37 protein-coding genes (2 of these 37 cut by a window edge) are annotated in these 57,671 nt (G+C 67.6%); 15 read left to right on the plus strand and 22 right to left on the minus strand.

All coding sequences use genetic code 11. The annotated features are described in order from the left end of the window. The 3 genes from ACY34H_RS12150 to ACY34H_RS12160 all read right to left on the minus strand — a co-directional run. Positions 1–1,055: the 5' portion of a beta-galactosidase gene (locus ACY34H_RS12150; protein WP_464977749.1), read on the minus strand. The gene continues 1,315 nt to the left of window position 1, outside the view; the window shows 1,055 of its 2,370 coding nt (coding positions 1–1,055); its start codon is at positions 1,053–1,055; its stop codon lies off the left edge, out of view. Beyond that, positions 1,052–2,338 (minus strand): MFS transporter, encoded by a 1,287-nt coding sequence (locus tag ACY34H_RS12155; protein ID WP_464977750.1) that lies wholly within the window; start codon positions 2,336–2,338, stop codon positions 1,052–1,054. The genes ACY34H_RS12150 and ACY34H_RS12155 overlap by 4 nt, the downstream gene beginning before the upstream one ends. A gap of 203 nt (positions 2,339–2,541) precedes the next feature. Then, positions 2,542–3,630 carry a LacI family DNA-binding transcriptional regulator gene (locus ACY34H_RS12160; protein WP_464977751.1) on the minus strand — a complete coding sequence of 363 codons (1,089 nt, stop codon included), beginning with the start codon at positions 3,628–3,630 and terminating at the stop codon, positions 2,542–2,544. A gap of 191 nt (positions 3,631–3,821) precedes the next feature. Here ACY34H_RS12160 and ACY34H_RS12165 point away from each other — a divergent pair, with 191 nt between their 5' ends. Genes ACY34H_RS12165 through ACY34H_RS12180 form a run of 4 tightly spaced genes read left to right on the plus strand, consistent with a single transcriptional unit; the run spans position 3,822 to position 10,556 of the window. Beyond that, a complete protein-coding gene (locus ACY34H_RS12165; protein ID WP_464977752.1) occupies positions 3,822–6,749 on the plus strand; it encodes a TonB-dependent receptor in 2,928 nt (975 codons plus the stop codon). Beyond that, the gene (locus tag ACY34H_RS12170) at positions 6,749–8,113 is read left to right on the plus strand and encodes a BNR repeat-containing protein (protein WP_464977753.1); all 1,365 of its coding nucleotides are present in this window, start codon (positions 6,749–6,751) and stop codon (positions 8,111–8,113) included. Before ACY34H_RS12165 ends, ACY34H_RS12170 begins: the two co-directional genes overlap by 1 nt. Beyond that, a complete protein-coding gene (locus ACY34H_RS12175) occupies positions 8,110–9,282 on the plus strand; it encodes a glycoside hydrolase family 88/105 protein (protein WP_464977754.1) in 1,173 nt (390 codons plus the stop codon). Before ACY34H_RS12170 ends, ACY34H_RS12175 begins: the two co-directional genes overlap by 4 nt. Continuing rightward, the gene (locus tag ACY34H_RS12180) at positions 9,282–10,556 is read left to right on the plus strand and encodes a DUF2264 domain-containing protein (RefSeq protein WP_464977755.1); all 1,275 of its coding nucleotides are present in this window, start codon (positions 9,282–9,284) and stop codon (positions 10,554–10,556) included. Before ACY34H_RS12175 ends, ACY34H_RS12180 begins: the two co-directional genes overlap by 1 nt. Positions 10,557–10,782: 226 nt before the next feature. Here ACY34H_RS12180 and ACY34H_RS12185 read toward each other — a convergent pair whose 3' ends face one another. Further along, entirely contained in the window at positions 10,783–12,333 is a 1,551-nt protein-coding gene (locus ACY34H_RS12185; protein ID WP_464977756.1) for an SEL1-like repeat protein, read from the minus strand. An 81-nt stretch (positions 12,334–12,414) separates the two neighbouring features. Further along, the gene (locus tag ACY34H_RS12190; protein WP_464977757.1) at positions 12,415–14,475 is read right to left on the minus strand and encodes a phospholipase D-like domain-containing protein; all 2,061 of its coding nucleotides are present in this window, start codon (positions 14,473–14,475) and stop codon (positions 12,415–12,417) included. A 224-nt stretch (positions 14,476–14,699) separates the two neighbouring features. Here ACY34H_RS12190 and ACY34H_RS12195 point away from each other — a divergent pair, with 224 nt between their 5' ends. The 4 genes from ACY34H_RS12195 (at position 14,700) to ACY34H_RS12210 (ending at position 21,477) form a co-directional block, all read left to right on the plus strand. Then, positions 14,700–15,800, plus strand: a complete 1,101-nt coding sequence (locus tag ACY34H_RS12195) for a branched-chain amino acid aminotransferase (RefSeq protein ID WP_464977758.1) — start codon at positions 14,700–14,702, stop codon at positions 15,798–15,800. Positions 15,801–15,911: 111 nt separating this feature from the next. Further along, on the plus strand, positions 15,912–16,298 hold the full coding sequence (locus tag ACY34H_RS12200; RefSeq protein WP_464977759.1) for a cupin domain-containing protein: 387 nt from the start codon (positions 15,912–15,914) through the stop codon (positions 16,296–16,298). 438 nt (positions 16,299–16,736) lie between these two features. Beyond that, positions 16,737–19,817: a TonB-dependent receptor gene (locus tag ACY34H_RS12205; protein WP_464977760.1), complete on the plus strand. Its 3,081-nt coding sequence runs from the start codon at positions 16,737–16,739 to the stop codon at positions 19,815–19,817. Positions 19,818–19,824: 7 nt separating this feature from the next. Then, positions 19,825–21,477 carry a GH35 family beta-galactosidase gene (locus ACY34H_RS12210; RefSeq protein WP_464977761.1) on the plus strand — a complete coding sequence of 551 codons (1,653 nt, stop codon included), beginning with the start codon at positions 19,825–19,827 and terminating at the stop codon, positions 21,475–21,477. A 46-nt stretch (positions 21,478–21,523) separates the two neighbouring features. On the opposite strand, the gene ACY34H_RS12215 is transcribed toward ACY34H_RS12210, so the two are convergent. Continuing rightward, on the minus strand, positions 21,524–23,284 hold the full coding sequence (locus ACY34H_RS12215) for a pectinesterase family protein (RefSeq protein ID WP_464977762.1): 1,761 nt from the start codon (positions 23,282–23,284) through the stop codon (positions 21,524–21,526). Between the two features lie 111 nt (positions 23,285–23,395). On the opposite strand from ACY34H_RS12215, the gene ACY34H_RS12220 reads away from it, so the two are divergent. Further along, positions 23,396–25,504, plus strand: coding sequence for an ATP-grasp domain-containing protein (locus tag ACY34H_RS12220; RefSeq protein ID WP_464977763.1), 2,109 nt, complete (start codon positions 23,396–23,398; stop codon positions 25,502–25,504). Between the two features lie 72 nt (positions 25,505–25,576). Here the strand turns inward: ACY34H_RS12220 and ACY34H_RS12225 are convergent, their stop codons facing one another. The 4 genes from ACY34H_RS12225 to ACY34H_RS12240 form a co-directional block, all read right to left on the minus strand. Further along, positions 25,577–27,025 (minus strand): pyridoxal phosphate-dependent decarboxylase family protein, encoded by a 1,449-nt coding sequence (locus ACY34H_RS12225; RefSeq protein ID WP_464977764.1) that lies wholly within the window; start codon positions 27,023–27,025, stop codon positions 25,577–25,579. Positions 27,026–27,087: 62 nt separating this feature from the next. Beyond that, on the minus strand, positions 27,088–27,714 hold the full coding sequence (locus ACY34H_RS12230) for a LysE family translocator (RefSeq protein WP_464977765.1): 627 nt from the start codon (positions 27,712–27,714) through the stop codon (positions 27,088–27,090). 285 nt (positions 27,715–27,999) lie between these two features. Continuing rightward, entirely contained in the window at positions 28,000–28,800 is an 801-nt protein-coding gene (locus ACY34H_RS12235; RefSeq protein ID WP_464977766.1) for an HDOD domain-containing protein, read from the minus strand. A 173-nt stretch (positions 28,801–28,973) separates the two neighbouring features. Further along, positions 28,974–30,287, minus strand: a complete 1,314-nt coding sequence (locus tag ACY34H_RS12240; RefSeq protein ID WP_464977767.1) for a GGDEF domain-containing protein — start codon at positions 30,285–30,287, stop codon at positions 28,974–28,976. Between the two features lie 233 nt (positions 30,288–30,520). Here ACY34H_RS12240 and ACY34H_RS12245 point away from each other — a divergent pair, with 233 nt between their 5' ends. Further along, positions 30,521–31,969 carry a M28 family peptidase gene (locus ACY34H_RS12245; protein ID WP_464977768.1) on the plus strand — a complete coding sequence of 483 codons (1,449 nt, stop codon included), beginning with the start codon at positions 30,521–30,523 and terminating at the stop codon, positions 31,967–31,969. Between the two features lie 194 nt (positions 31,970–32,163). Here ACY34H_RS12245 and ACY34H_RS12250 read toward each other — a convergent pair whose 3' ends face one another. From ACY34H_RS12250 to ACY34H_RS12265, 4 genes are all read right to left on the minus strand, one after another. Further along, complete coding sequence (locus tag ACY34H_RS12250; protein WP_464977821.1) at positions 32,164–34,527, minus strand: DNA polymerase II; 2,364 nt, start codon at positions 34,525–34,527, stop codon at positions 32,164–32,166. A gap of 95 nt (positions 34,528–34,622) precedes the next feature. Beyond that, positions 34,623–35,525 (minus strand): diguanylate cyclase domain-containing protein, encoded by a 903-nt coding sequence (locus ACY34H_RS12255; protein ID WP_464977769.1) that lies wholly within the window; start codon positions 35,523–35,525, stop codon positions 34,623–34,625. After that, entirely contained in the window at positions 35,522–38,815 is a 3,294-nt protein-coding gene (locus ACY34H_RS12260) for an ATP-binding protein (RefSeq protein ID WP_464977770.1), read from the minus strand. Before ACY34H_RS12260 ends, ACY34H_RS12255 begins: the two co-directional genes overlap by 4 nt. A gap of 12 nt (positions 38,816–38,827) precedes the next feature. Continuing rightward, a complete protein-coding gene (locus tag ACY34H_RS12265; protein ID WP_464977771.1) occupies positions 38,828–41,056 on the minus strand; it encodes a TonB-dependent receptor in 2,229 nt (742 codons plus the stop codon). 264 nt (positions 41,057–41,320) lie between these two features. Here ACY34H_RS12265 and ACY34H_RS12270 point away from each other — a divergent pair, with 264 nt between their 5' ends. Continuing rightward, complete coding sequence (locus ACY34H_RS12270) at positions 41,321–43,576, plus strand: TonB-dependent receptor (protein WP_464977772.1); 2,256 nt, start codon at positions 41,321–41,323, stop codon at positions 43,574–43,576. A 104-nt stretch (positions 43,577–43,680) separates the two neighbouring features. Continuing rightward, positions 43,681–44,643: an alpha/beta fold hydrolase gene (locus ACY34H_RS12275; protein ID WP_464977773.1), complete on the plus strand. Its 963-nt coding sequence runs from the start codon at positions 43,681–43,683 to the stop codon at positions 44,641–44,643. A 33-nt stretch (positions 44,644–44,676) separates the two neighbouring features. On the opposite strand, the gene ACY34H_RS12280 is transcribed toward ACY34H_RS12275, so the two are convergent. Further along, positions 44,677–45,960 carry a cytochrome P450 gene (locus ACY34H_RS12280; protein WP_464977774.1) on the minus strand — a complete coding sequence of 428 codons (1,284 nt, stop codon included), beginning with the start codon at positions 45,958–45,960 and terminating at the stop codon, positions 44,677–44,679. Positions 45,961–46,070: 110 nt separating this feature from the next. Then, complete coding sequence (locus ACY34H_RS12285) at positions 46,071–46,469, minus strand: group III truncated hemoglobin (RefSeq protein WP_464977775.1); 399 nt, start codon at positions 46,467–46,469, stop codon at positions 46,071–46,073. A 78-nt stretch (positions 46,470–46,547) separates the two neighbouring features. Between ACY34H_RS12285 and ACY34H_RS12290 the strand changes: the two genes are divergently transcribed. Beyond that, the gene (locus tag ACY34H_RS12290; RefSeq protein ID WP_464977776.1) at positions 46,548–47,909 is read left to right on the plus strand and encodes an MATE family efflux transporter; all 1,362 of its coding nucleotides are present in this window, start codon (positions 46,548–46,550) and stop codon (positions 47,907–47,909) included. Positions 47,910–47,949: 40 nt separating this feature from the next. On the opposite strand, the gene ACY34H_RS12295 is transcribed toward ACY34H_RS12290, so the two are convergent. Beyond that, complete coding sequence (locus ACY34H_RS12295; RefSeq protein WP_464977777.1) at positions 47,950–50,283, minus strand: sensor histidine kinase; 2,334 nt, start codon at positions 50,281–50,283, stop codon at positions 47,950–47,952. Positions 50,284–50,441: 158 nt separating this feature from the next. On the opposite strand from ACY34H_RS12295, the gene ACY34H_RS12300 reads away from it, so the two are divergent. Together ACY34H_RS12300 and ACY34H_RS12305 are read left to right on the plus strand one after the other, a co-directional pair. Next, positions 50,442–51,434, plus strand: coding sequence for a ribose-phosphate diphosphokinase (locus ACY34H_RS12300; RefSeq protein ID WP_464977778.1), 993 nt, complete (start codon positions 50,442–50,444; stop codon positions 51,432–51,434). A gap of 27 nt (positions 51,435–51,461) precedes the next feature. Further along, complete coding sequence (locus ACY34H_RS12305) at positions 51,462–52,958, plus strand: AMP nucleosidase (protein ID WP_464977779.1); 1,497 nt, start codon at positions 51,462–51,464, stop codon at positions 52,956–52,958. 24 nt (positions 52,959–52,982) lie between these two features. On the opposite strand, the gene ACY34H_RS12310 is transcribed toward ACY34H_RS12305, so the two are convergent. From ACY34H_RS12310 to ACY34H_RS12330, 5 genes are all read right to left on the minus strand, one after another. Next, on the minus strand, positions 52,983–53,543 hold the full coding sequence (locus tag ACY34H_RS12310) for a TetR/AcrR family transcriptional regulator (protein ID WP_464977780.1): 561 nt from the start codon (positions 53,541–53,543) through the stop codon (positions 52,983–52,985). Continuing rightward, positions 53,540–54,076 carry a dihydrofolate reductase family protein gene (locus ACY34H_RS12315; protein WP_464977781.1) on the minus strand — a complete coding sequence of 179 codons (537 nt, stop codon included), beginning with the start codon at positions 54,074–54,076 and terminating at the stop codon, positions 53,540–53,542. The genes ACY34H_RS12310 and ACY34H_RS12315 overlap by 4 nt, the downstream gene beginning before the upstream one ends. An 89-nt stretch (positions 54,077–54,165) precedes the next feature. Next, positions 54,166–54,504 (minus strand): hypothetical protein, encoded by a 339-nt coding sequence (locus ACY34H_RS12320; RefSeq protein WP_464977782.1) that lies wholly within the window; start codon positions 54,502–54,504, stop codon positions 54,166–54,168. Between the two features lie 14 nt (positions 54,505–54,518). Then, a complete protein-coding gene (locus tag ACY34H_RS12325; protein ID WP_464977783.1) occupies positions 54,519–57,521 on the minus strand; it encodes a CHASE domain-containing protein in 3,003 nt (1,000 codons plus the stop codon). A 92-nt stretch (positions 57,522–57,613) separates the two neighbouring features. After that, positions 57,614–57,671, minus strand: the 3' end of a protein-coding gene (locus tag ACY34H_RS12330; protein WP_464977784.1) for a response regulator. The gene runs 581 nt beyond the window's last position; 58 of the gene's 639 nt are visible here — the last part of the coding sequence; the start codon falls outside the window, past its right edge; the stop codon is at positions 57,614–57,616.

The following is a 57,671-nucleotide window of genomic DNA, read 5'->3' on the forward strand; positions in this document are numbered from 1 at the left end:
CCGGCGCGGTAGGCGTCGAACTTCTCGCCCACCCAGCCGGCCTCGCTGATCGGCGCATCGTAGTCGTAGCTGGTGGTGTCGGGACGGAAGGGCCGGTCGCAGCCGCCCCACAGCCCGAACGACGTGCCGCCGTGCGCCATGTACAGGCTGAACGAGCCGTTCGCCGCCAGCATGGCCTCGATGTCGGCCACCGCCTTGGCGGCGCTGCCGGTGCGGTGCGGCGCACCCCAGGTGTCGAACCACCCGGAATAATACTCGCCGCACATCAGCGGGCCTTTCTGCACCTTGGCCAGTTCGGCGAAGCCGCGCTGCGGATCGCTGCCGAAGTTCGCCACCGAGAACAGTTCGGGAATATGCGTCTTGGCCACCGCGTTGGTCGGGTTGCACTGGAACAGCGGCACGTCGAAGCCGCCGTCGAGCAGCGCCTTGCGCATGACGCGCATGTATTCCAGGTCTTCGCCGAAGAAGCCGTATTCGTTCTCGACCTGCACCATCAGGATCGGCCCGCCCTGGGTGACCTGCTGCGGGCCCAGCACGCGGCCCACTTCGCGCATCCAGCGGCGCACCGGCTGCACGAAGCTGTCGTCGCGGGTGCGCAGGAAGGCATCCGGCTTGCCGTTGCCGCCGCTCTTCAGCAGCCACCACGGCAGGCCGCCCATCTCCCATTCCGCGCACGCGTAGGGACCGGGGCGCAGGATCACCCACAGGCCCTCGGCCTGGGCCAGCCGGCAGAACTCGGCGGCGTCGCGCTGGCCGCTCCAGTCGTAGCGGCCTTCGCGCCATTCGTGGTAGTTCCAGAACAGGTACGCGCACACGGCGTTCAGGCCCATCGCCTTGATCGCCTTCAGCCGGTGGATCCAGTATTCGCGCGGCACGCGGGCGAAGTGCACTTCGCCGCAGCGGATCTGCACGGGCTTGCCGTCCAGCAGGAAGTCGTTGTCGCCGACGGCGAAGCGGTGCGCGGGGGCGGCGGCGGCGATCGAAGGGAGCAGGGTGCTGCCGACGGCAGCGGCGGTGCCGAGCAGTACGCGCCGGCGGGATGGCTGGTTGGTCATGTGGTTCTGGCTGTTGGTTGATGAAGGGCGCGCAGGCGCGCCAGGCAGACCAGGCACAGCGCCGAGAATACGGCGCCGCAGCCCAGGGTGAGACGGTAATCGTGGCCGGACAGGTCCAGCAGCGGGCCTTGCACGATGCCCAGCAGGATCATGCCGGACACCACGACGAAATCCTTGCTGGCGTTGAACTGCACGAAGCGCTCGCGCGGGAACAGCGCCATCGGCAGCGAGGCCGCGGCGGTCCACCAGGCCCCGGAGACGATCACGTGGCACAGGTACACGGCCTGGAAACTGGCGGCATCGTCGACCACCAGCGTGCCCAGCGCGGCCACCGCGCAGTACGACGCCATGACGATGGCGGAGATGCGCATCGCGCCGCAGCGGTCCACCAGCCAGCCGATGGCGAAGGCCGAGCCGATCGAGACGGCATAGCCGATCGCGGTCAGCATGCCCAGCGTGGCCTTCGGCACCGCGCTGGCGTGGGCGAAGAACTGGTAGAAGGTGTTGAACGGGTTGAAGGTGAACGCGGCGCAGGCAAACATCGCGATCGCCCACAGGACCGGCGGCGTCATGAACCCCTTGGGCAAGCCGCGGCCCCGCTCGCCCGGGGCGGCTGCCGCCGTGGCCCCGGCCGCAGGTTCGCGGACGCCGACGCACATCGCCACGATGCAGGCGCCGAACACCACGGCGGTGCAGGCGAGGATTTCGGCCAGGTAGTGGTCGGTGAGCGCAAACACCCAGGTGTGGAAGGCGATGCCGGCACCCAGCCCGACGATGCGGAACAGCGCGTAGAAGCGGCCCAGCCAGCCGAACGGCACCACGTCGTTGACCAGCCCCGTGAACAGCGACAGCGCGCACAGCGCCGCGCAGTCGAACAGGGTCCAGAACAGGCCGAACGCGGCCAGCCGGCAGATGCGCGCGCCCGGGGACCAGTCGCCCAGCGCCGCGTCGGCCGCCGCGCCCAGCGCGGGGGAGCATGCCAGGCCGACCAGGGCCAGGCAGCCGGCCGGTGCCGCCACCAGCAGGAACGGCCGGCGGCGCCCCAGGCGGCCGCGGTGCCGGTCCGAGTGCCAGCCCACGATCGGCACCACGAACATCGACAGCAGCGCCGGCACGGTGGACAGCAGCAGCGACGTGGCCGTATCCGATGCACCGGCCACGCGCAGCAGTTCCAGCGCGGACGGCAGCGCCGCGCGGTCGCGCATCGCGATGCCCAGGTCGCCCAGCAGCAGCCAGCCCAGCATGCCGGCCAGGGCGGCAGCACCGGCCGCGCTGCCTGGCATTATTGCGCCGGCCGCGCCGCGCAACATTCCTGCGCCGGCTGTGCTGCTTGCCTTTCCTGCTCCGGCTGTGCTGCCTGACTTTCCTGCGCGGGCTTCCGTGCTGGTCTTTCCCGCGCCGCTGTCCGGCCCGGCCATGCCACCGGCAACCGCGCCCGCCTCCTCGACGGAGTCGCGGGGCAGGGCGATGCCGGCAGCCTGCCGCATCATGCGGCCCCGTCGGCGGCGCCGGCTACCGGTCCGGTCGACTGCCGGACCACCAGTTCCATCGCGAACGGCACCCTCGCGGGAGGCACGGTGCCGCCCTGGGCCAGCGTGACCACGTCGCCCACCGCGCGCGCCGCCAGGTCGGCCAGCGGCTGGCGCATCGTCGTCAGCGGCGGGAACACGTGGCAGGAGAGGGGAATGTCGTCGAAGCCGATCACGGAAATATCGCCCGGCACCTTCAGGCCGCGGCTGTGGATCGCGTCGATCGCGCCATAGGCCATTTCGTCGTTGGCGGCAAAGATCGCCGTCGGTGCCCGCTTCAGGTCGAGCAGCTGCCGGGTGGCCGCGTTGCCGCCGGCCTGGTTGAACGCGCCGCCCACGACCAGGGCCGGATCGACGCGGATGCCGGCCGCGCGCAACGCATCCTTGTAGCCTTTTTCCCGCTCGGCGCTCTGGCCCGTATGCGAGGTGCCGGCCAGGAAGGCGATGCGGCGGTGGCCCAGCGCCAGCAGGTGCTCCACCGCCAGCCGCGCGCCGCTGCGGTTTTCCAGCGCCATCACGGGGAGGTTCACCGGCCGCGCGTCGTAGTGCACCAGCACGCACGGCATGCGGTGCTGCTCCAGTACGTCGAGGTAGCCGTCCGCGCCGTTCGGCATCACCAGCAGCAGGCCGTCGCACAGCTTGCTCAGCATGTCGACGGTGCCGGCGCGGGCCGGGCTGTCGAAGCGCTCGGCGTTGAACAGCAGGATGTCGTAGCCGCGTGCCCGGGCCTCGTTGCTGATCGCGCGCGTGACCTCGTGCAGCACCAGCGAACCGTAGTTGTTGACGAACACGCCGATCAGGTTGCTCTTGTCGCCGCGCATGCGGCGCGCCAGCATGTCCGGTGTGTAGTTGAGCTGCGCGGCCGCTTCCATGATGCGGGCGCGCGCCGCCTCGGAAACGTAGCCGACACCGCGGATCGCCCGCGACGCGGTGATCGGCGACACACCGGCGATTTTTGCCACTTCACTGAGCTTGCTGGTCTTGCGCATGGGCTGGACGCTGGCGATCTGTTGTTCTGGAGGCACCGACTGTACCAGAGCAGACATGGTTCCGGCAGGAATGTGGTCACGTTACCACATTGGCCATTTTTCCTGTTTGAACTTTATTCAATGGAGTCAATGACTTACGGCCGGGCCGTCAAACCGCTCAATTTGATGAGCGAATTTTTGAAAACAGCTTGTGGTAACGTGACCATAACTCGTGGCATCGAGATAACCATATTAGATCGGAGACGGAGATGAACAAGAAGCTTCTCGCCACCCTGCTGCCGCTGGCGCTCGCCGCGGCCTACGGCACCCATGCCAGTGCACAGGAAGCGGCCACCACGTCGGACGCGGCCGCACCGCAGGCCAGCGCGCAACCTGGGCCTGACGCCTCGGGCCAATCGACTACCGGCGGCACGACCGGCGCGGGCCCCGCGCCAGGCCAGGAGGCGGTCAGCACCGTCGTCGTCACGGGCTTCCGTTCCAGCCTGCAGAAGGCGCTGAACCTGAAGCAGCAGGCGATCGGCGTGCGCGACTCGATCGTGGCCGAGGACATCGGCAAGTTCCCCGAGGCGAACGTGGCCGAGTCGCTGCAGCGCGTGCCGGGCGTGATCCTGAACCGCGACGAAAGCTCCGGCGAAGGCCAGCGCATCTCGATCCGCGGCCTGCCCACCGAATACTCCGTCACCACGCTGAACGGCGCGCCGGTGAACACCACGTCGACCAGCACCATCGGCAGCGCCGCGCGCGGCTTCAACTACGACGTGTTCGCCTCCGAACTGTTCGGCCGCATCGACTTCTACAAGTCGCCGCTGGCCGAGCTGACCGAGGGCGGCCTGGGCGGCATCGTCGACCTGCAGACGCCGCGCCCGTTCGACAACCCGAAGCGCCAGGTGCGCTACGGCATCACGGCCGGCTACAACACGATGTCCGAGCGCTTCAACCCGGCCGGCTTCGCGCTGTATTCGAACACCTGGGGCAACTGGGGCTTCCTGGTCGGCGGCTCCCATTCCGGCAGCAAGAACAACCGCTCCGGCTTCGAGGCCACCGGCGGCTACAACAGTTCGGCCAACGGCAGCCGCACTCCGCTGCGCGGCAATTTCGCCGTGGCGCTCGACTACGATTCGCCGCTGGCCAACTTGGGCGGCTATACGCGCGACCAGATCGACAACGCGCTGCTGCCGCGCATCTATCGCTTCTACGGTTCGCAGAACGACCGCACCCGCGATGGCCTGGTCTCGTCGCTGCAGTACAAGAACGGTGGCCTGAACATCAGCTTCGACACGCTGTACTCGAAGCTGAAGAACGAGCGCGACGAGATGTACTTCGGCATCCTGGTGCGCAACAGCCGCACCACCAACCGCAATGCGCCGGCCGGCCAGAACGGCAACAACGGCTTCATTCCGCTCAATGTCAGCATCGATCCGGGATCGAACCTGCTGGAGGGTACCTTCGGCAACACCTCGTACAGCAGCGGCGTCACCTACGCCAACGATGAAACGGAATTCGGCTACGGTGCGCTGAACCTGACCTGGAAGGCCAGCGACAAGCTGACGTTTACCGCCCAGGCCAGCGCCAACAACAGCAGCGCGCTGTCGTACCAGAGCACGCTGTCCGGCCAGATCTTCGGCATCACCTCGACCATCGACTATGGCGACGACCACGTGTACCCGTCGATGTCGTCGCCGACCAGCTACACCGACCCGAACAACTTCCAGGGCTTCCAGATCGGTACCGGCTGGACCAAGGAATTCGACAAGGGCCGCCAGGCCCGCGCGGCGGCGGAGTACTCGTACGAGCTGCCCGGCGGCTGGACCGGCAAGATGAAGAGCGGCTTCTCGTTCGTGGAAACCACCAAGGGCATCGACAAGCGCAACGGCACTTCGCTGGCCACCGCGCGGCTGAACCAGCTGGGCAATGCCGGCCTGCGCGCCGGCATGACGTCGAACCTGCCGATCTCGAACCTGGACATGGGCGGCGGCTGGCCGAGCGCCTGGGGCACGTTCGACCGCGGCTACACGTACGGCACGTTCAATCCGCTCGAATACAACCCGAACTCCACGTTCACGCCGGCGCAGAGCTTCACCGCGCAGGAAAAGGTCAGTTCCGCGTTCGTGCAGTCGGACTTCCGTGGCGAGGTATTCGGCCGCGAACTGCGCTTCAATGCCGGCGTGCGCTACTCCGAAACCAAGACCTACATCGACAACTTCAAGCAGGCCGGCGCCAACAACGCCTATGTGCCGAACGAGGAAGAGGGCAAGTACAGCAACGTGATGCCGGCCGTCAGCGCCGCCTTCGACGTGACCGATACCCTGATGTGGCGTGCTTCGTGGGGCAAGACCATTTCCCGCGCATCGCTGGGCATCATCGCCGCGCAGACCGTCATCCCGAACCAGTTCGACAACACGGCCACCGCCGGCAATCCGAACCTGAAGCCGCAGCAGTCGAAGAACCTGGACACGAGCCTGGAGTGGTACTTCAAGCCGGGCAGCCTGCTGTCGGCCGGCTACTTCCGCAAGGTGCTGACGGATGCCACGGTGTCGACGACGCAGAACGTGACCTTCGGTTCGCTGGGCCTGCCGGAAACGGCGCTGGGCCCGATCTTCCAGGATGCCAACGGCCGCATCGATCCGAACCTGCCGATGACGCTGCGCACGTACTCGAACGCGGGCAAGCAGGTACTGAAGGGCTACGAGCTGGCCTACCAGCAGGCATTCGACTTCCTGCCCGATCCGTTCAAGGGCTTCGGCGCGCTCGCCAGCTTCACCCACATCGATCCGTTCAACAGCCAGCGCTGGATCACCAACGCGGGCCGCGAGATCGAAGTCAACTCGGTGCCGAAGTTCGCCTACAGCACCACCGGCTACTATGAGCGGGGCCCGCTGGCGGTGCGCCTGTCGTGGAACTACAAGGGCCGCTCGCTGCATGGCGACAACCCGCGCAACAACGGCGATGACCTGATCCGCTGGCGCGCTGCCCGCGGCTACCTGGACGGCAACATCAGCTACAAGATCAGCGACAAGCTGGAACTGCGGCTCGATGCACTGAACCTGTCCAACACGCTGACCTACGACTACTTCGAGGATGCCAACGGCGTGTACGGCAGCGGCAAGAAGACCCGGATGGACTACGCCAAGTACGACGGCCGCACGATCAAGATCGGCATCCGCGGTTCGCTGTAATGCGGGGACTGATCCGAGGTGGCGCGGCGGCGCCGCGGCTGGCGCTCCCGCTGGCTGCGGCCCTGCTGATTCCCCTGCTGGCTGGCTGCGCCGGCGGCAGCCAGCCGGCCGCCAGGGCCGATGTGAAGCTCATCGACGTGGCGCCCGGCTGGGCCGACAACTCCGTCAACGCCGTCATCTTCCGGCGTCACGCGCTGGTCAGCGACCGCGAATGGCAATTCATCGCGTTCTACGATGCCGACGGGCGCGTGGTGCTGGGCCGGCGCAAGCCGGATGCCGCGTCCTGGGAGCTGTCGCCCACGCAGTACAAGGGCAATGTGCGCGATGCCCACAACAGCATCAGCATCGGCCTGGATGCCGCCGGCGTGCTGCACGTGGCCTTCGATCATCACAATGGCCCGTTGCGCTACGCCCGCGGCACCGCGCCGCATGCATTGTCCCTGGGCGCCGAAGAGCCGATGACGGGCCGCGACGAGCGTTCCGTCACCTATCCCGAGTTCCACCCGCTGGCCGATGGCGGCATGCTGTTCCTGTACCGCGACGGCGGTTCGGGCCGGGGCAACCTGGTGGTGAACCGCTACGATCCGGAGGCGAAGCGGTGGGCGCGGCTGCACGACAACCTGATTTCCGGCGAGGGAAAACGCAACGCCTACTGGCAGGCTGCCGTGGACGGGCAGGGCACGCTGCACCTGTCGTGGACCTGGCGCGAGTCGCCGGATGTCGCCAGCAACCACGACATCGCCTATGCGCGCTCGCGCGACGGCGGCATCACGTGGGAGGACAGCCGCGGCCGCAGGCTGGCGCTGCCGGTCACCGAGGCCAGCGCCGAAGTGGCGGCGCGCGTGCCGCAGAAAAGTGAGCTGATCAACCAGACGTCGATGACCGCGGACGGCGCCGGCCGGCCTTACATCGCCACGTACTGGCGCAAGGCGGGCGAAACGGTGCCGCAGTACCGCATCGTGCACCTGGGCGAGGGCGGCTGGCGCACGCTGGACCTGCCATTCCGGCGCACGCCGTTCTCGCTGTCCGGCATGGGCACGAAGGCGATTCCGGTGTCGCGGCCGCAACTCGTCGTGGACCAGGCGGGCGCCAATGCCCTGCTGCTGTTCAGGGACGAGGAGCGCGGCAGCAAGGTGTCCGCGGCGCTGGTCGATATCGCGCGCGGCAGCTGGACGGTGCGCGATCTCGCGGAGGCGCCGGTGGGCGCGTGGGAACCGAACCTGGACCCGGAGCGCTGGCGGCGCACGGGCGAATTGAACCTGTTCGTGCAGGACGTGCGGCAGGCGGATGGCGAAGGACTGGCACGCGGAGCGCCATCGATGGTGCGCGTGCTGGCGTTCAAACCGAAGGAGTGGAATCGATGAAGCAACAGGTGAACAGGCAATACGCGGCCAAGGGAATGCTGCTGGTCGCGGCATTCGTGCTGGCCGGCTGTGCGGCGCAGCAGGCGGCACGCGACAGTGGGGGGCCGCAGGGCAGGGCGGAGGTGGTGGCCGCGATGGACAAGGTGAACGGCTACTGGCAGAAGACCACGCCGTCGAAGGAATGGCCGTTCTGGAACGTCGCCGCCTACCACACCGGCAACCTGGAAGCGTACAAGATCACGAAGAACGCGGCCTACCTGCGCTACACGCAGGACTGGGCGGAGCACAACAAGTGGATGGGCGCCAAATCCACCGACAGGTCGAAATGGAAATACACGTACGGCGAGACCGACGAGCACGTGCTGTTCGGCGACTGGCAGACCTGCTTCCAGGTCTATGCCGACCTGTACAAGCTGCAGCCCGATCCGGTGAAGATCGCCCGCGCCCGCGAGGTGATGGAATACCAGATGAGCACCCCGAACAACGATTACTGGTGGTGGTCGGATGGCCTGTACATGGGCATGCCGGTGATGTCGCGCCTGTATTCGATCACCGGCAACAAGCAGTACCTCGCCAAGATGCACGAGTACTTTGCGCACGCGCGCAAGATCATGTACGACGAGGACGCCAAGCTGTTCTTCCGCGATGAGCGCTACGTCTACCCGAAGCACAAGAGCGTCAATGGCGTGAAGGACTTCTGGTCGCGCGGCGTGGGCTGGGTGTTCGCGGCATTGCCGCGCGTGCTGGACGACCTGCCGAAGGACGATCCGCACCGCGCCGAGTATGAACAGATGTTCCGCGACATGGCGGCATCGCTGAAGAAGGCGCAGCAGGCCGACGGGTACTGGACGCGCAGCCTGCTCGACCCGGCCCACGCGCCGGGGCCGGAAACCAGCGGCACCGCGTTCTTCACCTATGGCTACCTGTGGGGCATCAATAACGGCCTGCTGGACAAGGGCGAATACCTGCCGACCGCACGGAAGGGCTGGGACTTCCTGACGAAGACCGCGGTGCAGGAAGACGGCCGCCTGGGCTACGTGCAGCCGATCGGCGACCGGGCGATCCCGGGACAGGTGGTGGACAGGAACTCGACCGCGCATTTCGGCGTGGGGGCCTTCCTGCTGGCCGGGGCGGAAATGGTGCGCTTGATCGATAAAGGGGGGAATTGATGGAACGTCGTAACTTCATGCGCGGCCTGGCCGCCGCGCCGGGGGCTGCGCTGCTGGCCGGCGGTGGCGATGCGCTGGCTGCCGGACAGCCTGGATCGGTGTCGTCGTCGCCGGCCGATGCGCGCGCCTTCCAGCTCGGCCTGATGCAGCGGATGGCCGAGCCGGTGCTGGCCAACATGGCGAAGGGCCAGCTGAAAAAGACCTTCCAGCTGGAGGTCAGTCCCACGTGGGATGGCCGCGACAAGGGCGTCACGTACCTGGAATGCTTCGGGCGGCTGATCGCCGGCGTGGCGCCGTGGCTGGAACTGCCGGACGACGCCACGCCGGAAGGCAAGTCGCGGAAGCGGCTGCGCGAGCTGGCGGTGCAGAGCTACGTCCATTCGGTCGATCCGAAGAGCCCCGACTACCTGCTGTGGAAGGGGCCGGGGCAGACGCTGGTCGATTCGGCGTACTTCACCAATGCGCTGATGCGCGCGCCGAAGGCGCTGTGGGAGCCGCTCGATGCGACGACGAAGCGCCGCATCGTCGCCGAGATCAAGAGCCTGCGCCGCATCGAGCCGCCGTACATCAACTGGCTGCTGTTTGCCGCGATGAACGAGGCGTTCCTGCTGTCGATCGGCGAAGAGCACGATCCGATGCGGATGAACGTGGCGATCCGCAAGATCAACGAGTGGTACATCGGCGACGGCTGGATCAAGGATGGCGAAGCGTTCCACTTCGACTATTACAGCTCCTATGTGATGTACCCGATGCTGGTGGAGATCCTGGAAGTGCTGGCGAAGCACAAGGGCCCGTTCTGGAACGGCAAGCCGGACGAGCTGCTGGCGCAGGCTTACCAGCGCATGCAGCGCTACGGCGAGCACCTGGAACGTTTCATCTCGCCGCAGGGCACCTGGCCGCCGGTCGGCCGCTCGCTGACCTACCGCACCGCCGTGTTCCAGCCGCTGGCGCTGCTGGCCTGGCGCAAGAAGCTGCCGAAGTCGCTGCCCGAGGGCCAGGTACGCGCCGCGCTGGACGCCGCCCACCGCGCGATCTGGACCACGCCATCGAACTTCACCAGCGACGGCTACCTGACGATCGGCTTCATGGGGCACCAGCCGGAACTGGGCGACTGGTACTCGAACAACGGCAGCATGTACATCGCCTCCGCCGGCTTCCTGTCGCTCGGCCTGCCCGCCACGGACAGCTACTGGACGTCGCCGGCGCAGGACTGGACGCAGAAGAGGGCATATTCGGGCGCGAAGTTCGCAAAGGATTATCCGGTCAACTATTAGGTTGTTGGGGACGGCGGGCTCCACATTACAGTCAACGCAGCAGGCTGGAAATCCCCGCGTCCACATCGTAAAAAATGGGGACGGACCCTGTTTTTCAGGAAATGTGTTCTGAAAAGCAGGCGGTCCGGCGATACGGTCCGTCCCGATTTCGCAGTTTCTATCCTGCGCCCTTGCTTGTGGACGGAAGAGCCAAGGGCGCGTAAGCCTGTTTGTCGCTGACGACGTGTCACCCGCCCCGGTCCGCGTCTATATCGACACCGGTATCCAGCAAGTGCCAGGTAACCAGTTCGTCCGGCAGGTCGAGGAGCCAGTCGCGCTGCGGTTGCGGGAACGACTGGCCCTCCCTCAGCCAGGCTTGCCGCCACGTGACGTTGACAATCCTTTGCAGAGGATGTTCGGGATCGATCCAGGGTTGCCAGATGCCCGTTGCGGGGCATGGAACGTCGCTGCCACAGGAGCGAAGTCGTTCCGGATGTTCCACGTTTCGTGCCAGCCCGCGCGCAGCTTTCGGGCGTACATCGCCATCGTCGGCATCGACGGTGAGCCAATGCTGCCACACCAGCCATGAGCCGACCGGCTTGCTGATAGGTCCGAATACGCGGGGCAGGATGAAGCGTTCTCCTCGCGCATACAGGGCAGGCGGCATGGCTGCCACGGCCTTCTGGACGACATCTGGAGCGCCGGGCGCTTGCGGTTGCCAGTAGCCGGCGAACGGCGCCGTCTTTTCCTGCGTTTGTTCGATACCGCGGCGCAGGTGGAATACGGGATCGAGCGTCTTGCAGGCGGCCTTTTGCGCAGGGGAGGCGGTCGTGCCGGGGAGTGGTGGAAAGCAGGCCCCCATTGCCGCTTCGATCAGGGTATAGGTGTCCCCATTCCAGGTGGGGATGTCTGCCGGGGGCAGGGGAAGTACACGGTCGAGGTTGGGGTAGCGGATGTCGGGGTTGAAATCCAGGTAGTCGGCCAGAACACGGTAGCGTTCACCGCGGGCCTTGTCGACGAACGGTGCGACCATTTCCGACAGCTTGAAGGGGTGATCGAAATCGATGTACAGATGAGTTGCGCACATGGCGCAGCCCAGTTTTACACCCAGATGCAGCGTCCGAAGCGCGCGCAACCGTGTTTCTCTGGGATCCGCGGCAATAATTTCGGCATGTGAGCCTTGCGGGTGCAGATAGCGGAAATGTAGCGGATATGCCGCATCGCCGAAGCCTTGTGCCAGTGCGCATTCGAACATCTTTGTCGCAACTGACATGTTTGCCCAGAATCCATCCTTGGGGCTGTCCCAGGTTGCATTCATCTTATTGGCCAGGAATGTCATTGACTGGGGATTCCCCATTTCCGCGGCCCGCAGCCAGAACGCATGGGCTCTCTCCACGTCGGCCGGCACGCCAGTGCCGTTGCTGTAATAAGTGCCCATACGGTCATATGCGGCAGGTACTCCCAGGCGCATCGCTTGCTCGACCAGAAGCAGTGCATCATCCGTACCATGCCTGGGGTCGCGTCCTTCGAGATACAGGCTGGCCAGGTTCAGCATGGCTTTCCAGTGGCGTCTTTCCGCTGCCTGCCGGGTCAATTCCACTATCCTCTTGTAGTCGCGATCGTCGACGTAGATCTCAGGGTCTTCGAGTGCGCGTGCTTCCTGAAACCACGCTTCTGCTTCCGCATCGATGGGAGGAATATGCCTTGTTTCATGTGTGCAGTTGAACGCTTTCATATGAGGATCGAACAGAGGCAATTCCTGCTCGCGCGGCAATGTATATTCGCTTAGATCAATCATCTTATATCCAAAGAATAGGGCGGGAAGGACTGTCACAACGACGACCAGTTTCCTGAGCAAGTGATGGCGGAGCAGCATGGCTTAGCCCAGGCGAATCGTTGAACTGCGTTCATCGGCCAGGGGTAACAGAAAGCCTGTCAGCTTCCCTCCAATCTTTTTTTGAAGCTCATTGGTGCGCATAAGAGCCTGGCACTGGCTGAATGCCTTTTCAATCTCGGCTTTGCTTCCGTCGCCACCATCGAACGCGCCCCCACTGAGCTGCTTCCATATCCTCCGCCGCAGATCCATCGTCAACTTCGGATCGATCGTGGCGAGGTTCAACTCGCTGTCCGCCGTCATGCTGCGCTGATTGAGATTGGCGCTGCCTAACGTACAAAACACATCGTCTACGAGCAGCAGTTTCGAGTGAATATAAATTTCGCGGTATCGCCACTGCGTGCCATCCGAACCGCATGCATTCAGCATCGCCGTGCAGACCTTGATGCCGCTTTCACGCTCCAGCCTTTTCGGATCAGGCTTGTCGATGCTGTTGGCATGCTGCACCACCTCCGGCAATGGACGATGGTTTTCCTGTGGCCGTCCGAACGTGCCATCCAGAGAATGTGGCGATGTGGGTTTTGTGGCGGCCATGCGCCGGTTTTCCTTGTCGATCATCGCCTGCTGGCCCTTCATCGCACCTTGCTCACCAAGGTGTGCCAACGCATCGTAGGTGCGGGGAATCATCTCCTTTCGTTCCGGTACGGGGATCACGACGAATACATGCAGGACAGGCATCTGAGCCGGGTGCTTGCCAGCTCCGGTACTGGCCTTGTTCCACAGTTTCATCACCTGGCGGCGTTTTTGCACAAGCCGCTTTGTCCAGTCCTCATACTGGAAATACTGGTTCTCCACGTAGAGGTAACGGAAAGCGAGACTGGCATTGTCCGCAGCCTTGAAATATAGGTCGCGTATCGTCAGGTCATTCTCCGCAGGTTGCGTGCGAACGATCTGGACGGTGCTGTCGTCCGGGCAGGGTTTGCGCAGCAATGCCGCCGGAATTCCCGCGTTCGCTGTGGCGGCGTTGAAGTCCACCGCCGATCCGCCACTTGGGGCATTCGATCTGGCCCTGTTCCACGCGCAGATGAAGTTGTTATACAAGGGGACCAACGCACCGCCTCGATCGATGCGGCAGGCGTAGTCGCGAAATGGTTTCAATGTCTTGAAGCCGCGTTCTTCAACGCTTGCCTTCGCTGCTTCAGCTGGACCTGCTTCTTCGCAACGAGGATCTTCCAGTTGATGCGCTGTCGTGTCCCAGTATTCCGTAACAGAATTCAACCCCATCACATAACCTACGGCCTTCGCACCGTCTGCATAGTCGAAATCGATCAGCAGAGGTTTTTGATGATGCGTGCCGAAAGACTCCATGCACGTTCTCTCCAGAATTCCCGGCTGCGTGGTTTCGGTCGACAGCTGCCGCTCGATACTGTCCCCATCACCATTGTGCAGCCGTACTTCGATATTCTTGAGCAAGCCTCCACGGGCGGCCCGATACCAGCTGAAGCAGTATTCCTTCCGCGCCAGCAGGGGAATGGTCTCTTCCGTGAACCGGAAGATGCCACGCTGATTCCTGATCGGATCGGATTTGCCGGACCTTGCCTCCCCGTGATGACAGCGCAGCAGCCCGATGCTGTTGGCGGCACTGAGTGTTCCGGCGTTCGTTTTCGATCCGCCATCCATTCGCCATACGTGCGTGTCATGCGTCATGCCCGGCATGTTGCGGGCCATGCCCGCCTTTGCCGCAGTCCAGTCGTACCACACCAGCAATCGGACTCGCACGCCGCGCTTTCCGGCGGCGATCAACAGGTCCCCATAGGTATCACCGCGAGGCCAGGTACCGTTGCGCGTGCGTTCGAGTTCCATCCCGGGATCGAATCCCCAGCAACAGATATCGATGCTGCACGTCGCGTTGCGTATTTCCTTTGCGATGTCCTGAAATCCTTCCTTCCCGCAGATGAACATCGTCAGCTTGTTGTTATGCGTGATCGGGTGTGTCGTTTTCCCCTTCAGGTTGCGGTTTTCCAGAAGCCACTGGACTGTGCAACGGGCTGTGCCAGTGCGTGCGTCCACATAGGTTGTTTCAGTGCGATTGATTGCCCCTGTCATGAATATCTCTCCATTCACCCATCGAAAAGTTCCAATGAGAAATATATGGATTGGTGAACTGTTGATGTTGCGTAGGGTCAACAATTAGGATGCCGGGTCGTCGGCCTTGAACTTCCAGCACTGCCTCGCTGCGCACAGGCCGTGTATCGCTCCCCCTCGGTGCCAAACTGATGCCGCGTGTTAAACTCCCCCGACGATCAACTCCGTTTCTCCGCAGTTTCGACATGTCCAACACCACGTTCAACATCACCCCCTCGACCGCCCCGGCCACCGCCGCGGACCGTGCACAAAAGCTGCAGGCCATCCAGTTCGGCCGCGTGTTCACCGACCACATGGCCGTCGTCAAGTACAGCAACGGCACCTGGCACGATCCGGAAGTGAAGGCCTATGGCCCGCTGTCGCTCGATCCGTCGGCCTCCGTGCTGCACTATGGCCAGGCGATCTTCGAGGGCTTCAAGGCTTACCGCCAGCCGGACGGCGCGATCAGCCTGTTCCGCCCGGAGCAGAACGCCGAGCGCTTCAACCGCAGCGCGCACCGCCTGGCGATGCCGTCGATCCCGAAGGAGCTGTTCATCGGCGCCGCCGATGCGCTGGTGAAGATCGACCAGGCGTGGGTGCCGGGCGGTTCCGGCGAGAGCCTGTATCTGCGTCCGTTCATGATCGCCACCGACCCGTTCCTGGGCGTGCGGCCATCCAACGAATACCTGTTCCTGCTGATCGCCTCGCCGGCCGGCGAGTACTTCCCGCAGGGCCTGAAGCCGGTCAGCGTGTGGGCCAGCAAGGAATACGTGCGCGCCGCGCCGGGCGGCACCGGTGAAGCCAAGTGCGCCGGCAACTATGCGGCCAGCCTGCTGGCGCAGGCCGAGGCGACGCAGCATGGTTGCGACCAGGTGATCTGGCTGGACGCCATCGAGCGCGAGTACATCGAGGAAATGGGCGGCATGAACCTGTTCTTCGTCTACCGGAAAGAGGGCAAGCCGGTCATCGTCACGCCGCAACTGACCGGCACGCTGCTGCCGGGCATCACGCGCTCGACCCTGCTGCAACTGGCCGCCGACGAAGGCTATCAAGCCGAGGAACGCCGCCTGTCGCTGACGGAAGTGCGCGAGGCCATCGCCTCCGGCGAAATCTCCGAAGTGTTCGCCTGCGGCACCGCCGCCGTCATCACGCCGGTGGGCCTGATCAAGGGCCGCGGCTTCGAGGTGACCGTCAACAACAATGAAAACGGCCCGGTCGCGCTGGCCCTGCGCGATGCGCTGCTGGGCATCCAGCGCGGCACGGCGGCCGATACGCACGGCTGGCTGCACAAGGTCGCGCTGGCCTGAGGTGCAAGTGACGCACTTCGTTGCCTGGAAAATGGGGCGGTCCGGCGCTCCGGCAGACCCCATTTTCCAGGCAACTTTCTGAACAATATCGGTAACCCAGAAGGAGCAAACATGGCCGGATTCAGTATCAACCTCGAAGAAAAGACCCTGTCGAACGACAATTTCCGCGAAGTGCTGTTCACCACGCCGCAAAGCCAGCTGGTCGTGATGACCCTGCAGGCCGGCGAAGAGATCGGCGCCGAGAAGCATGACGACACCGACCAGTTCATCCGCGTCGAAGCGGGGCAGGGCAAGGCGATCCTCGACGGCGAGGAACATGCGCTGGAAGACGGCGTCGGCGTCGTGATCCCGGCCGGCACGCACCACAACGTGATCAACACCGGCAGCGAGCCGCTCAAGCTGTACACGCTGTACACGCCGCCCGAGCACCCGGACGGCACGATCCACAAGGACAAGGCCGAGGCGGATGCCTACGAGGCAGCGCACGGCCACCATTGATGCCGGCAGCGCGGCGCAAGGCGCCGCGCAAATGAAAAGCGATACCGTCGAGGTATCGCTTTTTTTTTGCGCGCTCGCCTGCGCCGTTTCCTCAAAAACAGGGTCCGTCCCTGATTTTCCGTTCTGCGGCATGCGCGCTCTTTCCTGGAAACAGGGGTACGTCCCCAGTTTTGGTGTCAGGTAACCGAAGATGGCAGGTTTGCAATTGATATGCGCTACCAAATGGTTGCGCATATCACACTGGTCTGACCAGTTCGATTGCCTGCTGTCATAGGGGAAAGTGCTTCGAAGAGACAAGGTGTTGCGCAAATGGTAGCGCTTAACAAACGATGTTAAAAAATGTTGACTTTGTTTCGTGCGACTCCTAAACTCGATTCCGCTGTGCTACCAAAAGGCAACAGATAGCACGGCAGTGCTGATAAAAACAGGAGACAGACCATGAATCATCGAACGACCGCCGGCCGGCGCGTCGCGCTCGGCTTGACCGTGATGGCAAGCATGATCGCCCAGGCTTACGCCCAGGACACCACCGCTAACACCGCTACCACCACCCCGAATACCGCCACGGCCGCCGAAGCGCCGATGCAGACCGTGCAAGTCACGGGCTACCGCAACAGCCTGCTTTCCTCCGCGCGTGACAAGAAGGAATCCGTGGGCTTCCAGGATTCGATCAATGCCGAAGACCTGGGTAAATTCCCGGACAAGAACCTGGCCGAATCGCTGAGCCGCGTCCCTGGCGTGCAAGTGGCGCGCGACGTGACCGGCGAGGGCATGACGATCCAGATCCGCGGCCTGGGTTCTTCGTTCACGAAGATCCTGCTGAACAATTCGCCGATCGCGGTGGCCTCGTCCGGCCCGATCGACGGCGCCAACACGAACCGCGAAGTCGACCTGGACCTGCTGCCGACCGACCTGTTCACCAAGCTCACCGTCAGCAAGAGCCCGACCGCAGGCCAGATCGAAGGCGGCGCCGCCGGCGTCGTCAACCTGCGCAGCGCGCGGCCCTTCGACAAGGAAGGCAGGCAGCTGTCGATGGGCATCACCGGCACCAAGCAGCAGATCGCCGACAAGGCCGGCTTCCGCGGCAATGTGATCGCATCGAACACGTGGGGCGGCAAGTTCGGCCTGCTGGGCGGCATCTCGTTCTCGCGCCAGGAAAACCGCACCACCGGCTTCGAGACCGTCGGCTGGACCAACCCGAACCTGACCGCGGCGCAAAGCAATTCGCCGGGCCGCAACGCCACCGGCGGCGGCAACTGGACCATTCCTGCCGTCGTGCCGGCCAATGCCGGCAACGGCCTGGTGCCGGGCACCGCGATCAACCAGGCATTCCTGCTGGCGAACAATCCCGGCCTGTCGATCGACCAGATCGACAACGCGATCGTGCCGCGCCTGGGCCGCACGATGGAGTACTACGGTAACCGCGACAAGATCTCCGTCGTGCTGGCCGGCGAATACCGTCCGACCGAAGACCTGCACTTCTACCTGGACACGATGTACAGCAAGAAGGACGATGACATGCAGCGCAATGCCTACACGTGGGCAGTGCGGAACAATGGCTCGATCCCGCTGAACATGGAAGTCGATCGCAGCGACTGCGCCGACGGCTGCGTGGTCACCAAGGGCACCTTCGCCAACGCGCTGAACTTCATCGAGTTCGGCCCGCGCCGCGACAAGGTCGACCTGCTGGGCATCAACCCGGGCGTGGAATGGAAGATCACGCCGAAGCTGACGTTCGATGCGTCCGGCAACTGGAACCGCAGCCGCTTCACGCACGAAGCGCCGACGATCATGCCGATCACGGCCCCGAACAGCGGCAACACGATCACGTATGAAAACAATGGCGGTGTGCCGTCGATCGTGTCGAACCTGGACCTGAACAACCCGGCCAGCTACCAGTGGGTGGGCGGCCGCGTCAACATCCAGAACGAACTGCGCGAAACGGAAACCAAGGGCTTCCACACCAACATGGCGTGGGGCGACAAGAAGCTGACGATCCGCACCGGCTTCGCCTGGGACGACATCAACCGCACCATCCGCGCGCAGGACAACTCGGCCGCATGGCAGGCTGCCGTCTGCGGCAACAACCCGAGCGTATTCCTGCAGGGCCCGAACGGCGCGCCGCCGTGCGATGGCGCCAACACGCCGGGTGCTTCGGCCGCCGCCCTGTATCCGGGCTACGGCACCGGCTACACCGCCGGCCAGAACGCCGCACTGACCTATGGCGGTTCGCTGATCCCGAACGCCGCGCTGCAGAACTACCTGGTGCCTGGCCCGTACGGCCGCCTGGCGCTGGACTGGGACCGCTTCCGCAACGATTCGAACTACGACTACTTCAACAGCACGGCACCGGATTCGGGCGCCTCGTCGACCGGCGCCAGCGCCGGCTACATCCGCGAGAAGTCGAAGGCGATCTACGTGGAAGCGAACGGCGAACTGCAGCCGGCCGGCTTCAACCTGCGCTGGAATGCCGGCGTGCGCTACGTGCGCACCGAGCAGCAGGTGGGCTCGCTGAACTCGACGGCCGATCCGCGCAATGCCAACCTGACGCTGAACGGCAGCAAGTACCCGAACATCAGCCAGTGGGTGTACCAGAACACCGAGTACAGCAACACGCTGCCATCCGGCACCATTGCGCTGGACCTGACCAAGGACGTGGTCTTCCGCGCCGCCGCTTCGCGCAGCATGACCCGCGTGAACCCGAACGACCTGCGCCCGGGCATCAACTTCTCCGGCGTCTCGGCGGACGTGGGCACGATCGGCAATCCGGGCCTGAACCCGTACCTGTCGGATAACATCGACCTGGGCGTGGACTGGTACACGGGCCGCGAAGGCTACCTGTCGGTGACCGCGTTCCAGAAGCGGCTGAACGGCTTCACGGTGAACGAGAACATCACGATGCCGTTCTCCAACCTGGCCCAGTACGGTATCAACTACAACACGCTGATCCCGACGCAGCAACTGGCGATCGATTCACGCGGCGGTCCGAACAACGCGACCGTGGTGATGACCCGTCCGCGCAACGCCGATGGCATCCTGCGTATCCGCGGTCTGGAAATCGGCTGGGTGCAGCCGCTCGACAAGATCCTGCCGTGGCGCGGTTTCGGCATCAACGAAACGCTCACGCTGATCAACCAGAAGGCCAGCGGCGAAGGTTCTTCCGGCTTCATCGCGCTGGGCGTGCCGAAGAAGACCAACAACTTCGGCGTCTACTACGAGAACTACGGCTACATGCTGCGCTTCATGCACACGTACTCGCAGGGCAGCCAGGTGGCCAACGCCAACCAGAGCGGCATCACGAAGGCGGCGCTGTTCGGCCGCGACTACAAGCAGCTGGATTTCTCGTCGAGCTTCGAGCTGGACCAGATCTTCGACCGCGAAGGCCTGCCGATGCTGACGTTCGACATCGTCAACCTGAACAAGGCCAAGCGCAGCGGCTACTTCCAGTACGGGAACGCCACGATGTCGCAGTACGAGCCGGGCCGCACCTTCGCCCTCGGCCTGCGCATGAAGTTCTGATGCGCGCATGACGGTTCCTCTGCTGAGGACCGTCGTGATGGCGGTGGCGCTCACCCTCTCCGGGGTGGGCGCCACCGCCGCCGACCGTCCCATCCCCACCCTGCAGAAGCAGGGCACCACTTCCCAACTGATCGTCGACGGCAAGCCGTATCTCGTGCTCGGCGGCGAACTGTACAATTCCTCCGCTTCCAGCCTGCCTTACCTCGAGAAGCTGTGGCCGCGCCTGAAGGCCACGGGCCTGAACACGCTGCTCGCGCCCGTCGAGTGGGACCAGGTCGAGCAGGTGGAAGGCACATTCGATTTCACGGTCCTCGACGGCATGCTGAAGCAGGCCCGCGCGAACGATACGCGGCTGGTGCTGCTGTGGTTCGGTGCGTGGAAGAATTCGATGTCGACCTATGTGCCGGCCTGGGTGAAGAAAGACCACCAGCGGTTCCCGCGCACGCGCAACCGCGCCGGCGAACCGCAGGAGATCCTGACGCCGTTTTCCGGCAATACGCTCGATGCCGACCGCAAGGCCTTCGCAGCATTGATGAAGCACCTGAAGCAGGCCGACCCGCAGCGCACCGTGCTGATGGTGCAGGTGGAAAACGAGATCGGCATGCTGCCGGACGTGCGCGACTTCGGGCCGCTGGCCGATGCGGCGCTGGCGCAGCCGGTGCCGGCCGCGCTGCTGTCCTACCTGGATGCGCAGCGCACCACGCTGCATCCCTACGTGCGCAGCCTGTGGGAAGCGCACGGCAGCCGTTCCTCGGGCAGCTGGACCGAGGTATTCGGCGATTCGGTCGAGGCCCAGGAAGTGTTCCAGGCCTGGCACTACGCCGTGTTCGCGAACGGCCTGGCCGCCGCCGGCAAGGCCGAATATGCGTTGCCGATGTTCGTCAACGTGGCGCTGAACCGGCCCGGCCGCAAGCCCGGCGAGTACCCCAGCGCCGGGCCGCTGCCGCACCTGTTCGATGTGTGGAAGGCAGCCGGCCCGGCGATCGACATTCTCGCCATCGATACCTACATGCCCAACTTCATCCACTGGGCGAAGCAGTTCAAGCGGCCGGACAATCCGCTGTTCATCCCCGAAGCCAACCGCGCTGGCCGGCCGGAGCAGGGCGCCTATGCGCTCTACATGATCGGCGAGCTCGATGCGATCGGCTATTCGCCGTTCGCGATCGATGCCATTGCCGATCCCAAGGTCGACAACCTGCCCGGCGCGTATGCGGTGCTGAGGCAGCTGGCGCCGCTGATCCTGGCGGCGCAGGGACGCGACCGCATGCGCGGCTTCAAGGCCGACGTGTCGTACGACGGCGTGGTCAGCACGGCCAATGTCCAGACCCGGCTCGGCGGCTATACCCTCGACGTCAGCTTCGCGAACCAGTGGGGCAAGACCGAGACCGCGGAGTTCGAGGAGCGCGGCGGGCTCGTGATCCAGACCGGCGACGACGAATTCATCGTGGCCGGCAAGGGCATCACGGTGGTGTTCAAGGATCCGGCCGGTCCTCAGACCGGCGTGGGTTTCGAGAAGGTGACGGAAGGGCGTTTCGTCGACGGCCGCTGGCAGGAAGGGCGCTGGCTGAACGGCGACGAGACGCACCAGGGGCGGCACATTCGGCTGCCGGCCGGGGATGGCTTCACGATCCAGAAAGTGAAGCTGTACCGGTATCGGTAGAAGTACCGCATGGTGCCGGACCGCCGCGGCGGCCCGGCACCATGCATCAGATGCCGACGGCGACCGTCTTGCTCATCACCTTCCCGCTGTCGTTCGACACCTCGACCGCATAGCGTCCCGGCTGCGGCGCCTGCAGCGTGGCACCACTGCCGGCAACCGGCTTGCCATCCCGATACCATTTGTACGAAGGTTCCGGCACGCCGGCTGCCCGCACGGTCAGCGTCCGGTCCTGGCCGGGCGCGGGCTGCGCCAGGATGATCGGCGCAAGGGCCGGCTGCCAGCCGCCCAGCACCCAGGCCGGGTCACGGTAGCGGGCGATCGTGGCGGCATCGCGCGTGGCGTCGAGCTGCCGCGAGCGCGGGTGCCGGGCGCTGACATCGACCGGCTTGCCGTCGATTCCGCGCGAGTTGAACTCCCAGAATTTCGCATGCGTGGCGCCGTCGCCCACGTCCGCCCAGCCGGCCGGGCTGATGCCGTCCAGCGTCGAATCGATCAGCACCGCCTCGGCGTGCGGATAATTCCTGCCCTTGTTGTCCGGCAGCCGCGCGATCTCGGTTGGTCCGCCGATTGCCGTGAAGCGGCAGCCGACGAACACGTTGCCGTGGTTTGCCGCGCTATTCCTGATCCACATGAACGCCCCTTTCGAGCCGATGTCGCAGGCGCGGAAGAATGCCGGGCCGCGCCCGAGGATGGTGTCGCCGTCGCCGACCAGGCTGAAGTCGCTGTAGTATGCGCTGCCATTGGTTTGCAGGGCGTCGCCCGAACCGCGCACCGTCACGTGCGTGACGATATTGCGCGCGCCGTTCAGCAGCAGGCCCTCGGCCTGGCCTTTCGCCGTGGTCTCGATGGTCAGGTTGACGAGGGCGATGTCTTCCACGTTGTCCGCCATGAAGGCGGCGCGGCGCGACGGGAACGTGCCTGGCAGTTCGTTGGTCGCCACATTGAGCGGGTGCGGATTGAATACCTCGTTGTTGGCGTAGTGGATGCGCACCTTGTCGCGGTCCTCGCCGACGATGGCCAGGTTTCGCTTGTTGCGGAAATAGACGATTTCCTCGTAGTCGCCGTTCTTCACGAAGATCGTGGTGCGGCGATTGGGGCGGTCCGGCACGTGATCCAGCGCGCCCTGCACGGTCGAGAAATCGCCGTCGCCCGCCGCGCTGACCGTGACCAGTGGCGCATCGACGGCCGGTGCGCGGGGCTTGGTCGTGAAGCGCCACTCCTTGCCCGCGATGCCCTGGAAGCCGTCTCCCGCCAGCACGCCCGGATCGACCTGCACGTAGTATGTCCTGCCGTAGCCGAGCAGGTTGTGATGCGGCGTGACCAGTGCCGTGTTGCCGCGCACGATCACCGGATGGAAGTGGAAGCCTTCGGTGAAGCCGCCGATGATCGTCAGCTGGTAGTCGCCTGGCGCGGCCACCGGCGCGGGATCGACGCCGGACGTCGGCGTTCCCGGCCTGGTATCGGCATTGGTGCGGCGCGTTCCGCCGTACGGGTAGGCATGGGCAAGGTAGGGCGCGCGCGGTGCCGTGCGCCGCGTCGTTGGCCCGGCCGGGATCGACAGGTCCAGCGTATCGACCAGCCGGTCGTTGGCGGCATCGTAGATGCGGACCTGTCCGCGCGTGCCGGGCACGGGCGGCGCGGCGAACACGAGGCGTAGCGGCGTATCCGGGCTGACGCCGGTCGCGCCGGCGCGCGGCAGCAGTTCGACGGCGATGGCGCCGTTCGCCACGGCAGCACAGGCAATGGCGATGGCGAGCGGAAGGGTGAAAGAGCGGCTGAAAGAGCGGACTGCGGCGGCAGGTTTCATAAGTCTCCTCGGTGGTTTTTTCCATTGTAGAGCGGGCCGCGGGCCAGTTGCGCTCAAGCTTCCGATCATCCGTCGTATACTGGACTTTCCACCACCACCGTCAGCGCAGCCATGATCATCAGCCCGGAAATCGCCTTCTGGAACGACGCCATCCAACAACCGGCGGAGCGGCGCCACGGCCCCGCGCCGGACCACCTGCTGGCGGCACTGCGCGCAGCGCATGCCGGACTCGCGGCCGGCACCGTGCCGGATTTCGATGCGGATATTGCAGAGGCATTGGCCAGCCTGCCGCCCGCCGTGCTGGCGCGGCTGCACACCAGCTGGCTGGGCGCCTATGCCGTGGAAGGGCTCGGGAGCGAAGCGCTGACGGATCTGGTGGTGACGCCGGAAGGGGAGTTCCTCGGCATCGCCACCTTGCTGGACGCGGGCGAACTGGCCAGCGTCACCGCGAACAGCTGGGCCAGCGCACGCGCCAGCGCCGCGTTCCCGTCGTCGCCCTCGCTGGTCGAGGTGCGCGTCGAGGAAGGTGCCGCCGACACCCGCGCCAATGCGCTGCGCCTGCTGTTTCTGCACGAAGCCGGCAAGGCCCTGGCTGCCGGCCGCCGCTTCATTCCCGACTGGTGGAGCGATGGCGCGCAGGGTGCGCAGGGTGCGCATGGTGAATACGCGTTCCTGCCCCTGTCCTGGCAGGTAGACGACGCCGGCCGCGTGGCGCCGCTCGACGACGCGGTGGCCGGCGCCGGTGCCGATGCCGCCGCCGCGTACCGGGCTGTCGAAGGGACCGCCTGGCTGACGCCGCGGGGCGCGCAAAGTCCGCTCGACGACTTTGCCGAAGCGTTCGCGCTGTATGCCCACATGGTGCTGTCGGAGCGCCCGTACAGCGTGCGGGCCTTCGACGGCGCCGTGCCGGTCGACTATGCGCCGCGCTGGGATGCGCCGCGCCTGGCCAGCAAGCTGGCGCTGCTGAAGCGCTTCGTGCCGGACGTGGCGCGCGAAGCCGATCCGCAGGTGGCAGCCGCCGCGCTGCCGTTCGCGCCGCTGGTGGGCACTGCGCCGCTGATGCGCCGCGCCTTCAACAAGGTGGACATGGCGCCGGTGGCGCAGGTTCTGCTGGCGCGCGCCGAAGCCGACCAGCTGGATGCCAACGCCTATCTCGATTTCGCCATCACGCTGCAGCTGACGGGCGACCGCGACGTGGCGATGGACGTGCAGGCCGAGGCGGTACGCATCCGTCCGCACTACACGCTGCCGGCGCGGCAGGGCGAGATGCTGCGCCTGCTGGCCGTCATGGGCCTGGGCGACCTGATGGCGAACACGCCGATCGAATTCCTGCTGGAAGACTCGGACGTGACGCTGGAAATGCTGTTCGTGACGGCCGATGCGCCCTGGCCGGACGTGGTGCCCGAGCACGACGTGATGATGGTCTGCATGGGCGAGAACGATGCCAACCAGCCGCTGCTGGCGCGGCTGTCCGAATGGATCGCCGGCTGGCCGCGGCCGGTCATCAACGGGCCGGAGCGGATCGCCGTGCTGTCGCGCGACGGCGCCTGCAATGCGCTGTGCGGCATCGACGGCGTGGAAATGCCGCAGACGGTGCGGCTGGCGCGCGCGCAGCTCGCCGCGCTGGCGGCCGCGCCGCACACGCTGCGCGATGTGCTGCCGGACGGCGTGTTCCCCCTCATCGTGCGCCCGCTGGGATCGCACGCGGGCCACGACCTGGACAGGATCGATACGCCGGCCGACCTGGCAGCCTACCTGGAACGGGTGCCGGCCGACTTTTTCTACCTGTCGCGCTTCGTCGACTACCGCGGCGCCAATGGGCTGTTCGGCAAGTACCGGGTGGTGCTGGTCGACGGTGTGCCTTACCTGGCGCACTTCGCCAGCTCGGAGCACTGGATGGTGCATTACCTGAACGCCGGCATGGGCGAGAGCGCCGCCAAGCGCGCGCTGGAGGCGCAGGCGATGGAAGATTTCGACACCACGTTCGCGGTGCGCCACCGCGAGGCGCTGGCCGAGATCGACCGGCGCATCGGCCTGCGGTACGTGGGCATGGATTGCGCCGAGACGCCGGACGGCAAGCTGCTCGTGTTCGAAGTCGACAACGCGATGATCGTGCACGCGATGGACGACGAAGCCACCTACCCGTACAAGAAGCCGGCCATGCGCAAGATCTTCACGGCGTTCCGGCAGATGCTGGAGAATGCACGCGCCCGGCGCTAGCCGCGCAACCTCTGGTGCAAGGACACCGCCTTTCCGGCCGGTCCGTCGCAGTGGGCGGACGCCGGTTTCCGGTCAACCGCCCTGCAGCCTTCGCGCCGCCAGCGCTTCCAGCCCCTTCAGCAGCGCATCGATATCGCGCCGTTCGCTGCGGTGGTTGACGATCGCCACCCGGATCGCCACCTTGCCGCGCAGCGTCGTCAGCGACGGCGCGGCGATGCCCGATTCCTGCAGGTCCGCCACCAGCGCGGTGTTGAAGTCGTCGGCATCCGCGCCGCTCACCCTGTAACGGAAGCACACGATGTTCAGCGCGACCGGCGCCAGCAGCTCGAACGACGCGCGCCTGCCCACTTCATCGGCCAGGTAGCGCGCCAGGGCGCAAGTGCCGGCGATGGCCGCCCCCATGCGGTCGGCCCCGTAGGCCTGCAGCGTGAACCACGTCTTCAGCGCGCGGAACGAACGCGAAAGGTCGGGGCCGAAATCGCAGGGCCACGGCGAGCCGCCGGCCATGCCGCGCGGTTCGCGCTTCAGGTAGCGCGGCGCGGCGGCGAAGGTCTGGCGATGCAGCTCGCCATCGCGCACCAGCACGAAGCCGGCGTCGTACGGTACCTGGGCCCACTTGTGGAAATCGAAGGCGATGGAATCGGCGTGTTCGATCCCGTCCAGCAGTGGCGCCAGCTGCGGCGCCAGCATCGCCATCGCGCCGAATGCGCCGTCGACGTGGAACCACAGCCCGTTGGCCTGCGCGATCGCCGCCACGCGCGCCAGCGGATCGATGGCGCCGGTGTCCACGGTGCCGGCGGTGGCGGCCACGAAGAAGGGCCGCAGCCCGGCCTGCAGGTCGGCGGCGATCGCTTCTTCGAGTGCCGCGGTGTTCATCCGGTAATCGTCGTCGAGCGCGACCAGGCGCAGCGCAGCGCGGCCGATGCCGGTCAGGTCCATCGCCTGGGCGATGCAGTCGTGCGCCGCGGCGGACGTGTAGGCGACCAGGCCTTGTCCCAGCGCGGCAAGGCCCGCATCGCGCACCTCGAGCCCGAGCAGGCGGCGGCGCGCCACCAGCACCGCGATCATGTTGGCCATCGACGTGCCGGTGACGAAGATGCCGCCGGCGCCCTCCGGGAAGCCGAACAGTTCGGCCATCCAGCGCGTGACCTGGCGCTCGACCTCGACGGGAACCTGGTCGCGGCCGCCGACGTTCGCGTTCAGGCCGGCCGCCAGCATCTCGGCCAGCATGCCCACCGGCGTGCCGCCGCCATGCACCCAGCCGAAGAAGCCGGGGTGCGCATTGCCCACCGCGTACGGCAGCACGTCCTGCATGAAGACACGGTGCAGGTCGGCGATATCGCTGCCGGCGCGCGGCAGCGCCGCCTGGAATGTCGCGCGCGCCGCGTCCGGCGCCGGCTGCCACACGGGGCGGTCGCGCAGGTGTTCGAGGTAGTCGAACATGTCGTCCAGCATGCGGTGGCCCTGCGCGCGCAGCGCCGTCCAGTCGTCGGGATCGAGGGAAGTCTTGTGCTCGGCCATGGCGGATCCTTGATGCAAATGGCCGCACTATACTGCACCGGCGCGCCCGGCGGGCGCAGGCATCACCGCGAAACGATCAGCTTCAGCCCCAGCGCGATGAACACGGTGCCGGCCACGCGGTCGAGCACCACGCCGGCGCGCGGCTTGCGCCCCAGCCATTGGCCCACGGCGCCGGCGAAGTAGCCGATGAGCCCGAACAGCACGGCCGCCTGCAGCGCGAACGTGACGCCCAGCGCGGCCAGCTGCCAGGCCGCGTCGCCACGCGAGGCGACCACGAACTGCGGCAGGAACGACAGGAAGAACAGGATCACTTTCGGATTGATCGCGCTGGCCAGGCAGCCTTTCCAGAACAGCCGGGCAGGGGACTCGGCCGGTATGCCGACGGCGGCGACATTCACGGCGCCCGCATGGCGCCAGGCGCCCCAGCCCAGCTTGATGAGGTACAGGCCGCCCGCCACCTTCAGCACCGTGAACGCCGCCGGCGACGCGGCGATCAGCGCGCTGACGCCCACCACCGCGAGCGCGGTATGGCTGAGGCAGCCGAACGCGCAGCCCAGCCCGAACGCGATGCCCTGCCTGCGGCCCTTGGCCATGCCCATGCCGAGCACCATCAGGTTGTCGGGGCCGGGCGATGCCGTCAGCACGATGGCGGCCAGGAGAAAGGGGAAGAACTGGTCGGGGGTCAGCATGGGGACTCGCGGGGGAAAGGGGCGAGTATACGATACGTACGATGTCGCGGTTGGCGGATGAGCACTGGGGTCTGTCCCCGCCAGTTGCTGGCCGGAAGCCTAGTCGCAAGCATGGACCAAGGGGACTGACCCCGGTTCTGGAAGCGCCAAGGCAGCGCATGCAAACACCGGGGTCGGTCCCCTGGATCAGCGCCTGCGACCAGGGCAGGCATCAGCGACTGGCGGGGACAGACCCCTGTGCTTCACCGCCGCAGACTTTCATCAGCGCCGCAAGCGGCCAGCTCCTCAAGGCGCGGCCGAGAACGACTCGTGCGACGGGAACTTCGCCATCATCCACTCGCGCCGCAGTTGCAGCGCGTCGACCACGTCGGCCGGCAGCGTGCCGATGGTTTCCGGGTCGTCGCTGGGCGTGTCTGCCAGCAGGCTGGCCAGGTGGATCACGCCGGCCAGCTGGCAGAACGGGTGGGCGGCCATCGGGTCGGACGAGCTTTCCAGGGCGCGCACGATCTTGGCGGGGAAGTTCCAGCGGCGGCCCAGTTCGGCCGTGATCTGGCCTTCGGAAAAGCCCAGCAGGCGCTGTTCGCGTTCCCAGCGGCCACCCGGCAGGTGCGGCTGTTCTTCGATCTCGGCAAACTGGGCCGGGGCGACCTGGTAGATCAGCAGTTCGCCCAGCCGCAGCATCATGCCGGCCAGCCAGGCCTCGCCGCCGTCGATGCCCAGGCCGGTCGCCAGCCATTTCGAGTAGCCGGCGCAGGCCATGCTGCTCTTCCAGAATTCGCCGGAGTCCAGGCCCGGCAGTTGCGGGAACGATTCGGAGAAGCAGGTGGCCAGTGCCAGCGTACGGATGTGCGACATGCCGGCCAGTGCCACCGCATCGTCCAGCGAACCGACACCGCGGGAAAAGCCGAAGCGGGCGCTGTTTGCAAGACGCATCAGCTTGGCCGTCAGGGCGGGATCGCGGGCAATGATGGCGGCAACGCTTTTCGACGAAGCGTCCTCGTCGTCGAGGGTGGCGATCAGGGCGTGCGCCACTTCGGGGATCACGGGCAGTTTAACGTCGGCAAAGAACTGGGTCAGCGTAGGCATGGGGTGTCTCTCGGTTGTTCGGTGCGGCACTCCAGGTCCGGTGGCCGCCGGTTGGCCAAGTGTACGCGTGGAAACGGTCGCAAGCGCCGAAAGATTTCTTAAGATCAATACTGACTGTTGCGGAAACGCAAGTGTCCGGCGGATGCGATGGCGAACAGGGGGCAGCGCAAAGGTCAGTCGTACTGCCGGCCGGCCGCCTGCGGCGTCCAGGCTTCCTGCGGCAGCCCCGCCGCCTCGGCCACCATGACGCGATCGCGGCCGGCCGCTTTCGCTGCATACAGCGCGCCGTCGGCGCGCTTGATGACGGCGCCGATATCCTCGTCGGGAGCGCGCGCGGCAATGCCGAACGATGCCGTCACGCGCAGGCCGGCCGGCCAGGTGCCGGCGTGCAGCGCGGCACGCAGCTTCTCGGCCAGCTGGCGAGCCTGTTCGGCGCCGGTGGCGGGGCAGACGATGAGGAATTCCTCGCCGCCCCAGCGCACCAGCCTGTCGTTGGTGCGGATCTCGGCGTGGATCGCCGCGGCGAAGTCGCGCAGCACCGCGTCGCCGACGTCATGGCCGTGCCGGTCGTTGATGCCCTTGAAATGGTCGATATCGGCAAACACCACGGCCACCGGCGGTGCCAGCAGCGATGCCGTGCTCATCAGGGCTGCGCGCAGGCCCTGCCGGTTCAGCGTTCCCGTCAGCGGATCGGTATTGGCCTGCTCGACCAGCTCGCGCGCCTCCAGCTGCAGCGCGGCATTGATCTCGCCGAGCAGGGCCAGGCGCCGGCCGCTGTCGCTCAGTTCGCGGCGCAGTTGCAGCGCGGCCAGCACCGGCCAGCTGACCGCGCACAGGATCCATGCCGCCATCAGGCCCATGTACAGTTCGTCGCTGGTGATCCACTTGCCATGCAGGCGCAGCGAGCGCAGTTCGATCACGTGCTCGCCTTCCGTGCTGGCGGCGCCGGTCAGCAGTTCCACGCGCGTCACGTTATCGATCCGCATGTCGGTGTCGTCGAGCGGCACCTTCATGTAGTCGATCCACCAGGTCGCGGTATGGAGCACGTTCAGGGGAACGCGGATCGTGCCGTCCGCCGGCACGTCGAACTCGACTTCGTTGACCTTCTGCGACATCGGGTCCGCCAGTTTCGAGATGTCCGGTTCATAGTTCAGCATCATCAGGCGCAGCGATCGGCGCCCGGGGCCGCGGTAAGCGACGTCGAAGGACACGCTGTCGAACTCCGACAGGTCGATGCCGGCCTGCGTATCCGAAAACACAAACTGGTATTTGCAGGCCGGCCAGTCGATCGTGCGCACCAGCTGGCAGCGCATCGTCATCGTCCGGCCGCGGCGCTCCAGCGCCACGCGGCTGGTACCGCCCATCCAGCGGTCGTCCATCACGTCGCGCCGCACGTCGGGGCGCGCGGTCAGGTCGATCACCCGTTCCATGCCGACATGGTGCCAGACGAGCAGGCCCACGGTCGCCAGTGCGAGGAGGGCGAGCACGCGGTGCATCAGGCGGTGTGCGGGGGAGGAAGTCAAAGTGAAAACGGTTTCAGCCAATCGGGCCAGAATACCCTCGGTATTTCCATGCGGCAATGATTATTTGTAGAATCATTACTCGACTTGTGTGCGGGATGCAACATGGTACCGAATGCCTCGCCCGGGCCGCGCAGGATTGACCAGGCGACAACTCCCATGCAATATTGCATTTTTCCTCTTATCGAGAAAGCGATTGCATGCGCCATTCCCTCTCCGCACTGACCCTGGCCGTCAGCCTGTCGCTGGGCGCCGCCAGCGCCGGCGCCCAGGCACCCGCCGACTCGCTGGCGAACCGCATCACGGCCGATTCGCTGCGCGGCCACCTGTCCTTCCTCTCTTCGGACCTGCTGGAAGGACGCGGCACGCCGTCGCGTGGACTGGACCTGGCGGCCGAATACATCGCCGCGCAGTTTCGCCGCGCCGGGCTGGAGGCCGCCGGCGATGACGGCTATTTCCAGACCGCCAACTGGCAGCAGGCGCAGCGCGCCGCCGCGGATTTCACGTTCACCGTGCAGGCGGGCGGCAAGACGATCGCCGTGCCGCACTCGGCTGCCACCGCCAATTTCGTGCAGCCGGTGGCGCTGGGCGCGACGGCCGTCATGCGGCTGACGTGGCAGGAGGCCCTGGCGGCCGGATCGGAAGCGGACGGCAAGGTGCTGGTGGTGCCCGCCGCCGCCGTGCCGGACGCCGCCGGCGTGCTGCGCAGCGGCCTGAAGTCGCGGCCGGCGCTGGTGGTGCTGGTCGATACCCGGGGCCAGCAGCGCAACCGTGGCGAAGGCTGGCTGATCGATCCGGAACAGGTGGCGCCGGCCGGCGCCGCGCCGGTCGTCGTGCTGCACGATGCCGCCGCCGCGGCCGCGCTGGAAGAAGCCGGCGCCACGGTGGCTGCCACGGTGGGCGTGCCGCAGCTGCGCGCGGCGAAGCTGCGCAACGTGATCGGCGTATTGCGCGGCAGCGATCCTGAACTGAAGAACACCTATGTGATGCTGACGGCGCACTACGACCACCTGGGCATCCGCAACGGCGAGATTTTCAACGGCGCCAACGACGATGGCAGCGGCACCGTGGCGGTGATCGACATTGCCGCCGCGCTCGCCGCGGAGAAGTCCCGCCCGCGCCGCAGCATCGTCTTCGTGGCGCTGTTCGGCGAAGAACTGGGGCTGCTCGGCTCGCGCTACTACGGCCGCCACCCGGTGTTCCCGCTGAAGGATACGGTGGCGCACCTGAACCTGGAACAGATCGGCCGCACCGACGACAGCGAAGGCGCCCAGGTAGGCACCGCCACGCTGACCGGCTTCGATTATTCGACCGTCACCGATTACCTCAGGAAGGCGGGCGAGCGCTCCGGCGTGCGCCTGTGGAAGCATGCCGCCAACAGCGACCGGTATTTCGCCCGCAGCGACAACCAGGCGCTGGCCGACGTTGGCGTGCCGGCCCACACGCTGGCCGTTGCCTTCGGCTTCCCCGACTACCACGGCAAGGACGACGACTGGGCCAAGCTCGATTACAACAACATGGCGCGCGTCACGCGGATGGTGGCGCTGGGGCTGCAGGACATCGCCAACGATCCGGCAAGGCCGCAATGGACCAATGCGCCGAAGGCCGCGCCGTATCGGGAGGCGGGCAGGAAGCTGATGGGGCAGTAGGGTAGAAGTCGCGGTTGGCATGCAGGGGAGTGACCCCGGTTTTTGCTGGCATTATGGTATGCCGGCAAACACCGGGGTCAGTCCCCTCGTTACGCTATCAACAGGGCTGGAAACCAGCACTTACCGGGGACAGACCCCTGCGGATCAGCCGCCGTGTGCGAGATCCTGCATGTCGGCGGCAGGCGCAGGCCCCTCTAGAACAGCACCCGCTGGCGGCTCGTCAACCCGGTAAAACTATCCCCCAGGAAGGGCAGAATCGCATCGGCGATCGGCCGCAGCTGCCGGTCCAGGTAATGCGCGTAGTCGATCGGTGCGCGCCGCCGTTCCAGCGGTTCGGGGCCGGCGGTGGTCATCAGGTAGCGGATCCAGCCGCGATTCTGGTACTGCAGCGGGCGGCCCTGGGCGGCGTTGACTTCGTCGGCGATGCGGGCGGCGCGCACGTGCGGCGGCACGTTGCGGTCGTAGTCGCCCAGCGCGCGGCGCAGCCGCTTGCGGTAGACCAGCAGCTCGTCCAGTTCGCCGCGCAGCATGCGTTCGGTATAGTCGCGCACATAGTCGCGGTACGGTTCGCCGCGGAAAACCAGGCCGTACAGCGTCTGCTGGAATTGCTGGGCCAGCGGCGTCCAGTCGGTGCGCACCGTTTCCAGGCCCTTGAACACGATGTCGTCGCCACCGTCGGCGCGCAGCACCAGCCCGGCGTAGCGTTTCTTGCTGCCCTCGTCGGAATCGCGCACCGTCGGCATCAGGAAGCGGCGGTAGTGGGTTTCGTATTGCAGCTCCAGCGCACTGTCCAGCCCGAATGCTTCCTGCAGGTGCGCCCGCCACCAGCCGTTGACGCGGGCGACCAGCGCGCGGCCGATGTCGTCCGCTTCCCGCGTGCCGTGGGCGCGACCCAGCCAGACGAAGGTGGAATCGGTGTCGCCGTAGATCACCTGGTAGCCCTGTTCCTCGATCAGCTCGCGCGTGCGGTGCATGATCTCGTGGCCGCGCATCGTGATCGACGAGGCCAGCCGCGGGTCGAAGAAGCGGCAGCCGGAAGAACCCAGCACGCCGTAGAACGCATTCATGATGATCTTCAGGGCCTGCGACAGCGGCTTGTTGCCGTCCCGCTTGGCGGCTTCGCGGCCCTGCCACACGCGCGTGACGATCTCCGGCAGGCAGTGCGTCCTGCGCGAGAAGCGCGCGCCCCGGAAGCCCGGCACGGTGTCGGCTTCCGGCTCGCGCAGGCCTTCGACCAGGCCGGCCGGGTCGATCAGGAAAGTGCGGATGATGGAGGGATACAGGCTTTTGTAGTCCAGCACGAGCACCGAGTCGTACAGCCCGGAGCGCGAATCCATCACGAAGCCGCCCGGGCTGTCGGCATTGGCCACGTCGCCCAGGTTCGGCGCCACGAAGCCGGCGCGGTGCAGCAGCGGCAGGTAGGAATGCTCGAAGGCGGCCACCGAGCCGCCGCTGCGGTCGGCCGGCAGCCCCGTCACGCTGGCGCGTTCCAGCAGGAAGTCGAGGATGCCGGTCTGCGCGAAGATGCGCGTGACGAGCTCGCAGTCCTTCAGGTTGTAGCGGGCCAGCGCCGGCTTGTCCTCGGCGAACATGCGGTTGATCTCGTCCATGCGGTCGTAGGGATTGTCGATCGACTTGCCTTCGCCCAGCAGCGTCTGCGCCACGTGCTCCAGGCTGAACGACGTGAAGCTCCAGGTGGCCGAGCGCAGCGCTTCGATGCCGTCGATGATCAGCCGGCCCGGCGCGGCCGCGAAGAAGTGCTGGCCATTGGCGTGCTCGCGCCATTCCATCGGCGTGCCGCCACGGCCCAGCAGCAGTGGCACGCCGAAGCGTTCCGCATGCTTCTGCAGCACGCGCAGGTCGAACTGGACCACGTTCCAGCCGATGATCGCATCCGGATCGTGGCGCGCAATCCAGTCGTTCAGCCGCGCCAGCAGCGCCGGCCGGTCGGCGCAGTAGGTGAGGTCGAAGTCGAGGCCCGCGCCATCGCCGTTCGGCGGCCCCAGCATGTAGACGTCGCGCGCGCCGCAGCCTTCCAGCGCGATCGAGTACAGGTCGCCGTGCGCGGTGGTCTCGATGTCGAGCGACGCCAGGCGCAGCGCCGGGCGGTAGCCGTCGTGCGGTTTCAGCCGCGCATCGACGATCGTGGCGCCGCGCTCTTCGCCCTCGAAACATACCGGTGCCGCGATGAAGCGCTCCATCAGGTAGCGCTCGTGGGGCCGCACGTCCGCTTCGTAGACGTCGATGCCATGGTCGCGCAGCCGCTTTTCCAGCTTCAGCAACTGCCGGTAATGGCGGCAGTACAGGCCGACGACGGGGCGGTGGCGGAAGTCGCGCAGCGCCAGCGGCCGCAATTCGCAGCCGCGCTCGGCGCGCAGCACCGTCTGCGCCGCCTCCTGCCATTCGGCCGGAATGAAGGCGACCGAAGGCTGCGGCGGCAGCCGCACGCAGCGCGGGCCGTCGTCGGTGGCGATCCAGAACTCGACCTCGGTGCCGGCCTCGGTATCGCGCCAGTGGCGGGTCAGCAGGAAGCCCTTGCGCATGCCATCGGCGGGCATGCCATCGGCCGGCACGTCGCCCGTCCGTGCTTCGCCCGCCGGCACGTCGCCGGACGGCCCTTCGCCTGCCCGCGGTTCGTCGGCTTGCACGGCGGTCAGGGCGCGGCGCGCCAGGCCACCCGGTTGCGCCCGGCCTGCTTGGCCCGGTACAGGTGCGCATCGGCGGCGGCGAACAGTGCCGTCGCGTCCTCGCCGGGCAGCAGCGTGGCGCCACCGCCGCTGACGGTCAGCACCGGCGCCACCGGCGAGGCGACGTGGCCGATCGCCAGCCGGTTCAGCGCATCGCGCACCCGCTCCACGACGGCCCGTCCGGTGGCCGCATCGGCTTCCGGCATCAGCAGCACGAGTTCCTCGCCGCCGTAGCGGGCCGCCAGGTCGCCGGGCCGGCGCACGCAGGCCGCGGCCGTGCGCGCCACCGCGCGCAGCGCGCGGTCGCCGGCCGGGTGGCCGTAATGGTCGTTGTACTGCTTGAAGGCATCGATGTCGAGCAGCGCCACCGACAGCGGGTTGCCGGTCTGGCGCGCGCGCCCGATCTCGCCCGCGAACATCTCGTCGAAGCGGCGCCGGTTGGCCAGTTCGGTCAGGCCGTCGACATGCGCCAGGTGTTCCAGCAGGCGGCGCTGGCGCACCATCTGCAGGTGCAGCGCCACGCGCGCCATCACCACGGTGGCGTTGAACGGCTTGGCGATATAGTCGGCGGCACCCAGCTTCAGGCCCTGCGCTTCGTCCTCGGGACGGCCCAGGCCGGAAACGAAGATCACCGCGATACCCGCCGTGTGCGGATCGCCGCGCAGCCGGCGCAGCACTTCGAAGCCATCCAGGTCCGGCATCATCACGTCGAGCAGGATCAGGTCGGGCAGGTGGCGGGCGGCGCGGTCGAGCGCCTGCGTGCCATCCTTGGCAAGCAGTACGGTGTACTCGGGTTTCAGCAGCTCGGCGAGCACCGCGCGGTTGGTGGCATCGTCGTCGGCCACCAGGACTTTTTGCAGGGAAGTCATGCGGGATCTTCGAGGGTCGTGTCCAGCGCGTGCGCCAGGCGGCTCAGCGGCCGGATTGCCGCATGATACTCGATGTCGCCCACGGCTTTGACAATCCCGGCCATCAGTGCGCCATGGGCCGCCGCCGCGGGCAGCGCCCGCAGTTCGCGCAGCAGGTCTTCGGCGCGGGCGTCGTCGGCACGCAGGCAGGCGGCCAGCTCGCGCAGCAGCGCCTGCAGGTCGGCGCGGGCCGTTTCCGCAGGCTCAGCGGGCTCCGCGGGCTCCGCGGCCGGCGCCGCCGGTGCCGCCAGCAGCGGTGCCAGGCCGGCCAGCACCATTTCCAGCGTGCCGGCAAGCTCCGCCACCAGGCTGGCGAGGAGGGCATCGCGGCCATGTTCCTGCACATGGACGGGGGCGCCGGTACCCTGGCCGATGCGCTGCTTGCCGTTGTCGCGCAACGCGTGCTCGACGCTGGCGGCCGCCTCCGACAGCGCCATGGCGCCGATGTACAGGGCGCTCGACTTCATGTTGTGCGCCAGTGTCGCCATCGTGCGGCGCTCGCCGGCCGCCAGTGCATCGCGCAGCGCCGCCGGCGCCGGCGCATATTCGCGCACGAAGCCATCGAGGCGCTTCTGCAGCCGGTCGCGCCTGCCGTCGACACCGGCCAGCGCGGCCTGCCAGTCGACGCCCGGCAGCGCCGGCAGCGGGGCGGACGGCTGCGCCGCTGCCGATGCCGGCGATGCCGTTTCGGGCGCTACCGGTTCCCGCGCGGCGGCGGACAGCGGCTGACCGGAGCAGTCGGAGCGATCGGTGCGGTCGGCGAGGCGGCGCGGATCGACCCAGCGCAGCAAGGCGGCAAACAGCAGATCCGGGTCGATCGGCTTGGCGATATGCGCGTTCATGCCGGCCGCCAGGCTTTTTTCCAGGTCGCCCGCCAGCGCATGCGCCGTCATGGCAACGATGGGCAGGGCGGCGCGGCCGGGCAGCGTGCGGATGCGGCGCGCCGCCGACAGGCCATCCATGCCGTGCATCTGGATATCCATCAGCACCAGGTCGTAGTCGCGCGCCTGCACCATGCGCACCGCCTCCAGGCCATTGACGGCGACGTCCACGTGCAGCGGCGCGGCCGCCAGGAAGTCCAGCGCCACTTCGCGGTTGTTGGCGTTGTCGTCCACCAGCAGCACGCGGGCGCCATCCAGGCGCGCCAGGTCGCGCGGGGGCGGCGCCGTCGAGCGGCCCGCCCTGGCCACCGCATCCCAGCCCGCATCGGCGATGCCCATGTCGATGGTAAACGCAAAGGTGCTGCCCGCGCCCGGCCGGCTATGCACCGCGATCCGGCCCCCCATCAGCTGCACCAGCTGCTGGGAGATCGTCAGCCCCAGGCCGGTGCCGCCGTAGCGGCGGGTCATCGATGCGTCGCCCTGGCTGAAGGCGCGGAACAGGCCGGCCTGCTGCTCCTCGCTCATGCCGATGCCGGTATCGCTGACGGAAAAGCGCAGCGCCACGCCGGCCGCCGCGTGACCGGCGCCCTGGTCCACCAGGTCGACCGCCACCTCCACGTCGCCCCGTTCGGTAAACTTGACGGCATTGCCGGCCAGGTTCAGCAGCACCTGGCCGAGCCGCAGCGGATCGCCGACCAGCGCAGCCGGCACGCCGGGGCCGACGCGGAACACCAGCTTCACCGCGCGCCCGTCCTGTTCCGGCGCCGCCAGGCTGGCCAGGTTGTCGAGCAGCGCGTGCAGGTCGAACGGCACCCGCTCGAGCGTCATCCCGCCGGCTTCGATCTTCGAGAAATCGAGGATGTCGTTGATGATGCCCAGCAGGTGCTCGCCGGCACCCAGGATCTTGACGAGATAGTTGCGCAGCCGCGCATCGGGCCCGGCCTGCAGCGCCAGCCGGCTCATGCCGAGGATGGCGTTCATCGGCGTGCGGATCTCGTGGCTCATGTTGGCCATGAATTCCGATTTCAGCCGCGCCGCCGCCTCGGCGCGCAGCATCGCCGTCTGCAGGCCCTGCGTGCGCAGCCCGAGGATGCGCATGTACACCAGCATGTCGATCGTGCTGGCCAGCTGCAGCGCGTGCATGGTCCAGAAGGTGGCTGCCAGTCCGCCGGCGAACACCTGCGCGAGCACGACCGCGCCGGCAAACGAGATGACCCAGCTGGTCGTGAAGTACCAGCCCACCGGATCGCCGCGGCGCATCAGCCGCCATGCACCCGGCAGGCCGAACAGCTTGGGTGCGGCACCCAGCGTGGACACCACCAGCAGCAGGCCGTTCATCGGCAGGATATCGAGCGCATAGGTCAGCGCGGTGAGCGCCATCAGCGCCGCGCAGGCCTTCATCAGCAGGCTGAAACGGCGGTCCATGCCGCGCCGGGCCAGCACCTGCTCGACGAACAGGTAGGAGCCGCACGAGGCGATCATCGCCGTGATGCCGCCGGCATGCTCGATCAGCCAGGGGCTGCCCGGCCACAGGTATTGGTGGCCGACGCCGAAGAAGTCGATCGCATACAGCGCCAGCCCGGAGGTGGCCAGCGCGAACTTGCCGAAGGTGTGGTCGCGCAGCGTGACCCAGTGCGACAGGCTGTATACCAGCAGGCAGAAGGCCAGGCCGGCCAGCAGGCCCTGCGCCATCTGTTCGAGCAGTTCCGTGCGGTGGAAGTGCGCGGCCTTCTCCAGCCGCAGCGGCAGGATGATCGGGCCGCGCGCCTCGACCCGCAGCAGCAGTTCGTGCTCGCCCTGCGGCAGCGTCAGGACGAAGGCCGGCACGCGTGCGCCCAGGCGCGGCTCGGGCGGCGGCAACCGGTTGCCGGCTGCCATGTGGCGGCCGGGCCGGCCGTCCGTGACGATCCACGTATCCACGCGGCCCAGCAGCGCGTAGTTCAGCGCCAGCACCCACTGGCCATCGGCCCCGGCGGGCACCCGAACCGGGATGCGCAGCCACAGTACCCGTTCATACTTGCCAGTCGTGCCGCGCGCCAGCGCCGGCGGCGCGAACCGGTCGCGCGCGGCCAGCGCCGCCGCCGCGTCGAGCTTGCGTTCCGGATCGGACAGCATCGTCGTCGCCGACCACGCGTCGACTTCGCTTTGCGCATCGTCCAGCAGCACCGGCGCGGCCCAGGCCAGGGCGCTCCAGCCGAAGGCCGCGGCGGCAAGCACGAAGCGCAGGGCGGCAAGGAAGGCGGCCGATATGGTGGTGCAATGCGTGGTGCAATGCGTGGTGGAATGCGTGGCGGAAGCCGTCGCAGGATGCGCCACCCGCAGCGCGCCGCCGCGGTAGCTGATGTGGCAAAGCTGGCTGGGCGGGCGCATGCGGGTCTTTGCTTAGAAGTACCGGTAGTCGAAGCGCACGCCGAAGGTGCGCGGGGCGCCGGGCACCGACATGCCGAAGCTGTCGATCGTGGCTGGTGCGATCTTGTTGCCCAGGTTGTGCGCATAGGCCGCCACCGACCATGGCGCGTCGTCCGGGCGCCACGCCAGCGTGGCATCCACCGTGGACATGGCCGGGATGCGGTACTGCACCAGCCTCGACGGCACGCCGATCATGTAGGCCGCGCTGCGGCGCGCATTGACGCCGGCGCGCACTTCATGGCCGCCCAGCCGCACGCGGCGTTCGTAGCCGGCCGACAGCACATGCGACGGTGCGCGGTCGAGCTTGCGGCCATCCCACGACTGCATGCCGTCCGGCGTGTACGAAACATAATGCGCATCGAGCAGCGTCAGGCCATACGTGAAGCGGTCATCGGCCGTGGCCTGCACCTTGCCGTCCAGCTCCAGGCCGCGCACGCTGGCGATGCCGGCGTTGGTGGTGATGAAGCGTGGCGCGCCGGCGATGATCGCATTGCCGGACAGTTGCAGGTTGGTGTAGTCGTACTTGAACGCGGCCACGTTCAGGGTGGCCCGCCTGTTCCAGAAGCGCGTCTTCGCGCCCAGTTCGAGGGCCTTTAGCGTCTCCGGCTGGTAGTACAGGAAACCAGGGGTGAACGCGGTTGCCGCCGGGCAGGCCACGCCCAGCGTGGTGCCGGCCACGCAGCCGTCGTTGAAGCCGCCGGCCTTGTAGCCTGTCGACAGCGTGCCGTAGACAAAGGTGGAAGGGGCCAGGTCGTAGTCGAGGCCCAGGCGCCAGGTGCGCTTGTCCGTCTCGATCAGCGCGGCGTTCGGCAGCTGGTAGTCGGTGGCCGGGTTGAACACGGGGCCCTGCTGGAAGCTGGTGGCGCCGACGCGCGACTTTTCATCCTCCGTGTAGCGCAGGCCGGCGGTGGCGCGCAGCCGGCTGGTCACGCGGTAGGTCAGCTGGCCGAAGGCGGCACGGCTCTTCGCCAGCGTGGGATCGGAAGGGTAGGCGTAGTACGGCGGCAAGCCGATCGGCATCAGGTCGCGGAACGCGTAGTTCGAATGCGAGCGTTCGTCGAACCAGTACAGGCCGGCCTGGGCGGACAGCGCGCCATTGCCGTTGGTGGCCACGCGCACCTCGTGCGAATCCTGGCGCTGCCCGCCGGTGTAGACCTGGCGCACGCCCAGCGTCGCCGACGGTGTCACGCGGTAGATGTAGTTGGTCAGGAAGTCGAGGTCGAACTCGCGGTGCGCACCCAGGTAGTGCAGCGTGGCCGGACCCAGGTTCCACGTGAATTCGGCGCCGATGCCGGATGTCTGGGTGCGCGCCCAGCCCTGTTCCGGCACCATGTTGGGCGGCACGAAGCGGTTCGTCAGCCGGTCGCCGGCCGAGGCGCCGTACCACACGGGGTTGCCGCTGTCGGCATTGCGGAAGAAGTTGTTGTCGGAGACGAAACTGTCCGCATTGTAGTCGTTGCTGGAGTGGTCGGCGCGCAGCAGCAGCGATGCCGCGGGCCCCAGCGTTACCTTGGCCGATAGCCGGACGCTGCGGCTGTCGGCATCCTGGCCCAGCGTGTGCCGCGTGCCCTGGCCGTTGCGCAGGTAGGAGTCGTGGCGGTCGATGGCGACGGCGGCGCGCAGCGCCAGCCAGTCGGCGATGGGCACGTTGAGCATGCCGTTCGCCTTGCGGCTGCCATAGTTGCCGGCCGCGACGCCGAACTCGGCCTCCAGCTGCCGCGTTGGCGCGCGCGAGATCACGTTGATGACGCCGGCCGTGGTATTGCGGCCGTACAGCGTGCCCTGCGGGCCGCGCAGCACTTCGATGCGATCCACGTCGAGCAGCAGCCCGTTCTGGTTCTGCGGACGGGCGATGTATATCCCGTCCAGCATGAAGGCGGCCGATGGATCGCCCTTGTCTGTGGCGTCCGAATTCGACACGCCGCGGATGGTGATGCGCAGGCCGTCGGCGGCACCGTCGAGGTGCACGTTGGGCAGGCGCTTGGCCAGTTCCGCCGGCGAGTCGAAGCCGGCCTCGCGCAGCGCGTCGCCGGACAGCACGCTCATGGCGACGGGCGTCTTCGATTCGAGCGACGTGGTGCGCTGCGCGGTGACGACGACTTCCTGGAGTTGCCCGTCGGGCGCCTGCGCGTGGACGGCACTGGAACAAACCGTGGCCACCAGGGCAGCCAGGATGGTGGGGGAACCACGATGATCTTGCATTGCTTCTCTTTCAGTTTTTGGACACACCGCGCGAGTAGTTGAATTGTTAATTTTTATGCGCGGCGAGGTGAAATCAACCCGCGAGTCTATCAGTTCGGCCTGCAGAGTTATAGTGAATTACTGTAGAGCAAATGGTCAATTTGCTTCCCTGTCGCGGCCACGCCACTGGCCGGGCGGCGTTGTGCGGCTGTCATGCCGTCGTCACATCGAGTCTTTACCATTCGGCACAGTTTTCATTTAGTTAACTTTGACCGAAAGACGCCGATGCGCCAGCCTTCGTACCGCCTCCGCCTGAAACCCCTTTGCCTGTCGCTGCTGACCGTACTGCCCGTGCTGGCATTCGGTGCCGATCCGGCTACCGCCCTGGCACCCGACCCGGCCGGGGCGGCGCCGATGGCGATCGTCGAGGTGACGGGCACGGGCCAGTCGCGCCAGGTGCAGAACATTACGCGGGCCGACCTGCAGCAGGCGGCGCCCGGCACCAGCCCACTGAAGACGCTGGAAAAACTGCCCGGCGTGAGCTTCCAGTCGGCCGACCCGTTCGGCAGTTACGAATGGTCGACGCGCTTCTCGATCCGCGGCTTCAACCAGAACCAGCTGGGCTTCACGCTGGATGACATCCCGCTGGGCGACATGAGCTACGGGAACAACAACGGCCTGCACATTTCCCGCGCGATCTCCTCCGAAAACATCGGCCGCGTCGCCGTCTCGCAGGGGGCCGGCGCGCTGGGTACCGCGTCGAGCAACAACCTGGGTGGCACGGTGCAGTTCGTCACGCTGGGCCCGGCCAGCGAGGCGGGCGTCACGGCCGCGCAAACGCTGGGCAGCGACGATACGGCACGCACCTTCGTGCGCTTCGACAGCGGCGAGTTCGCCGGCGGCACCCGGTTCTTCATCAGCGGCACGCGCATGCGGTCTGAAAAATGGAAAGGCGCCGGCCCGCAGGACCAGGACCAGTTCAACAGCAGGATCGAGCGCCGCATCGGCGAGCACACGCTGTCGGCCTTCTTCAATTACTCGGACCGCCGCGAAGTCGATTACCAGGACCTGTCGCATGAAATGGCGCGGCGCCTGGGCATGGACTGGGACAATTACTACCCGGACTGGCAGCGCGCGGTGAACGCATCGAAAGGCATCTACAGCGGCGCGGTGAACAGCCTCGACGACGCCTACTACCTGGGCCAGGGCCTGCGCAAGGACAAGCTGGCCGGCGCCACGCTCGACCTGCAACTGACGCCGTCGGTCGCCGCCAAGGTCACCGCCTACCACCACGGCAACGAAGGCCAGGGCCACTGGTATACGCCGTACACGCCGACCTCGGCCGACATACCGATCTCGATCCGCACCACCGAATACACCATCAGCCGCAACGGCGTGCTGGGCGATGTGACGTGGGAACTGGGCATGCACACGCTGAACGCCGGCTTCTGGGCCGAGCGCAACAAGCACATGCTGACCCGCAATTTCTACGCCGTGACCGACGGGCGCTACATCGACGACTTCCTGCGCAACCCGATGAGCACCGGCTTCCTGCAGTCGTTCGTCACCGACACGCGCCAGTTCTACGTGCAGGACACCATCGCGCTGCTGGATGGCCGCCTGAAGATCAACGCCGGATTCAAGAGCCCGAAGGTGGAGATCGACGCGCACACCTTCGTCGGCGATCGGGCCGATGGCACGATCACGGCGAAGAAGACCTTCCTGCCGCAGCTGGGCGTGACGTACCAGCTGTCGCGCGGCGACGAGCTGTTTGCCTCGGGCGCGAAGAACATGCGTTCGTACCAGCCGGGCGTGAACGGCCCGTTCTCGCAGACCCGCGCCGGCTATGCGCTGTCGATCGGCGAGCTGAAACCGGAAACCTCGACCACGTTCGACCTCGGCATTCGGTTCAAGCGCATGATGGGAGAACAGCATGTCCAGGGTTCGGTCGCGGTCTATTACGCAAAATTCGACGACCGGCAGATGGGCATCGCCACCTGCGCCGGCATCGTCGGCTGCGCGGGCACGATCGTCAACGTCGGCAAGGTGGAAACGCGCGGCCTGGAAGCGCTGGCGGTGTGGAGGATCTCTCCGTCGTTCAGCTGGTTCAACACCTTCACATACAACGATTCCACCTATGAATCGAACTATACGGACAATGGCCGGCTGGTGGCGGTGAAGGGCAAGCAGGTGGTCGACGCGCCGAAGAAGATGTTCAATACCGAACTGGCGTACGACGCCAACGGCTTTTATGCGCGACTGGGGGCGAAGTATACGGACAAGCGCTACTACACCTACCTGAACGACAATTCGGTGCCGTCGTTCGTGGTGGCCAACCTGTCCGGCGGCTACCGGCTCGGTTCCGCGGGCATGCTGAAGGACCTCACGCTGCAGGTCAACGTGACGAACCTGTTCGACAGGAGCTACTTCGGCACCGTCGGTTCGAACGGCTTCTCGGCTTCCGACCCGCAGGGCACGTCGATGACGCTGCTCTCGGGCGCGCCGCGGCAGGTGTTCTTCACGCTGTCGGGCAAGCTGTAGGGCGGCCCGAGGGAACGGGATTTGCTTTTATGGCAAGGCGCGGCTAAGCTGGCACCGGCCATCTCCGGGCCGGCTTTCCCTCTCTGACCATGCCCTTGAAAACCTTGAATATCCCCATATCCGCCGGACGCAACGCGCTGTTCGCGGCGGCATTCTTCTTCCTCGGGGCACCTGCCCATGCCGCGCGGGTACTCGAGGAGCACACGATCACGATCGACGGTCAACCGGGCCGTTACTTCCGGCTGCACGACACCGATGGGCCGGGCGCCGCGCCCGTCATCGTGCTGGTCAGCGGTTCCGGCTGCGCGGAATTCGGTTCCCGGCTGCCGTATTTCTTTGAAAGATACCCGGCGCCGCTGGATGTCTATCATCTGGAAAAGCCGCATGTCGGCAAGGGCGCAGCGGACCAGCCGGGCCAGCCCGGCAACTGTTCGCCGCAGTTCGAACAGGCCGACAACCTGCAGCGCAGGGTGCGCGATACGCTGGCCTTCCTGGACCGGCAACCGTTGCTCGCGGCGGCGGGTCCCCGGTCGATCGCCCTGGTCGGGTTTTCCGAAGGGGGCCGCGTCGCGCCGATCGTCGCCGCCGGCAGCGCGAAGGTCGGCTGGCTCGCGGTGGCGGGCAGCGGCGGCATGCGGCAGTCCGATGGCTTCCTCGTATTCGCCGACCGCGGCGTGGCGCCGTATGCGACGCTCTCTTCGCGGCTGCAGCTGGAACGGCAATTCGCCGAGATCGCCGCGGATCCGGGCGCACTGGACAAGTCGTTCTTCGGGCACCCGTACGCGTACTGGGGCTCGCACCTGTTCCACGATCCGCTGCCCGATTTCGCGAAGCTCGACATCCCCGTCGTGGCGGCGATGGGCGAGAAGGATGAAAGCGAACCGATCGAGTCCGGCAGGCTGCTGCGGGATTTCTTTGCGCGTTACCCGGAAAAACCGTTCCGCTTCATCGAATACGCCGGCGCCAGCCATGGCCTGCAGCAGGGCGACAAGTTGCACGTGAAGGACTTCGTCGCCAGCCTGGCCAGGTGGTTCAGGAACGATCCGAGGGCGTTCGACGGGCGGTGAGCGCGCTGGGCCGGAGTCGCTGGAGGACTGCCGTCAACTTCCCCGCACCGCGATCATGAAGCCGGATTTCGGGATCGCCGGCAGCCGGCCCATGTCCAGCGCCAGGTCCTGCGGCGGCACCTCGTAGGCCATGCCGCCGGCAAGCCGGCGGGCGGCGCGCTGCATCAGTTCCAGGGCAATCCATTCGCCGGGGCAGCGGTGCCCGGTGGCGGCGTTGCCGCCGCCCTGCGGCACGAACGTGAACGGGTTCTCGTTCCACGCCGCGAACCGCTCCGGCTGGAAGCGCAGCGGTTCGGGCCATGCGCGGGGATCGTGGTTGATGCCGTGCAGATCCAGTATCACGCGGCGGCCCTTCGGGAAATGCCATCCCTGCCAGTTGAAATCCTGCCGCACGCGCGCCACCGCGGCGGGAAAGAAAGGGTAGAAGCGCCGCACTTCCTGGGCGAACCAGCCGGCGTAGCGGCTATCGACATCGTCCAGCAGTGCCGCACGGCAGTCGGGAAAGTCGTGCAGCGCCAGCGCTTCGTGCACGATGTAGACGGCCACCGCCACGGTTGGACGCAGCACGTTCAGCAACTCCACCGCGGCCGTGCGGGTGTCGAGCCGCCCGCTGTCGATGCCGGCATGGTGGGCCACCGCATGGGCGGCGCTGTCGGGCGGCACGTCCAGCCGGCCGGCGCGGATGCCTTCGATGACTTCGCCGCACCATTGCTGCGCGCGAAAGCGCGCGTAGCGGCTGAACCAGTGCGACGGGCCCACGGCCCCCGCCAGGTCGAACATCGCCGACAGCTGCCTGGTGCGCAGCGGTACGTCGGCTTCGGGCAGCGGCACGCCGGCCCACCGGCACACCGCGCGCGTCAGCACTTCGCGCACCTCCGCATACAGTTCCACCTGGGGCGCGGCGGCCCAGCGGCCCATCGCCGCCTGCCACGCTTCGTCGAACAGGTCGCCCAGCTGGCCGATGCGCGCAGGCGTCATCAGGTTCATGAACATCGCCTTGCGGACCGCGTGCACCGCGTCGTCCAGCCCCTGCACGCCGCCGCGTCCGAACAGCGTGGCCTGCAGCCGCAGCGGTGCGGCGCCCTTGCGCATGAAGCGCTGCGGGTCGTAGAACAGTTCCGCGGCCTGCGGGCCCGTGATGCAGATGGTCCGCTGCAGCAGCAGGCGGGTCTGGAACGCGTCGCTGCCGAGGCGTTTGCACTGGCTGCGGATATAACCGTAAGGATCCCGCTTCAACGCCAGCGTCGCGTCGAGCCGGCCATCGCTTGGCAAGGCGCGGCTGGCGGAGGCGGCGGCGGAATGGGCGTCTGTATTCATCGGCTTTCCTCATGACGGCCGGCGTGCCGGCGGAGAGCGGAAAGCTTAGCAGCGGTCGCGAAACGGGCGGCGCACCGATCCGGGAGGAAATCCCGCGCCTGCGCCGCCGTTCAGGCGGAAGGCCCGGCTACCTCGACCTTGCCGAAGAAGCCATACTGCAGGCTGGCCGCGATCCGTTTCGCCACCACCAGCAGCTCGTCGGCCACCGGCGGCTCGAACAGGCGGCGCGCGGTGGCGTCGAACAGGTCGAGCCAGCGCTGGAAATGCCCGGGCGTGACGCCTTCGAGCGTCATGTGCTTGCCGTAAACGTTGCCCTGGAAGCTTGGCGCGCCGGGCGTGCGGCCCAGCATCACGTCGCTCCAGAACGCCACCATGCGGGCAAGATGCGCATCCCAGTCGTCGCCGATGCGCGGGCCGAACACGGCGGCCAGCAGCGGGTCGCGCCGCACGTCGGCATAGAATTCATGGACCAGGCGGGTGAGCGAGGCAGGATCGGCGGCGGCGTACATGGCTGGTTGAAAAATCCGTTGAAAGCGCCATTCTAGCCCTCCCGGAGCACGTACAATGGCGGATTACCTTGCGCCGCCATGTCCCTTTCCCCGAACTCCCCCCGCCCCCATATTTTCACGCTCGCGTGGCCCCTGCTCGTCGAACTCGTCCTCGCTGTCGCCATCGGCGTCGCCGGCACGTGGCTGGCGTCGCACCTGTCCGACACGGCCGGTGCCGCGTTCGCGATCGCGCACAATATTTCCGTCACGCTGTTCCTGCTGTTCCGCATCGTCGGTTCCGGCGTCGGCGTGGTCATCACGCAAAGCCTCGGGGCAGGGCAGCGCGACGGCGCCCACCGCGTGGCGCTGGCCTCGGTCGGCGCCAGCACGTGGATCGGCGTCGTCACGGCGCTGGTGGCGCTGTTCGGCGCGGGGCCGTTGCTGGAGCTGCTGCAGACGCCGGCCGACGTGTTCCCGCTGGCGGCGCCGTTCCTGATGGCACTGGCGCCGGCGCTGCTGTTCGATGCGTGGAACGCGTCGATGGCGGCGGTGATGCGCGCCCACCTGCGTACCCGCGATACGCTGCTGGTGCTGGTCGCCATGCACACCACGCACGTGCTGCTGGCGGTGCCGCTGATGCAGGGCTGGGGGCCGGTGCCGGCACTGGGCCTGCCCGGTTTCGCGGTGGCGCTGACGATCAGCCGCGCGCTCGGCCTGGTACTGCACCTGGTGCTGTGGCGCCAGCACCTCGGCCTCGTCACCCGCGCGGCCGACTGGTGGCACCTGCCGCGCCGGGAACTGGCCGAAGTGCTGCACATCGGCATCCCGGCCGCGGCCGAGAACATCGCGTGGCGCCTGGCCTTCATGGCCGCGATGGCCGCCGCCGGCACGCTGGGCGCGACGGCACTGGCCACGCACGCCTACGTGCAGCAGATCGGCAGCATGGTGATCGTGTTCAGCCTGGCCACCGCGTTTGCCGTGGAAATCATGGTCGGCCACATGGTCGGCGCCGGCGAACTGGGCGAGGCGCACCGGCTGGTGCGCAGCGCGCTGGGGCGCGGGCTGGTCATCAGCGGCGTGGTGGCGGGCGCTGTCGCGCTGGCCGGCCCGTGGCTGCTGGGCGCGTTCACGAGCGACCCGGCGATCATCGCCGAAGGGTGCAAGCTGCTGTGGATCGGCGTGCTGGTGGAGCTGGGGCGCACCTTCAACCTGGTGGTCATCAACGCGCTGCGCGCCGCCGGCGACGTGCGCTTCCCCGTGATGGCGGGCGCCGCGTCGATGGCGCTGGTGCTGGCCGGCGGCAGCTGGGCGCTGGGCATCCACTTCGGCTTCGGCCTGGCCGGCCTGTACATCGCCTTCGCCGCGGACGAATGGATCCGCGGCCTGATCATGTGGCGGCGCTGGGCCGTGCAGGCGTGGGTGCCGCACGCCCGCGCCGCTCGGCGGAGGCTCAGGGGCTAGCTCCGCCGGGCGGCGCAGCGCGAGCCGGCAACGATATACCTTAGCCGTCCGCCAGCGGCAGCGCCACCGTAAATACGGCCCCTTGGCCCGGCCCGCCGCTGGCGGCTTCGATGGCGCCGCCGTGCGCCCTGACCAGGCTGCGCGCCAGCGCCAGGCCGAGCCCGAGCCCGCCCTGCGAGCGGGCAATGCTCTGGTCGGCCTGGGCGAACACGTCGAAGGCACGTTCCAGAAAGTCGGCACGCATGCCCACGCCGTTGTCGCGCACCGTCACCATCGCGGTGCCGCCGGCGAGCGCCAGTGCGACGTCGATGCTGCCGCCGTCCGGCGTGTATTTCACGGCGTTGTTGAGCAGGTTGGCGATGACCTGCACGAGGCGCTTCTCGTCGCCTTCGACACATGCCTGCGCATCGGGCAGCGCCACGGTGAGCCGGTGGCCGCGCCGGTCCACCAGCGGGCGTGCCTGTTCCAGCGCGGCGGCGAGCACGGCGGCCATGTCGCAGCGCCGCTTGTCCAGCCGCACCAGGCCCCGCTTGACGCGCGACACGTCGAGCAGGTCGTCGACCAGGCCGGCCATGTGGCGCACCTGGCGGCCGATGACGGCGCTGGCCATCGACACCTTCGACGTATCCGCACCAGCCACCGCCAGCACCTGCGCGGCGGCGCCGATCGGCGCGAGCGGATTGCGCAGCTCGTGCGCCAGCATGGCCAGGAACTCGTCCTTGCGCGCATCGGCGTCGCGCAGCGCCTGTTCGGAACGCTTGTGCGCGGTGATGTCGTAGACGATGCCGAGCACGCGCCAGCCGCCTGCCGGTTCGTCGCTGTAGCGGCTGCCGTGCGCGGCTACCCAGCGTTCCTTGCCGTCCGGGCCGAGCAGCCGGCACTCGTCGCGCCACGGCCGGTTTGCCGCCTCGGCCGCGCGGAAGCTGTCGCCCAGCCGGGCCAGGTCGTCCGGATGGATGCGGGACCGCACCGTGGCCAGTTCCCACTCCTCGTCGGCGGAGTCGCAGCCGAGCAGCCGCGCCAGCCGGGCCGAGCCGCCGACCCTGCGCCGCACCGGATCGTAGACCCAGTCGGCGATCTGGGCCGAATCGAGCGTGAACTGCAGCCGCGTGTTGGCCACCCGCAGCGCTTCCTGGGCATGGCGGATATCGGTCACGTCGAGGCAGTTGCCGACCCATTCGACGGCCGCGCCGCCGCTGCGCACGGCGGCGCCGCGCGACAGCATGTGGCGGTATTCTCCGTCGTGCCGGCGCAGGCGGTAGCTGGCCACGTAGGGATGGCCGTGCGTGGACGCGGAGTCCCACGCGGCCGCGGCGGCCGCCCGGTCGTGCGGATGCAGCGCATCCATCCAGCCCGCACCCTCGTATTCTTCCGGCAACTGGCCGGTAAATGCCGACCAGCTGGGATTCTCGCCGGCCCGCATGCAGTCGCCTTCCATGTGCCATACCACGGCGGACATCGTCTCGACGAGCGTGCGGTAGCGCGCCTCCTTCGTCTGCAGCGCGCGCGCGATGCGGCCCCGCTCCATCGATTCCCGGCAGCGGTCGGCCACCGCCACCAGCAGCGATACCTCGTCCGTGCGCCAGCGGCGCGGCGTGACGGCGTGCACCGCCATCGCGGCCACGAAGCGGCCTTCCTTGAGCACCGGTACGCAGATCGCCGCATGGATGCCGGCCCGGGTGTAGCGCACCAGCGTGGCGGCGGTGCGCGGGTCGGTCCCGGTATCCTCGACAACGAACGGCACGCCTTGCCGCATGGCGGCCAGGCAGGCGGCGCCGAAGTCGGCGAACCGGTGGGGGCCGGCAATGACGGGCAGGCCCGCGTTGTAGTCGCCGGTAACCTGGTACGTGTCCTCGTCCGTCGCCACGTCGGCGAACGCGCAGCGGTTCACGCGCAGGTGCCGGCCCAGCAGGCTGGCGGCGGCCTGCGCGATGTCGCGCGGGTCGTCCAGGTGGCGGAACATGTCGTCGACCTGTTGCAATAGCCGGTAGCGGGCATTGCGGCGTGCCCGGACGCGGGCGCCGTTGAGCGTGGCCTGGATGCGCGCGGTGAATGCCTCGGCCGTGCTGGTGGCCAGGTCGATCACGTCGTCGAATTCGACGCGGCCGTCGTCGCAGGCGGGCGACAGCGCCACCATCGCGCAATCCTGCAGCGCCGGCAGCACGCGCAGCCGGGCCAGCAGGGCGGGGTCGGCGGCTGGCGCGCACAGCACCAGGCGCATGCCGCGCCACGGCTGGGCGGCGGCGATGTGCTGATCGATCATGGCACCGTCGGTGACGGCGCGCACGAAGAACGGCAACGCGCGCAGCCATTCGCGGGCCTGCGGCGCATGGCCCAGGATCAGGATGTCGATATCGGTTGTTTCGGCTGTCATGTTGCCCGCTGTATGCCACCACGCGGGCCACATGCGCCGCGCGAGTGCGCATACTACCAGTTCGATCCGCAGTATTTTGTGCGGCCGCGTACGCAGGCCATGCGCCGCTTGCGCCTACAATGGAATCCACATTCACTTCAATCACCCTGCACGATACGATGAACGCAACCCTGCACCTGTTCGCGCTGGCTGGCAGCGCACCGTTCGGCCAGCGCGTGGCCCGCCAGCTGGGCATGCCGCTGGCCGCCCACGAGGAGAACGATTTCGATGATGGCGAGTACGTGGTGCGCGCTCCGGCCGCCGTGCGCGGCGGCCATGCCTGCGTGATCCACTCGCTGGCCGGCGCGCCGGGGCAGGGCAGCGGCGAGCGGCTGTGCCGGCTGCTGTTCTTCATCGGCGCGCTGCGCGATGCCGGCGCCGCGCGCATCACGGCCGTGCTGCCCTACGTGGCATTTGCCCGGCAAGACACGCGGCAGCAGGCCGGCGATCCGCTGACGCTGCGCTACGTGGCCACGCTGCTCGAAGCAGCCGGCGCCGACACGGTGCTGGCGCTGGACGTGCACAACCTCGCCGCGTTCCAGAACGCTTTCCGCTGCCGCACCGAGCACCTGGACGGCAGCGCGTTGTTCGCGGCGCATTTCGCCGCGGTGGCCGGGGACAGCGAGGTCTGCGTGGTGGCGCCGGACGGCGGCGGCATCCGCCGTGCCGAGGGATTGCGGCTGGCCCTGGCAAACGCGCTGGGCCGGACGGTATCGCTGGCCTTCGTCGAGAAGCACCGCCACGGCCGCGAACTGACGGGCGAGCTGATGGCCGGCGACGTGGCCGGCAAGCTGGCCATCGTGTTCGACGACATCATCGGCACCGGCAGCACGATGGCGCGCGCGGTGGAGGCGTGCCGGGAACACGGCGCGGCGCGCGTGATGGCCGCCGCCACGCATGCCGTGTTCGCCGGCGACGCGGCCGCCACGCTGGCCCGCGCCGGGCTGGACGGCGGCGCCGTGGCCGATACCGTGCACGACGGCGAGCGCGCCGGCCCGCTGTTCGCCGTGCTGGACAGCGGCGTGCTGTTTGCCCAGGCGATCCGGGCGCTGCACGCGGAGATTCCGTTCGCGCCGGTGCCCTTCACGGCGCGGCCGGGCATGCTAGGATGACACCAAGAACAACAACAGGAGTCCACCGTGTCCACCCGCCCCTTCGTACCCCCTGAACGGTTCGACGATCCCGCCGCCGCGCTGGCGCGCGTGCAGGAGATCTACGACGGCAGCATCCGCCACCTGCGCGAGAGCCTGCAGCGCTTCGTGGAAGGCGAAACGCCGAGCCACGTGCGCGCCTGCTATCCGTTCGTGCGCGTGCAGACCGAGACGTTCGCGCGCGCCGACACCCGGCTTTCCTATGGCTTCGTCGAAGGCCCCGGCACCTATGAAACCACGCTGACGCGTCCCGACCTGTTCGCGCGCTACTACCACGAACAGTTCCGGCTGCTGCTGAAGAACCATGGCCAGCAGCACGTGCAGCTGGAGGTCGGGCTGTCCTCCCAGCCGATTCCGATCCACTTCTCGTTCGCCGAGCACGACCATATCGAGGGCAGCATGAGCCCCGAGCGGCGCGCCATGATGCGCGACGTGTTCGACCTGCCGAACCTGGCCGCGATGGACGACGGCATCGCCAACGGCACCTGCGACCCGGCGCCGGGCGAGGCGCTGCCGCTGTCGCTGTTTACCGGGCCGCGCGTCGACTATTCGCTGCAGCGGCTGCGCCACTACACGGGCACTTCGCCGGAGCACTTCCAGAAGTTCGTGCTGTTCACGAACTACCAGTTCTACATCGACGAATTCGTGCGCCTCGGCCATGCGATCATGAGCCGCGAACCGGCCAGCGACGAAGACCGGTACGTGGCCTTCGTCGAGCCGGGCAACCTCATTACGCGCCGCGCCGGCCAGGATGCCCGGCCGGGCGAATCATTGGGCGCGCCGCCGCTGCGCCTGCCGCAGATGCCGGGCTACCACCTGGTGCGCGAGGACGGCAGCGGCATCAGCATGGTCAATATCGGCGTCGGCCCGGCCAATGCCAAGACGATCACCGACCACGTGGCCGTGCTGCGCCCGCATGCCTGGCTGATGCTGGGCCACTGCGCCGGCCTGCGCAACACGCAGCAGCTGGGCGACTACGTACTGGCCCACGGCTACGTGCGCGAGGATCATGTGCTCGACGAGGACCTGCCGCTGTGGGTGCCGATCCCCGCACTGGCCGAGGTGCAGGTGGCGATCGAGGGCGCCGTGGCCGAGGTCACGCAGCTGACCGGCCACGACCTGAAGCGCGTGCTGCGCACCGGCACCGTGGCCAGCACCGACAACCGCAACTGGGAACTGCTGCCGCAGCGCACGCCCGAGCGGCGCTTCTCGCAGAGCCGTGCGGTGGCGCTGGACATGGAAAGCGCCACCATCGCCGCCAACGGCTTCCGCTTCCGCGTTCCCTACGGCACGCTGCTGTGCGTCTCCGACAAGCCGCTGCACGGCGAGATCAAGCTGCCGGGCATGGCCAACCAGTTCTACCGGGACCGGGTCGACCAGCATTTGCGGATCGGCATCCGCGCGCTGGAACTGCTGCGCGCGCTGGGCGTGGACCGGCTGCACAGCCGCAAGCTGCGCAGTTTCGCCGAGGTGGCTTTCCAGTAACCCCGCCCGGCCTGGCGCCGGCAGCTAGCAGCCGGCCACCCGCTCCAGCAGGCAATCGAGCGCCAGGCCATACTGTTCCCGCATCGCGGCGGCCGCCGCCGGATCGCCGCGCACCCCGACCAGCGCCAGGGCGCTGCCGTGCGCATGGTCGACCAGCACGTCGCGCCACAGCATGTACGCGGGAGCCAGCGCCGCGAGCAGGGCGCCCAGCCGGTCGGTGATCTGCCGGCTGACGCCGGCATACGCCGCCGGTTCGGCAAAGATCGCCAGCGTCAGCTGGGGATGCCGCGCCACGGCATCGTGGTAGCGCACTAGCAGCGTGCGGATTTCCTCGCGGGGATCGGCCGCTGCCGCGGTTTCCTCCAGCACGCCGCCATATACCCGGTCGGACAGCGCCACCAGCAATCCGGCGCGGTCGCTGACATGGTGATACAGGCTCATCGGCGTGACGCCCAGCCGTGCCGCCAGGCCGCGCATCGTCAGCCCGCTGCCGCCACCTTCCTCCAGCAGGGCCAGCGCGGCGGCGACGATGGTGTCGCGCGCCACGCCGCTGCCCTGCGCGGGGCGGCCCCGCGGGCGCGTCACGGCAGCAGCCGGTAGGTCGACTGCACCAGCCCGGACGGGAAACTGTGGCTGGCCAGCAGCTGCAGGCTGCGGTCGCGCGGCAGTGCGCCGAACAGCGGCCGGCCCGCGCCGATCAGCACCGGCACCGTGGTGATCACCATGTCCTCGACCAGGCCATCGCGCAGGAACGATTGCACCACCCGTCCGCCATCGACATAAACGCGTTGCACATCGTCGCGCGCCAGCTCCGCCATCGTTTCCGCCGGCGTCAGGCTGGAAAAGCGCACCTTGCCCCGCAGCGCATCGGGTACCGCCGTGCCGTCCAGCTGCTTCGACAGCACCAGCACCGGCAGGTCGTATGGCCAGGCGCCGAACGTCAGCGCTTTTTCGTAGCTGCCGCGGCCCATCACGATGGCGCCCTTGTCGGCGATGAAGGCGGCGTAGCCATGGTCTTCCGCCGGATCGTCGCGTTCGAGCAGCCAGCCGATGTCGCCATCGGCGCGGGCAATGTAGCCATCCAGGCTGGTGGCGATGAAGACGTGGCCCGTGGTCATGCGGTTCTCCCGATTATTTATACGGTGTATATTTTATAGCCGGAAGTGCGGTTCCGCCAGCGATTTCGTCCGGCGATTCGCCGGTATCGTCAGCCGGCGCGCTCGCGTGCCAGCGCCGCGTACCATTGCGCATATGGCGTATTGGCCACCATGCGCCGGTTGAAATCGGGCGCGCCGTCGGTCCACCATACCGGCCCCCGCTCGCCGAGGGCATGCTTGGCCTCGTCGACGGCGGCGCGCGCGCGGCGTTCGGCCGCGGTGTCGCCGGCCTTTTTCGCGGCGCCGACCTGGCGTCGGGCGTTCATCAATTGCACGACCAGCTGCTGCCGGACGTCCGGCGCGAGATGGGGATTGCTGGTGCGCCACAGGCGGCCGTTGACGACGAAGTAACGGCCGTCCGGCGTGACAGGATATTTATCGATGATCACTCCATGACCGCTGCTCAATCCTCCCCCAGTTCGCCCGACTGGTCCGTCTCGTGCCGCTGCAGCCGCATCTGCGCGAGGATCTCTTCCACGGCATCGATCCGGTAGGGCTTGTAGAGAAAGCGTACGCCGGGCGGCACGTCGTCGCCGAGCGCGCGTCCGCTGACGATCACCACCGGCAGCTCGGGGTCGTCGGCCAGGCGCTGTGCCAGTTCCAGCCCGCTCATGCCGGGCAGTTCCACGTCGGTAAACACGGCGCCGATACCGCCGGCGCGCAGCGATTCGAGCGCCGCCTCGGCGCTGCCCACGCCCGTCGCCTGCCAGCCCAGCGCCATGATCATTTCGCAGGTCAGGTCGCGCAGGTCGTCGTTGTCCTCCACCACCAGCACGCGCAGCGGCGCCGGCGGCGCGGCCCGCCGGGCGGGGGCCTGCCTGGCATCGAGCACCGCGCGCACCTTGCGCGCCAGCTCGTCGCGGCGGTAGGGCTTCGACAGCAGGTGCGTGCCCGCTTCGAGCCGGCCGCCATGCTGCGCCGCATCCTGCGTGTAGCCGGACGTGAACAGCACGGCGAGGCCCGGCCGCAGGTGCCGCGCCACGCGCGCCAGTTCGGTCACCGGCAGCGTGCCGGGCATGACGACATCGGTAAACAGCAGGTCCACCTGCGCGGCCTCGCGCAGGATGCGGATGGCCGCGTCCGCATCGCCCGCCTCGAGTACCGTGTAGCTCAGGCTGCGCAGCATCGCCGCCACGGTGTCGCGCACGTCGGGGTCGTCGTCCACCAGCAGGACCGTTTCGGTGCCGCCGGTTGCCGGCGGCGGCGGCACCGGCGGCGCCGCTTCGGGCGCGCCGGAACGGGGGAAGTACAGGCGCATCGTGGTGCCCACGCCCACTTCGCTGTAGATGCGGATGTGGCCGCCGGTCTGGCGCACGAAGCCATAGGCCATCGACAGGCCCAGTCCGGTACCTTCGCCTTCCGGCTTGGTCGTGAAGAAGGGCTCGAACACGCGTTCCTGCACGTCCGGCGGCATGCCGCTGCCGGTGTCGGACACTGCCAGCAGCACGTAGTCGCCGGGCACCGCGTCCGGCACCGTGGCGGCGTAATGCTCGTCCAGCATGGCGTTCGACAGTTCGATCGTCAGGCGGCCCTGGCCGGCCATCGCGTCGCGCGCGTTGATCGCCAGGTTCATCAGCACGTTTTCCAGCTGGTTCGGGTCGGCCAGCGTATTCCACAGGCCCGGCTCGACGCGCGTGGCCAGTTCGACGCCTTCGCCGAGCGCACGGTGCAGCAGGTCGTCGACATTGCGCAGCAGCCGCGCAAGGTTGATCACCACCGGTTCCAGGGGCTGGCGCCGCGCGAACGCCAGCAGCTGGCGCGACAGGTTGGCACCCCGTTCGACGGCGGCCAGCGCACCTTCGAGGCGGCGTGGCGCTTCCGGGGCACGCGGCGCAAGAGCCACTGCCTGCACATTGCCGTAGATGACCTGCAGCACATTGTTGAAATCGTGGGCCACGCCGCCCGTCAGTTTGCCGACCGCTTCCAGCTTCTGCGCCCGGTTCAGCGCCCGCTGGGCCTGCTGCAGGTCGCGCTGGCGCTGCTCCTCGCGCGCGGCGGCCGCCTTCCTGGCCGACAGGTCGCGGATAAACCCATGCAATGCCGGCGTGCCGTCGCTGTCCACGCGGGAACAGGACAGCTCGACGGGCACCGGCAAGCCTTCGCGGGTCGCCGCCACCAGCTCGAGCCGCCGGCCGCGGCCGTTCTCGAACGCGGCGTCCTCGAACGCCAGCAGGCGATCCAGTTCCGGCTGTTCGCCGGGGAACAGCTGGCGCAGCGGGCGCCCCAGCGCCTCGGCCACGGTCCAGCCGAAGATGCGCTCGGCCTGCGGATTCCAGTACGTGATCTGGCCGGCCGCATCCATCGCCACGAAGGCATCGTTGGCGTTGTCGAGGATGCTGATCAGCCGGCTGCGCTCGTTGCGCAGCGTGCCATACGAACGTTGCAGGTCTGCGGTGATGCGGCGGGCCAGCTGGCGCGCGCGGGCGCGGCCTTGCGCCAGCAGCCAGACCAGGGTGGCCGACAGCGCGCTGACGATGATGCCCGACACGCCGGCCCAGGCCGCCTGCTGCGAGGCGAGGCGCTGCTCGAACACGGGGTTGCTGCGCACCCGCAATATCCATGGCCGGCCGGCGATGGCGATGGTGCGCTGCTCGTCGAGGCGCGCGGCGCCGTCCGGATAGGCGCAGCCGTACATGCAGTTGGGCGGCTCGGGCGCCGCATCGTAGACGGCCACGTGCAGGTCGGCTTCGCGCTCGCCGTTCAGGCCCGACATGAAGTCGTGCATGCGGAAGGCGCCATAAGCCCAGCCGTACAGGGCCTGCCGGCGCACCGCTACGTCCGCCGGCCGGCCTGGCGCCGCGGCCGGCAGCGGCGCATACAGCGGCAGGTACATCAGGAAGCCCGGCTGGCCGGCCTCGCTGCCTTCCTGGACCAGCCGCACCTGGCCCGTCAGCGCCGGCGCGCCGCTGTCGCGGGCACGCGCCATCGCCACGCGGCGCACCGGCTCGGCGTACATGTCGTAGCCGATGGCGCGGCGGTTCATCAGGTCCAGCGGCTCGATCATCACGACGCTGCTGGCGGCCTGGCCGATGGCATCGCCGGCCTTCTTTTGCACCAGGGCAATGCCAATGCCCTGGATGCCGGGATAGTACTCGCGCAGCTGCAGGGTGCCGACATAGGTGCGGAAGGCCGCGGCATCCGGCAGGGGTGGGGAGGCCAGCGCATAGGCCTGGGCGCCGCGCAGCACCTGCTCGTACGTGGCCATGCGCCGCGCGATGCGCGATTGCAGTTCGCGCACGCGGTAGTCGAACTCGGCACGCACTTCCCGGTCATGGCCGTCGCGCAAGCCATTCCACACCAGGGCCGTGGCCACCAGCCCCGCGCACAGCGTGCCCAGCGCGAGTGCCAGCGGCAACAGGCGCGCGGCGCGGTCGGGCTCCGGGGGGAGGTAGGCGGACGTCGGCATCCCGCCATGGTACTCCGGTGACCGGCTCGTCAGCGCCCGCTTCCCTGCCTGTTGATGCTCTGTGGAAATTTCTTGCGGCCCGGTACCTGCTTTCAGGGTTCCAGGATGCCGCGCCGGATCGCGATGGTGACGGCGTGCGTGCGGTCGCGC

The sequence above is a fragment of the Pseudoduganella sp. jia 9 genome (assembly GCF_055502615.1).

What these genes read in the sequence shown, in the direction of transcription:
- ACY34H_RS12280 (WP_464977774.1), bottom strand. Translation starts at nt 45,960, where the DNA reads ATGAATACAGACGCCCATTCCGCCGCCGCCTCCGCCAGCCGCGCCTTG.
- ACY34H_RS12180 (WP_464977755.1), top strand. Translation starts at nt 9,282, where the DNA reads ATGGAACGTCGTAACTTCATGCGCGGCCTGGCCGCCGCGCCGGGGGCT.
- ACY34H_RS12290 (WP_464977776.1), top strand. Translation starts at nt 46,548, where the DNA reads ATGTCCCTTTCCCCGAACTCCCCCCGCCCCCATATTTTCACGCTCGCG.
- ACY34H_RS12195 (WP_464977758.1), top strand. Translation starts at nt 14,700, where the DNA reads ATGTCCAACACCACGTTCAACATCACCCCCTCGACCGCCCCGGCCACC.
- ACY34H_RS12220 (WP_464977763.1), top strand. Translation starts at nt 23,396, where the DNA reads ATGATCATCAGCCCGGAAATCGCCTTCTGGAACGACGCCATCCAACAA.
- ACY34H_RS12245 (WP_464977768.1), top strand. Translation starts at nt 30,521, where the DNA reads ATGCGCCATTCCCTCTCCGCACTGACCCTGGCCGTCAGCCTGTCGCTG.
- ACY34H_RS12205 (WP_464977760.1), top strand. Translation starts at nt 16,737, where the DNA reads ATGAATCATCGAACGACCGCCGGCCGGCGCGTCGCGCTCGGCTTGACC.
- ACY34H_RS12215 (WP_464977762.1), bottom strand. Translation starts at nt 23,284, where the DNA reads ATGAAACCTGCCGCCGCAGTCCGCTCTTTCAGCCGCTCTTTCACCCTT.
- ACY34H_RS12185 (WP_464977756.1), bottom strand. Translation starts at nt 12,333, where the DNA reads ATGATTGATCTAAGCGAATATACATTGCCGCGCGAGCAGGAATTGCCT.
- ACY34H_RS12285 (WP_464977775.1), bottom strand. Translation starts at nt 46,469, where the DNA reads ATGTACGCCGCCGCCGATCCTGCCTCGCTCACCCGCCTGGTCCATGAA.
- ACY34H_RS12230 (WP_464977765.1), bottom strand. Translation starts at nt 27,714, where the DNA reads ATGCTGACCCCCGACCAGTTCTTCCCCTTTCTCCTGGCCGCCATCGTG.
- ACY34H_RS12300 (WP_464977778.1), top strand. Translation starts at nt 50,442, where the DNA reads ATGAACGCAACCCTGCACCTGTTCGCGCTGGCTGGCAGCGCACCGTTC.
- ACY34H_RS12235 (WP_464977766.1), bottom strand. Translation starts at nt 28,800, where the DNA reads ATGCCTACGCTGACCCAGTTCTTTGCCGACGTTAAACTGCCCGTGATC.
- ACY34H_RS12160 (WP_464977751.1), bottom strand. Translation starts at nt 3,630, where the DNA reads ATGTCTGCTCTGGTACAGTCGGTGCCTCCAGAACAACAGATCGCCAGC.
- ACY34H_RS12155 (WP_464977750.1), bottom strand. Translation starts at nt 2,338, where the DNA reads ATGCCAGGCAGCGCGGCCGGTGCTGCCGCCCTGGCCGGCATGCTGGGC.
- ACY34H_RS12265 (WP_464977771.1), bottom strand. Translation starts at nt 41,056, where the DNA reads ATGCAAGATCATCGTGGTTCCCCCACCATCCTGGCTGCCCTGGTGGCC.
- ACY34H_RS12295 (WP_464977777.1), bottom strand. Translation starts at nt 50,283, where the DNA reads ATGACAGCCGAAACAACCGATATCGACATCCTGATCCTGGGCCATGCG.
- ACY34H_RS12315 (WP_464977781.1), bottom strand. Translation starts at nt 54,076, where the DNA reads ATGACCACGGGCCACGTCTTCATCGCCACCAGCCTGGATGGCTACATT.
- ACY34H_RS12260 (WP_464977770.1), bottom strand. Translation starts at nt 38,815, where the DNA reads ATGCGCCCGCCCAGCCAGCTTTGCCACATCAGCTACCGCGGCGGCGCG.
- ACY34H_RS12270 (WP_464977772.1), top strand. Translation starts at nt 41,321, where the DNA reads ATGCGCCAGCCTTCGTACCGCCTCCGCCTGAAACCCCTTTGCCTGTCG.
- ACY34H_RS12225 (WP_464977764.1), bottom strand. Translation starts at nt 27,025, where the DNA reads ATGGCCGAGCACAAGACTTCCCTCGATCCCGACGACTGGACGGCGCTG.
- ACY34H_RS12165 (WP_464977752.1), top strand. Translation starts at nt 3,822, where the DNA reads ATGAACAAGAAGCTTCTCGCCACCCTGCTGCCGCTGGCGCTCGCCGCG.
- ACY34H_RS12255 (WP_464977769.1), bottom strand. Translation starts at nt 35,525, where the DNA reads ATGACTTCCCTGCAAAAAGTCCTGGTGGCCGACGACGATGCCACCAAC.
- ACY34H_RS12250 (WP_464977821.1), bottom strand. Translation starts at nt 34,527, where the DNA reads ATGCCCGCCGATGGCATGCGCAAGGGCTTCCTGCTGACCCGCCACTGG.
- ACY34H_RS12170 (WP_464977753.1), top strand. Translation starts at nt 6,749, where the DNA reads ATGCGGGGACTGATCCGAGGTGGCGCGGCGGCGCCGCGGCTGGCGCTC.
- ACY34H_RS12190 (WP_464977757.1), bottom strand. Translation starts at nt 14,475, where the DNA reads ATGACAGGGGCAATCAATCGCACTGAAACAACCTATGTGGACGCACGC.
- ACY34H_RS12210 (WP_464977761.1), top strand. Translation starts at nt 19,825, where the DNA reads ATGACGGTTCCTCTGCTGAGGACCGTCGTGATGGCGGTGGCGCTCACC.
- ACY34H_RS12200 (WP_464977759.1), top strand. Translation starts at nt 15,912, where the DNA reads ATGGCCGGATTCAGTATCAACCTCGAAGAAAAGACCCTGTCGAACGAC.
- ACY34H_RS12175 (WP_464977754.1), top strand. Translation starts at nt 8,110, where the DNA reads ATGAAGCAACAGGTGAACAGGCAATACGCGGCCAAGGGAATGCTGCTG.
- ACY34H_RS12325 (WP_464977783.1), bottom strand. Translation starts at nt 57,521, where the DNA reads ATGCCGACGTCCGCCTACCTCCCCCCGGAGCCCGACCGCGCCGCGCGC.